Genomic DNA, 54,822 nt, shown 5'->3' with positions numbered 1-54,822 from the left:
GCCGGCAGGTCCTTGTAGACCCGGAAGAACGCCTCGATGCGCTGGCGCTCGACCTCCGGCAGATCCTTCAGGTCACGGATGTTGGCGTAGGCCGGGTCGACCTTGTCGGTGGGCACGCCGATGATCTTCTCGTCATGCTCGCCGCCGTCGATCATCTTCAGGTAGCCGATCGGCCGGAAGCGCACGATCACGCCCGGATGCAGTGGTTCACGGGTCAACACCAGCGCATCCAGGGGATCGTTGTCACCGGCCAGCGTGCGCGGCATCGAGCCGTAGTTGGCCGGATAGGCCACCGGCATCGACTGGAAGCGGTCCACATGCACCAGACCGTCTTCCTTGATCTCATACTTGGTGAAGCTGCCAGCGGGGATCTCCACCGCCAGGTTCACCTCCTGCGGGGCCTGCTTCGGCTGCGCGACCAGGAACGGATGCAGCACCGCGTCGGCGGCGGCAACCGCACCGGCCAGAAGCAGCAGTGCGCCGGCGATGGCGGCCATCGGGACGATACGGCGTGTCGTCATGGCGTTTCCTCTCACTCCCAACAACGGTCTGCGCGACCTTTGGCAGTCTGCGCACGGGGGCATTCACGCGAAGTGATGCGGCCCTCGCGCTGTTCCAGCCGCTGCTTGCCGCCCGTGGCATCACGACGCAGCTCGAACGCGTCGTACAGGCGACCGGTCACCGTGCGCGCCTCGTAACGCAGTTGCTGCGGATCGATGCGCAGCACCTGGAACAGCTGGGTGTCTTCGGCCACCGGATCCATCGTTCTGCGTGCTTCGCCGGAAAGGCGGTACTGCTTGGGCCCGGCCACGGTCACCACGTACTGAGGCGTGGCGCCCTGCCCTTCACCGCGACGGCCGTAGGTGTGATCGTGGCCCTGCAGCACCAGGTCCACGTTGTGGCGGCGCACCACCGGCAACAGCACATCACGCAGCGCGGCGTTCTCGCGGCCTTCGCGCGGCGAATAGAACGGCTGGTGCAGCAGCACGATGGTCCATGGCTGCGGATTGCCGGTCAGCACCTTGTCCAGCCACTGCGCCTGCGCCTTGGCCGTGCCAAGGTCGAGTGCCGAAGTACCATCAACCACGGCCACGCGCACGCCCTGCGCATCGAACCAGTAGCTGGTCTGCTGCTCGGCGGTGGTGCCATTGCCCGGCAGCGCGAACGTCACCGGCCAATGCTTGCCCAGCACGCGGCGCTCCTGCGGGGTGTCCTCGAATTCCTCGAAGTACTCATGGTTGCCGATCGCCGGCGCCACCAGTGTTTCCTGCGCCAGCCAGCTGGTAGCAGCAAACCACTCGCCCCACTCGCTGTCATCCATGTTGTCGCCGCCGCTGACCAGGTCACCGGCGAACAGGCTCATGCGTGCCTCCGGCGCGGCCTTCTGCGCGGCACGCACTACCCGGCTGACATGGCTGACGTTCTTGTTCTGGGTATCACCGAAGTACAGCAGGGTCAGCGGCTGGTCGGCCGCAGCCAGCGTGCGCAGCTGGTTCCAGGCGCTCCAACTGCCGTTGCCCTGCACGCGGTAGACGTACTGGGTATCCGGCTGCAGGCCGCTGATGTCCGCGCGATGATGATGCGACAGCCCGTTCTCGGTCTGCAGCGCGCGGGTCGTCGCACGCACCTGGCGGATGTCCTCGATGGCCGGCGAATCACCGGCCACGGCAATCTCCAGCAGCGGCGCCTGCACGCTGCCATCGGTACGCCATGCCACGGCAAAGCCATGGCTGGGATCGGCCGCGGGCGATGCCACGATGCGGTCCGGCACCGTGGATGCTGCGTAGTAGCGGCTGCCCGCCGGCACCTGGGTATTCGGCTCGACCGCAGCAGGTGACAGCGACGGCAACGCCAGCAGCAGGCCGAGCGCCAATGAACGCATCACGCAATGGCGGCTCATTCGCCACACTCCAATGGCAGCGCCAGTTGCTTGGCGATGCTTTCCCAGTCGAACGCGACCACGCCCTGGTCGTCATGCACTGCGTACAGCGCACCGTGCGGGAAGCGTGGGCTGGCCGGCTGCATCAACCAGATGCCGTCGGTGTTGGCCACCGTATTGCCCTGGAACGCACCCACCGGCTTCAGCGTATGCCGGTCGAACAGATGGAACACGCTGCGCTGCTTGCCCTGCTCGGTGGTGATCCACCAGCCGTCCTTGCCACAGGTGCGCAGGGTCACGCCTTCAGCCTGCGCCTTGAACACATCGCGGCCGAAGGTGGTACCGGTGAAACGGCCCGCCAGGGTGTAGACCTTGAACTCGCTGGCGTAGCTTTCATCCTCTTCGGCGATCAACAGGCGATCGTTCTCCGGATCGCCCCAGATCGATTCCACCACACGCAGTGCGCCAGCCTCGCTGGTATCCCCGATGTCCGCCACGCGCTTCGCTTCGACCCTGGCACCGTCGCGGGTCACGTGGTACTGGCGCACGCGCTTGTCCAGCTCGGCCAGCGGCGGCAGGATGTCACGGCCCTGCGCATCCTCGCCGTTGTCCCAGGAGTCGGTGACGTAGACGCTGTAGCCATCGGCACGGCGGTCGACCCACAGCCCGTACGGCTTGCGCAGATCCTCGGCAGCGAACGTTGCCAGCGGGATGAAGTCCGGCAGGCTCAGCACCTGCACGCGATGATTGTCGCGCTCCACGATCCACAGCAGGTCGTCGGTCACCGCGATGCCGTTTGGGCGATCGAACTGCCCTGGCCCGGTGCCGCCGCTGCCCACGTCACGCAGGTGCTGGCCGGTGCTGCCATCGTAGACCACCAGCTTGTCGGTGGCCTTGGCGGTGGCAATCAGCCACAGTTTGCCGTCCGGCGCACGCCACGCCGCCGGCGAATCGATGTTGTCGGCCGGCGTCAGTGGAGTGACAAATGCCTCGGCGATGGTCGCCACCGCCCGCTGCGCCGCGGGCTTCGCTGCCGTGGCGGCCACGGCCGGATCATTGCCGGTGGCAGGCGTACAGCCTGCCAGCAGAGCAGCCGCCAATGCCGCGGCAAGGACCGGAATGCGGCGCCCCATCACAGCGCCACCTTCAGGCCCAGCGCATAGGTACGGCCGTACTCTTCCATCTGCAGGGTGCGCGAGCGCGTCCCCTGGTACAGCTCCAGCGGCTTGTCCAGCAGGTTCTGCGCCTCGAAGTACATGCTCACACGCGGGGTGAACTTGTAGTCCAGCGAGAAATCGAGCTGGGTGTTGGGTGCAACGTAGATGTCGAATGCGCGGCCCTTGCCGATGCTGTCCAGGTACTCGCTGCGGTACACCGCCGCCAGCCGCGTACTGACACCATACTTTTCATAGCCGATGTGGGCGCTGTAGACATGCTTGGAGGCGCGCGGCAGGGTGAAATCCTCCCCGGCGCGGTCCTTGATGCCGGCATCGAACCTGGTATCCAGCCAGGTACCGCTGGCGCCGACCAGCAGGCCGTCCAGGCCGGCTGGCAGGAAAGCCAGCTGCTGCTGCCAGTTGAATTCCGCACCGCGCACGGTGGCCTTGCGGCCATTGATCGGCTGGGTCACGTCGAAGCCGCCATAAGCGGGATCATTCGTCCGCACCGTTTGCACGATGTAGCCATCGATCGACTTGTGGAACAGGCCAAGTGAAACGATACCGGTGCTGCCGATGTACTTCTCCACCGACAGGTCGATGTTCTTCGACTCGTACGGATCCAGTTCCGGATTACCCAGGCGCACTTCCTCGTCGCCGCGGCTGTAGCCCACGCGTGGCGAGACATCGCCGAAGGAAGGACGCGATACGGTCTTGTTGGCCGAGGCGCGCAGTACCCAGTCATCGGCCGCGTCGTAGCGCAGGTGCAGGCCCGGCAGCACGTTGGTGTAGCTGCTGTTGGCCACGCGCGGGGTAACCGTGAAGCTGCGCCCGTTGGCGGCCACGTCCACCTGGTTGCCGGTTGCCTTGAACTGGGTGTTTTCCACGCGCACACCGCCGATGATGCGCAGTGCACCCACGTCCCAGGTGCCCATGGCATAGCTGGCGAAGATGTCTTCGCTGGCCACGTAGTCCTCTTCCAGCGATGTCATCGCGTTGCCACCGACATCCTGCGGGCGAGCGCTGTACTGGCCACCATTGGCCGCCCAGAAGGCACGCATCGCGGCCGAATCCATGCCGTCACCCAGGTTGCCGTGGCGGTGTTCCGGCGAGGAGGTTGTCCAGCTCGACAGCGCCACCTTCGGGCCGACGCGCAGCTCGCGCTCGTCCACATTCACGTCGCGGTCGCGCCAGCGGCCCAGCAGGCCGAACTTGATGCTGCTGCTGTCGCCGTCGAAGCGCACGTTGACCTGCGCGCTGTGTTCCTTGTCGTTGACCTGCTTGGGCGAGAGCACGAAGCGGTCGAACGCGTAGTTGCCATTGTCCAGCCACTGCGGGTTGTCGAAGCTGTAGCTGGGCAGGCGGCTGCGCTGGTCCAGGGTGCCATTGAAGGCCTTGCCGTCAAGCTTGAAACGGGCCTCCATCTCGTCGTTCACCCGCTCTTCGGTGCGGGTGTAGCCGATCCGGTAATCGACCACGGCGTTGGTCAGCTTGTTCTCGCCACCGAGACTTGCCGCGAAGGTGTTCTCCTTCTTGGTGCGGTAGCGCATGCGCTTGTCGATGGAATCCTTCGACATGCCATCCAGCCGATACTGGTCGGTGCCGGTCTTGACCATCTTCGCGTCGTCGAAGTTGAAGATCACGCGCTGGCGGGTCTCCGCATCGTCGAACTGGCTGTACAGCGTGCGCAGGTAGTATTTGCTGTCTTCATTCGGGCGCCAGTCGAGGTTGAGGTTGGCACCGATGCGCTTGCGCTCGATCTCGTACTTGCGATGCTGCAGGTTGATCGCGGTGACATCGCCGGGGACGGCGTTGTCCTCGCCGTCATACTCCACTTCGGTGTTGTCCGACTCGAACTTGCGCTTCTGGTAGTTCACGCCCAGCGCCACACCGAAGGTGTCGTTGAACACTTCGCTGTAGTTGAAGGCGGCCTTGGGACTGGTCTCGCCGGACAGCTGCTGGTGGCTGCCTTCGATCTTGCCACGCAGGCTGCGACCGTCGCGGTCGAAGGCCGAGGCCGACTCCACAAGCACGGCGCCGCCGATGGCATCACCCGGCATGTCCGGGGTCGGCGACTTCACTACGCGCAGGCGCTCGGTGGAATCGGATGGAATCACATCCAGCGGTGCGGCACGACTGGAATCTTCCGGCGTACCGACGGCAATGCCGTCCACGCTGACGCTGTTGAGGTTGGCGTCCAGGCCGCGGATGACCACGAAGCGCCCTTCGCCCTGGTCGCGGGTCACGCTGATGCCCGGCAGGCGCTGCAGCGATTCGGCGACATTCTTGTCCGGGTACTGGCCCAATGCATCGGAGGACACGGCATCTTCGATCGCATCACTGCTGCGCTTCAGGTCAACGGCGCGGATCTGTGATTCGAGCTGGGCGCGCACTTCGATGCGGTCCAGATCGACCGCCTCAGCGGCCACGGCGCCGGTGGCGGCAACCGCCTGCTGCCCGGCCGCCTGCAGCGGAGCTGCGGCCCCCATCGCCAGGGTCAGGGTGATGGCAACGGCCAACGGAGTCTTGATATGCACTGGGAATCCCCATTCCTGTTAAGAATGGGTCTGCACGGTATGTCCGCAAGGTTGCATGGCCGTGACATGCGCCTGCACATTTCATGTAAGGCCGCCCCGGGCCAGGTTTGGGTTCGGCCCGCCGATCCGGCAAAATGGCGTCCTCTCTCCTTTTTCCCCCTTCCCGACCATGAAGATCGTCGAAGTGCGCCACCCGCTGGTGCAGCACAAGATCGGCCTGATGCGCAACGCCGCGCTCAGCACCAAGGATTTCCGCGAACTGGCCAACGAGCTGGGCACGCTGCTGGCCTACGAGGCCACCGCCGACCTCGAGACCGAGCCGCACACCCTCCCCGGCTGGGCCGGCCCGGTCACCGTACAGCGCATTGCCGGGGCCAAGATCACCGTGGTGCCGATCCTGCGCGCCGGCCTGGGCATGCTCAGCGGCGTGCTGTCGCTGATCCCGGCCGCCCGCGTCAGCGTGGTCGGACTGCAGCGCGATGAGGAAACCCTGCAGCCGGTGCCCTACTTCGAGCGCCTGACCGGTCGCCTGGAAGAACGCGATGCGCTGATCCTGGATCCGATGCTGGCTACCGGCGGCACCCTGATCGCCACCATCGACATGCTCAAGCGTGCCGGTGCCCGCCGCATCAAGGGCATCTTCCTGGTCGCGGCGCCGGAAGGCATCGAGGCGGTCAATGCCGTGCACCCGGACGTGGAGATCTACACCGCGGCCATCGATGCCCAGCTCAACGACAAGGGCTACATCCTGCCCGGCCTGGGCGATGCCGGTGATCGAATCTTCGGTACCCGCGTCGGCTGAATGCCAGCTGGGTCAGAGCCCTTTCGTGCCGAAAGGGTTCTGACCTCAACAGCGCGGCGCGTCGCGGCCGCGTTGCGATTCTTCACGTGCTCTTGGCGCCGGGAAGCGAATGCTCCGCGCACCCGCCACCCTTGGAGCTCTCGATGAAAGCCTCTTTCCTGCTGGCCGCCGTCCTGCTGGTCGGCCTCCCCCTGGCTGCCAATGCCACCACTCCGCAGCAGCAACGCATGGCCGACTGCTCGGCCAAGAACAAGGGGCTCAAGGGCGACGCCTACAAGACCGCGCAGAGCTCCTGCCTCAGCGGCCACGCTACCGACAGCAAGGCCGCGACCACACCGCAGGAACGCATGCGCAAGTGCAACGCCGATGCAGGCACGAAGAAGCTGGCCGGTGATGCACGCAAGACCTTCATGAGCAGCTGCCTGAAGGCTTCGTAGCGGTTGACTCCTGCTCTAGAGCCGAAGGCAGCGGCAGGAGCCGCTGCCAACGTCGCTCGCGACGACCCGCAGGGTGTCGGTCAGGACGACCGGCATAGCTCATGCTCGGCTCTACATTTACCCGAGGGCGCGCGCCTTCAGCTCGCCCTGCTCGTGCAGGGTCACGAAACGACCCTTGTCATCGCGGCCCAGCTGCGCCAGCGCCACCTGCGGGTCGTGGGTGAAGAACAGATGCACATTGCGCGCCAGCTTGTCTTCGAGGAACTGCCGTTTCTCGTCGATCAGCAACTCGGCATTGCGGTCGTAGCCCATGGTGATCGGCACGTGCACCCACGAGCGGCCCGGGATCAGATCGGCACAGAACACTACGCCGCCCTTCGGTGATTCATCGGCACGCGCGTGGCCGACAATTTCGGCCAGCATCAGCCCCGGCGTGTGGCCATCGCTGTAGCTGAAACGCACAGTGCGCCCCAACGCCTTCGAATATTCGCCGTCCACCACTTCCAGACGGCCACTGGCCTGCAGCAGGCCCGGCAGTTCCGGAATGAAGCTGGCACGGTCGCGCGGGTGCGGCTGCAGCGCACGCTGCCAGTGCTGCGCACCGACCACGTAGGTCGCGTTGGGGAACAGCAGCTCCGGCTCACGCCCTTCGCTCCAGGCCGCGAGCAGACCCCCGGCGTGATCGAAGTGCAGGTGACTGAGCACCACCACGTCGATATCCTCGTGCTCGAAACCGGCTTCGCGCAGCGAATCGATCAGCACGTGCTGGCTTTCCTGCACGCCGTAGCGTTCGCGCATGCGTGGATCGAAGAAGGCACCAATACCGGTTTCAAACAGCACCGTCTTGCCTTCCAGAGGGCTGGCAAGCAGCGCACGGCAGGCCAGCTCGATGCGATTGAGCTCGTCCGGTGCCGCCCATTTTTCCCACAACGCGCGCGGCGCGTTACCAAACATCGCACCGCCATCAAGGCGCTGCGAGTTTCCACGAATCGACCAGAGTTTCATGCGCCAATTATCGGCGTCGGCTCGTTAAATAATCGCTAGATTCGAAACGGAAAACCCCGCCGGTTGGCGGGGTCTCCAGACTCTCCGTACGCCGGGCATGGCCCGGCGCTACCGGAGCATCAATGCGCCGGTACAACCTGGGCACTGCCCACCGGGTTGCGCGGGTCGCTGCCACCGAACAGTTTGTTCGCTTTGCGGTCCCATTCCACGGTCTGCAGGTTGCCCCAGACGTGGCTGGAACCGCGGCCGCCGGCGGCGACATCGCCCGGCAGGTCGATCTTGTGGCCCATCGCCTGCAACTGCTTCACCGTGCCGGCGTCGAACGCATCGTTCTCGGCTTCGATCAGGTCCGGCAGCCACTGGTGGTGGTAGCGCGGCAGCGCGGCGACCTGCTGCGCGTCCAGGCCGGCGTCGTAGCCGAGGATGCCCAGCAGCACCATGGTGATGATGCGGCTGCCGCCCGGCGTGCCCAGTACCACCACCTTGTCGGCATTCTCCATGAAGGTCGGCGTCATCGAGCTGAGCATGCGCTTGCCCGGCTTCGGCGCATTGGCCTCATAGCCCATCACGCCGAACGCGTTGGGCGTACCCGGCTTGAGCGCGAAGTCGTCCATCTCGTTGTTCAGCAGCACGCCGGTGCCCTTCGGAATCAGGCCCGAGCCGTACAGCAGGTTGACGGTCTGGGTGGCGCCAACCCGGTTGCCGTCGCGGTCGATGATCGAGAAATGGGTGGTCTCGTCGTCCTCCAGCGGGGTCGGGTTGCCCGACAGCAGGTCGCTGGGCGTGGCCTTCTCCGGATGGATGGTGGCGCGCAGGCCCTGCGCGTAATCCTTGCTGGTCAGCACCTTCTGCGGGATCTGCACGAAGTCCGGATCGCCGAGGAAGAAGGTGCGGTCACGGTAGGCACGGCGCATCGCTTCCACCACCAGGTGGGTGCGGTGGGCCTCATCCATCGACTTCAGGTCCCAGCCTTCCAGGATCTGCAGCATCGACGCGAGCGCGATGCCGCCGGAAGACGGCGGCGACGCCGTGGTGATCTTCCAGTCGCGGTAGTTGAAGACGATCGGCTCGCGCAGCTTCACGCGGTAGCCCGACAGCTCCTCGGCGGTCCACTTGCCACCGGCCTGTTTCACGCCGGCCAGCAGCAGCTTGCCGGTCTGGCCCTTGTAGAAGCCATCGAAGCCGTCAGCGGCGAGGCGTTCCAGGGTCTGCGCCAGCTCCGGCTGCTGGAACAGGTCGCCGGTGGCGATCGGCTTGCCGTTGCGCAGGTAAACCTCGCGCGTGCCGGGGTAGCGTTCCATCACTTCACGGCGCGAGGCATAGCCCTTGGCCATGCGGTCGTACACCGGGAAGCCTTCGCGGGCGATGCGGATCGCCGGTTGCAGCGAGGCCGACAGCGGCAGCTTGCCGTGCTTGGCCGAGAGCTCGACCAGCGCCGCCGGCAGGCCGGGGATGCCAGCCGACCACGGCCCGTTGACCGAGCGGTCACGGTCGAGGTCGCCCTTCTTGTCCAGGTAGGCCTGCGGGGTCGCAGCGGCCGGCGCGGTCTCGCGCGCGTCCAGCATCACATCCTTGCCGGTGGCCGCATCATGCAGCAGGAAGAAGCCGCCGCCGCCCAGGCCCGAGCTGATCGGCTCGACCACCGCCAGCGTGGACGACACCGCCACTGCGGCGTCGAAGGCGTTGCCGCCCTGCGCTAGGATGTCGATGCCGGCCTGGGTGGCCAGTCGGTGGCCACTGGCGATGGCCGCACCATCGGGGCGCTCGGCCCGGACCGGGCTGTCGGCCCAGGCGATCGGACTCAGCAGCAGGCCAAGCAGCAACAAGGGGCGGACGATCAGCGTCTTCATTCGGATGGGGGCTCCGCGTAGAGTTCGGGGTGATCGTGCTGCAGCTGGCGCAGCTTGGCCAGCAGCTGGTCTTCCGTTTCCACGATCTCCGGGTCCGGGTCGATGCACTCGACCGGGCAGACGACCACGCACTGTGGCTCGTCGAAATGACCCACGCATTCGGTGCAGCGCGCAGGGTCGATCACGTAGATGGTTTCACCCATCGCAATGGCCTGGTTCGGGCAGGCCGGCTCGCATACGTCGCAGTTGACGCAGAGCTCATTGATTTTCAGCGACATGGCGATACTCCACGCCCGCGCCTTGGGACAAGGACCGGCCTGCGCGGGCGCGCGGGCCGGTCAGGTCATCAGCGGCGCCCCTCGCAGGGCGCCGCCCGGGCCGTGCCGAAGCACGACCGCCTCGGCTCGGTCTTACTTGGCTTCGACGAAAATGTACTCGGCACCGGTCGGCTGGATGGCAGCCTGCACGCGGGCATTGTCGGCCGACTGGCCGATGAAGACGACGCGCACGCCCTTCATCGAATCCGGCGACACGTCCTTGAAGACAGCCTGGATCATGTCAGCCATCTTGCCCGAGGCCGACGAACCGAAGGCCAGCATGTTGCCCGGCTGCACGCCACGGGCCACGGCCTGGGTCGCGCTTTCGGTCTGGCGCTCGTACTTGGCCTGGAAGTCCGGATCCGATTCCGGCGACAGGTAGTACAGGAACGGGCTGTTGGTGATGTTGCCCATGTTCTGGATCGCCACTTCCTGCAGGTACTTCTTCCAGCCTGCATCGTCGTCCTTGGCCGGAGCGACCAGGGCCTGCTTGGCCTCGTCGACCGGAGCGGCCTCTTCCTTCTTGCAGGCGGTGAAGGCCAGGGCCAACGAAGCGATCAGCATCGCGCGCATGGTGGTGTTCATGGGTTTCCTCCCGGAATGGTGCGTGGTGTTGTACGTAAAGGGGGTGCGGGTACCGCGGGGCTTACGACTGCGCCGACTTCGCTTCGCGGACCTTGCGCAGGGCTTCCAGCACCGCGGCCGGCACGAAACCGGACACGTCGCCGCCCAGGCGCGCGATCTCGCGGACCAGCGATGACGAAATGAAGCTGTGCTGCTCGGCCGGGGTCAGGAACAGGGTCTCGACCTCCGGAATCAGGTGGCGGTTCATGCTCGCCATCTGGAATTCGTACTCGAAGTCGGACACCGCGCGCAGCCCGCGCAGCAGCACACCGCCCTGCACCGAACGTACAAAATGGGCCAGCAGCGTATCGAAGCCGATGACCTCGACGTTGCTGTGGTGGCCCAGGGCGCCACGCGCCAGCTGTACGCGCTGCTCCAGCGGCAGTGCCGGTCCCTTCGAGGGGCTCTGCGCCACGCCCACCACGACCTTTTCAAACAGCGGTGCGGCCCGGCTCACCAGGTCGATATGACCATTGGTGATGGGGTCGAACGTGCCGGGATAGACGGCGATGCGGCGGTTGGCCACGGTCATGGGCGGTTGCAGATGTTCAGATGAGGTCAAAGTGTAGCAGTGGCGCGGCGGTACAGGGCAAAGCGCACCTCACGGGTACTGCCCTCGCGGTGCAGCAGCCATTCCGGCGGCAGCGCCGGCACGTGGCCGGCCGGCGACTCCAGGTACAGCCAGGCATCGGTGGTCAGGTGCCGGGGCAGCTGGGCCAGTACGTCCTGCCACAGGCCATCGGCGAACGGCGGGTCGATGAAGACCAGGTCGGCCTGCTGCGCGGGCGCGCCCTGCAGCCAGCGCACGGCGTCGGCCTGCACGACCGTGATCTGGTCGGTGGCCTGCAGCTTGGCGACAGCGGCGGTCAGATTGCGCCCCAGCTGCGCGTCGCGCTCGACCAGGGTGGCGTGCGCGGCACCGCGCGAGACCGCCTCCAGGCCCAGCGCGCCACTGCCGGCGAACAGATCGAGCACCCGCGCACCGCCCAACCTGGGCATCAACCAGTTGAAAAGGGTCTCGCGCACGCGGTCGCTGCTGGGCCGCAGCCCCGGCAGGGTCGGCACCGGCAGGCGGGTATTGCGCCAGCGACCGCCGATGATGCGGACCTGGCCGTCATTGCCACCGCGGCCGCTCACCGGCGCCCCCGGCGGGAGGTATTCGAGAATTTCAGCATGAGCAGGATTGTAGTTCGGCCGGGCTGCGCCCGGCACCCGCAGAGGCCGAAGCAACGGCCGAAGCAACAACCAGAGCAACGGCAAAAGCTGGTTTCCTGTGGGTAGGCCGGGGTGGGTCAGGCTGTGGGGGACGCCGTAAACCCGTCCATGGGGGCTTGGCCGCGGCATCCATGCCGCGGCCAAGCCCCCACAACCTGACCCACCCCGCCTTCGACAGTTTTCTGCGATCTGTCGGAACGTCTCTTGGGGTCAGATCCGTTTTCCGTAGGAAAACGGATCTGACCCCATTTGATGTATCGATATCTGACAGATGTGTCGACCAAGGTCGACACCTACCAACAGCCGCGTGAACCTGTCAGAGGCAGGGCACTGTGGGTTCGCGGGGTGTGAGCCGCATGGATGCGGCGACCAAGGCTACATGGACGTACTTGCGCCGTCCCCGCGAACCCACAGTGCCGCGCCATCCCACGGAATGCCGCTCTGGCTCTGGCTTTGGCAGTTGCAGTTGCAGTTGCACTGAGCGGGTGCCGGGCGCAGCCCGGCCGACCAACCCCTTGATTTCGGGACAATCAGCCATACCCCTTGGCGAGGCCGCACGCGCTGGCGCGGCATTGCACACGGAGCCTTATCGATGACCGAGACCACCCAGACCGAAACCCTTGGCTTCCAGACCGAAGTCAAGCAGCTGCTGCAGCTGATGATCCACTCGCTGTACTCCAACAAGGAGATCTTCCTGCGTGAGCTGGTCTCCAACGCCGCCGACGCCGCCGACAAGCTGCGCTTCGAGGCCCTGACCCAGCCCGCCCTGCTGGAAGGCGACAGCGAACCGCGCGTGCGCGTCAGCTTCGACCCCGCCGCCCACACCATCACCATCGAAGACAACGGCATCGGCATGAGCCGCGCCGAAGCCATTGCCCACCTCGGCACCATCGCCAAGTCCGGCACCGGCGATTTCCTGCGCCAGCTGTCCGGCGACCAGAAGAAGGATTCGCAGCTGATCGGCCAGTTCGGCGTCGGCTTCTACAGCGCCTTCATTGTCGCCGACGAAGTCGAAGTGACCTCGCGCCGCGCCGGCCTGGCTGCAGGCGAAGGTGTGCGCTGGACCTCCCGCGGTGAAGGCGATTTCGACGTTGCCACCGTCGACAAGGCCGAGCGCGGCACCCGCATCGTGCTGCACCTGAAGGACGGCGAGCACGATTTCGCAGACGGTTGGCGCCTGCGCAGCATCCTCAAGAAGTACTCGGACCATATCGGCCTGCCGATCCAGATGCCGAAGGAAGGCACCGAAGAAGGCGCGGCCGTCGAGTGGGAGACCGTCAACCGCGCCAGCGCGCTGTGGACCCGTCCGCGTACTGAAATCAGCGACGCCGAGTACACCGAGTTCTACAAGCACGTGGCGCACGACCACAGCGACCCGCTGGCGTGGAGCCACAACAAGGTCGAAGGCAAGCTCGAGTACACCTCGCTGCTGTACGTGCCGGGCCGCGCGCCGTTCGACCTGTATCACCGCGATGCACCCAAGGGCCTGAAGCTGTATGTGCAGCGCGTGTTCGTGATGGACCAGGCCGAGCAGTTCCTGCCGCTGTACCTGCGCTTCATCAAGGGCGTGGTTGATTCCAATGATCTGTCGCTGAACGTTTCGCGCGAGATCCTGCAGTCCGGCCCGGTCATCGATTCGATGAAGGCCGCGCTGACCAAGCGCTCGCTGGACATGCTGGACAAGCTGGCCGCCGACAAGCCGGAGCAGTACGCCACGTTCTGGAAGGAATTCGGCCAGGTGCTGAAGGAAGGCCCGGCCGAGGACTACAACAACCGCGAGAAGGTGGCCGGCCTGCTGCGCTTCGCCTCCACCCGTGGCGACGGCGATGCGCAGAGCGTGTCGCTGGCCGATTACATTGGCCGAATGGCCGAAGGCCAGGACAAGATCTATTACCTGACCGGCGAGAGCTACAGCCAGGTGCGCAACAGCCCGCACCTGGAAGTGTTCCGCAAGAAGGGCGTGGAAGTGCTGCTGCTGACCGACCGCATCGACGAGTGGCTGATGGGCTACCTGACCGATTTCGACGGCAAGGGCTTCGTCGACATCGCGCGTGGTGACCTCGACCTGGGTGCGCTAGAAAGCGAAGCCGACAAGCAGGAGCAGGAAGCGGCAGCAAAGGACAAGCAGGGCCTCGTCGAGCGCCTGAAGACGGTGCTGGGCGATGACGTGGCCGAAGTGCGCGTCTCGCACCGCCTGACCGATTCGCCGGCGGTGCTGGCCATCGGCGAACAGGACCTGGGCCTGCAGATGCGCCAGATCCTGGAAGCCAGCGGGCAGAAGGTGCCGGACAGCAAGCCGGTACTGGAGATCAATCCAGGTCATCCGCTGATCGCCAAGCTGGATGCGGAAGCCGATGGCGCACGCTTCGACGACCTGGGCCGGGTGCTGTTCGACCAGGCTGCGCTGGCCGCCGGCGACAGCCTGAAGGACCCGGGCGCCTACGTGGCACGCCTGAACAAGCTGCTGCTGGAGTTGTCGGCCTGATCGAGGCGGTGGTCGCCGGGCATGGCCCGGCGCTGCTCTGGTAGATGCCAACCTTGGTTGGCACTTTTGCCCGGGTAGGCGGCAACCTTGGTTGACACTCGAAAAGCGTGCCAACCAAGGTTGGCACCTACCGGGGCGGGTCGAGCGTGCCAACCAAGGTTGGCACCCACCAGGGGCGGCGGTTGGCGCCGACCGAGGGGGTTCAGGCTTCGCGATCCAGCAGCGAGCCCAGCATCTGGTCCTGGCGGCGGATCACCGTGGCATTGGCGGCGAAGGCCACCACTTCGGCTTTCGCTGCCAGCAGATCTCCCAGCGGTGCGGCGGCATCGACGCCGGCAGGGGTCACCGAGGCCTGCACCCCGCCCTGCTCCACCGCACTACGCTTCAGCTGCAGGCGCTGGGCATCGGGAGTCGCCAGGTTGGCCACGTTGTGCGCGGCCACCTGCACGCCCTGCTGGGCCACGCGCATTCCGCTGAGGGCGATTCCCATCACATTGTTCATGGCGGCCTCCGGGCCGCCCTGCGCAGCCCTCCGGACCGGTTAACGGCCGATGGGCCGCGACCTTGAGTCCACATCGGCCCGACAGGCCCGAGTGGTAGCATATCCCTCTGATTTCAGCGCCTTTTGCCAATGCTCAGTTTTTTCCGCCGCAAGAAGCCCCAGGACGCCCCCGCAACGGAGGCACCCAAGACCCAGCACTACTCGGCTGAAGAGCTGGCCGCGGCGTTCCCGTCGACCGCGCCCGTCGAGGACAAGGAACCGGCGCCGGCAGCTGCGCCAATTGCACCTGCCCCCGTCGAGCCGCCCCCGGCAGCGGTTGCACCGGCAACCGTCGAGCCCTCCCCGGTGGCTCCAGCGCCGGTGGTCCCGGCAGTCCCGGCTCCCACCGCTCCGAGCCCGACTGCGCAGATCGACGTCGCCCCTGTTGCGACCCCGGCCATCGAGCCGGTGCCTGCGCCGCTGCCGGAGCCCACGCCTGCGCCGACCCCGGCACCGATCGCCGACGATCTGCCTGCCGCAGCCTCTGTCGACGCCGTGCCGGCCACGGCCGGCAAGCCCGGCTGGCGCGAACGCCTGCGCAACAGTGTCATCGCGCGCAGCTTCGGCGGCCTGTTCTCGCGCAATCCCAAGCTCGACGACGACCTGCTGGACGAGCTGGAAACCGCACTGATCACTGCCGACGTCGGCGTCGGCGCCACCACCGATCTGGTGGAGGGCCTGCGCAAGCGCATGAAGGCGCGTGAATTCGTCGATGCCAACGCTTTGCTGGCCGCGCTGCGTGCCGAACTGATCGCGATCCTGCAGCCGGTGGCCAAGCCGCTGGTGATCGACCGCACTGCCAAGCCCTTCGTGGTGCTGACCGTCGGCGTCAACGGCGTCGGCAAGACCACCACCATTGGCAAGCTGGCCAAGCGCTTCAAGGACGAAGGCCACAGCCTGATGCTTGCCGCCGGTGACACCTTCCGCGCGGCTGCAGTGGCCCAGCTGCAGGCCTGGGGCGAGCGCAACGGCGTGGCCGTGGTCGCGCAGGGTCAGAACGCCGACGCCGCTTCGGTGGCATTCGACGCGCTGCAGGCCGGCAAGGCCCGCGGCACTTCGGTGCTGATCGCCGACACCGCCGGCCGCCTGCATACCCAGTCCGGCCTGATGAATGAGCTGGGCAAGATCCGCCGCGTGCTCGGCAAGATTGATCCCACTGCACCGCACGAAGTGCTGATGGTGATCGACGGTACCACCGGCCAGAACGCGCTGTCGCAGCTGCGCCAGTTCAACGCCGCCGTGAACGTTACCGGCCTGGTGGTGACCAAGCTGGACGGCACCGCCAAGGGCGGTGTGGTGTTCGCGCTGGCCCGCGAGTTCGGCATTCCGATCCGTTTTGCCGGCATCGGGGAGCGCCCGGAAGACCTGCGCGTGTTCGATCCGGAAGCCTTCGTCGACGCCCTGCTGCCTGAGGCGCTGGGCGCCTGATACACCGTGCAGCCACGCATCGCGTGGCTCTACTGAAACCGGTAGAGCCACCCCATGGGTGGCTGCCCACCTCCGGAACGCCGATGCCACGCCAGCCGCACGCCAGCGCCGAGATGGTCAAAAGAGACAGCTTCGTTGCCCGCCTGCTGCACTGGTTCGACGACCACGGCCGCCACGACCTTCCCTGGCAGCACCCGCGCAGCCCCTATCGGGTCTGGCTGTCGGAAATCATGCTGCAGCAGACCCAGGTGACCACGGTCATCCCGTACTTCCACCGGTTCCTGCAACACTTCCCGACCCTGCCTGACCTCGCCGCGGCCAGCAACGATGCGGTCATGGCGCAGTGGGCTGGGCTGGGTTACTACGCCCGCGCGCGCAACCTGCATGCCGCGGCCAAGCGCTGCGTGGAACTGCACGACGGTGATCTGCCGCGTGATTTCGACGCGCTGCACGCGCTGCCCGGCATAGGCCGCAGTACCGCCGGCGCGATCCTCAGCCAGGCCTGGAACGATCCGTTCGCGATCCTCGACGGCAACGTCAAGCGCGTGCTCTGCCGCTACCACGGCATCGACGGCTTCCCGGGCCTGCCTGCGATCGAGAAGCAGCTATGGGCCATTGCCGAGGCGCATGTGGCACAGGTGCCGGATGGGCGCATGGCCGACTACACACAGGCGCAGATGGACCTGGGTGCAACGGTCTGCAGCCGCGCCAAGCCGGCGTGCGTGATCTGCCCGCTGCAGGATGACTGCGTGGCACGCCGCGAAGGCCGCACCGCTGAACTACCCACGCCCAAGCCCAGCAAGACCCTGCCCGAGCGCGAGGCCGTTGCGCTGCTGCTGCGCGACGCCCAGCAGCGCGTGCTGCTGCAGAAGCGGCCGGATACCGGCATCTGGGCGCAGCTGTGGACGCTGCCACAGGCCGAGGCCGGCAGCGTGCTCCAGGACTGGTTCGACCTGCACGTCGACGGCTCGCTGGAAGAGGCCGAAGAGCTGCCAGTGCTGCAGCACACCTTCAGTCACTACAAGCTGCATCTGCAGGTACTGTCGCGGCAGGTGCACGGCCTGCGCGTGGAAGAACCGACGCTGCGCTGGGTGGCCGCCGACGAGCTGCCCGCGCTGGGCCTGCCGGCACCGATCCGCAAACTACTCGACGGTGCCACGACCAAGGCACCGAAACGAAAATCCACGAAACCCCGCAACCACGAGTGAGTGCCATGCCCCGAACCGTCTTCTGCCAGTACGAACAACGCGATGCCGAGGGCCTGGACTTCGTGCCCTACCCCGGTGAGCTGGGCCAGCGCATCTTCAACAACATCGGCAAGCAGGCCTGGGCCGCATGGCTGGCGCACCAGACCATGCTGATCAACGAAAACCGCCTGTCGCCGCGCACGCCGGAGCATCGCGCTTTCCTCGAAGGCGAACTGGTCAAGTTCCTGTTCGAGAAAGACGCGGAAAAGCCGGCAGGCTTTACCCCGGAAGCCTGACCTGCCGGTAGCGCCGGGCCATGCCCGGCGTCCAGGCATCCGCCGGGCATGGCCCGGCGCTACCGGTTTATTTCCCGGATTCCTCGCGCTCCTGCACCTGCGCCTGGCGCAGCTCCTGCTCGGAGGCACGCAGCGCCTTTACGTCCAGCTTGCGGATGCTGTCGATGAAGCACGGCATGCGCGGGCCGCCGGTAGGGTCGCGCACCAGCACTTTGTCGAAACGCGCCGAAACACGGTTCATCTGGCTGGTCAGGCCGATGGCGGTGGCATACGGCAGGTCCTGGCAGGGACCTCTCAGTTCCAGCAGATAGGCTTCGCTGGGACGCGTCCACACTGCCAGCGCGCTGTCACCCAGTTCGGTCCAGCCATTGAGGCTGCCGAAGAACTGCATGTCGTTCTGCGGCGCGCCGGCATGGGCACGGTACAGGTCAAGCTTTTCGGCAGTGCTGAGCCGGCCGGTGGTCGCGCAGGCGGCCAGCGCCAGGCAGAGGCCGGCCATCAGGATCGGGGTCTTCATGGCGATCTCCTCGGGGAACTGTCGCCATCATGCGCCTGCGCAGACAACGCCGGCGCGAAAGCCAGTACCCCATTCAGCAGCCGGTCGGCGGTCGACCAAAGCAGGCCCAAGGCTCCGGATTCCGGTAGTCGCCAACCCTGGTTGGCGCTTGCCCTGCAGGAGCAGCCGACCAAGGTCGGCTTCTACCAAAGCGGGCCCAACGCCTCAGACGTCGGCATGGGCCAGCGCGTGCAGGCGCCCTTCGCGCAGCTCCAGCACCCGGTCCAGGCGGCGCGCCAGGCTGCGGTCGTGGGTCACCAGCACCAGGCTGGTATGCCGCGCCCGGTTGAGCTCCAGCATCAGCTCGAACACGGTGGCGGCGGTACGGTCATCGAGGTTGCCAGTCGGCTCGTCGCCGAGCACGCAGGCCGGGTGGTTGACCAGCGCTCGCGCCACCGCCGCGCGCTGGCGCTCACCGCCGGACAGTTCGCCCGGCTTGTGGTCCAGACGATGGCCAAGGCCGACCGCCTCCAGCAGGGTCGTTGCACGGCTGCTCGCTTCGGCCACCGCGGTGCCGGCCAGCAGCACCGGCATCATCACGTTTTCCAACGCGGTGAATTCCGGCAGCAGGTGGTGGAACTGGTAGACGAAGCCCAGTGCCTGGTTGCGCAGCAGGCCACGCGCGGTATCAGACAGCGCCGACATGCGCTGGCCGGTCACGTACACCTCACCGGCGGTCGGAGTATCCAGCCCGCCAAGCAGGTGCAGCAGCGTGCTCTTGCCGGCGCCGGAGGCACCGATGATCGCCACCGTCTCGCCTGCGGTCACGGTCAGGCCCAGGCCATCGAACACCGGGGTCTGCATGCGTCCCTCGGCATAGGTTTTGCCCAATGCCTCGGCGCGGATCACTTCATCGCCGCGATTGAAGACCTTATTCATAGCGCAGGGCCTCCGCCGGCTGGGTGCGTGCTGCCCGCCAGGCGGGATACAGGGTGGCCAGGAAGCTCATCAGCAGCGCGACCACGGTGATCGCCACCACGTCGCCAGTCTGCATGTCGGTCGGCAGGCCGGTGATGTAGTAGACATCCTCCGGCATCAGCTTGACGTTGAACACGCTCTCGATGGCGCCGAGGATGCGTTCCAGATTGAGGGTCAGGGTGATGCCGCCGATCAGGCCGGCCAGGGTGCCGAAGATGCCGATCAGGGAACCCTGCACCATGAACACCTGCATCACCCCGCCCGGGGTCAGGCCGAGCGTGCGCAGGATGGCGATGTCGGCCTGCTTGTCGGTGACCAGCATCACCTGCGAGGACACCAGGTTGAACGCGCCCATGGCGATGATCAACGACAGCAGGATGCCCATCACCACCTTCTCCATGCGCAGCGAGTGGTAGAGGTTGGCGTTCTGCTGGGTCCAGTCACTCACCCGGTACGCACCACCGAGGTTCTGCGCCAGGTCCACGCCCACTTCCAGCGAGCGGTCCATGTCGTGCAGTTTCAGCCGTACGCCGGTAGCACCATCGGAACGCAGCACGCGCTCCAGGTCCTTCATGTTGGCGAAGCCGACGCCGCGGTCGACCTCGTTGTAGCCGGCCTCGAAAATGCCGCTCACGGTAAAGCGTTTCATCCGTGGCACCGCACCGGCAGGCGTGCCCTGCACTTCGGCGAAGGTCACCAGTACCTGGTCGCCGACGTCCACGCCCAGCCAGATCGCCAGTTCCTTGCCCAGCAGCAGGTTGAAGCTACCTGGCTTGAGGCTGTCGTAGCTGCCCTTGGTGACCTTCTTGTCGATCACCGACACCTTCGGCTCAAGCGCCGGGTCGATGCCCTGGATGATCGCGCCCTGCACGCGCGGGCCGCTGATCATCGACTGGATCTCGATGTAAGGCGCGGCACCGGCCACGCGCGGGTCCTTGCGGGCCACGTCGACCACACGCATCCAGTCCGGCATCGGCTCGCCGTCGCGGCTGATGGTGGTGTGCGCGGTCATCTGCAGCAGGCGGCTGCGGATTTCCTTCTGGAAACCGCTCATCACCGCCAGGGTGGTGATCAGCACGGTGACGCCGAGCGCAATGCCCAGGATCGATGCCATCGAGATGAAAGAGATGAAGCCGTTGCGGCGCTTGGCGCGCAGGTAGCGCAGGCCGATCGCCACGGGAATGGGTTTGAACATGCAGGCACGCCAGTCAATTCAGCTTATGGTGCCATCGTACGGGGCCTACGGGAAACGGCACGTGCGGCCACGGCCAGTCGCAGTTCACGTCGCTGCCCGGGATCGAGCACATCGGGCCAGAACAACAGGCGCCGGCGGCGCCGATCCTCACGCCACAGCAACAGCAGCCAAGGCCCACGCACGACCAGCCGTGGTGCATCGACGCCCTGCCCTGCCACCTGCAGCGGGTCGGGCGGTACTGGCAGAAGCACCTGCACGCGTGGCCTGCGCTGGCGCCAGGCCAGCTCCGCCAGCCCCATCAGCCAAGCCAGCAGCACGGCCGGCATCAGCAGGCGCGGCGGCAACTCCGTCGCGCGCAGGAGCCAGGGCGCGGCCAGCAGCACCGCCAACTGGGCAGCGGCCTGCAGCCGCGATGGCCGCCACTCAAGGCTTGAGGGCGAGGATCTTCTGCATGAGGGGGATCGCGTGCGCATGCGGGCAGGCCTCATATCCCATGAACCAGCGCCACAACTTATCGTCCTCGCAGTCGAGCAGGAACAGGAAAACCTCGCGCTCTTCGGTCGGCGCAGTGCTCCACTCGTGGTCCAGGTAACGGCCGAACAGCTGGTCCAGCTCACGCATGCCGCGGCGGCAGCGCCAGCGCAGCTTCTTCAGCAGAACATCTTCTTCCATCGTGTTTCTCCAGATACAGCAAAGCCACGCATGGCGTGGCTCTACTGGGGTGGCACAGCCACGCGTGGCGTGGCTCTACCGGGTACGGCCAGGCCCGATCAGGCGCGGCGTTCCATCATCAGCTTCTTGATCTCGGCGATCGCCAGCGCCGGGTTCAGGCCCTTCGGACAGGTGCGGGCGCAGTTCATGATGGTGTGGCAGCGGTACAGCTTGAACGGATCTTCCAGATCGTCCAGGCGGGCACCGGTGTCCTCATCGCGCGAGTCGATGATCCAGCGGTAGGCCTGCAGCAGGATCGCCGGGCCCAGGTAACGCTCGCCGTTCCACCAGTAACTCGGGCAGCTGGTCGAGCAGCAGGCGCACAGGATGCATTCGTACAGACCATCGAGCTTCTTGCGGTCTTCCGGCGACTGCAGGCGCTCACGGTCCGGCGGTGCCGGGGTCTGGGTGCGGATCCACGGCTTGATCGACGCGTACTGCGCGTAGAAGTGGGTCAGGTCCGGAACCAGATCCTTGACCACGTTCATGTGCGGCAGCGGGTAGATCGGCACTTCCTTCTTGCCGCAGTCCGAGATGGCTCGGGTGCAGGCCAGGGTGTTGGTGCCGTCGATGTTCATCGCGCACGAACCACAGATACCTTCGCGGCAGGAGCGGCGGAAGGTCAGGGTCGGGTCGATCTCGTTCTTGATCTTGATCAGGGCGTCCAGGACCATCGGGCCACAGGCGTCCAGATCGACTTCATAGGTATCGGTGCGCGGGTTGCTGTCGTCGTCCGGACTCCAGCGGTAGATCTTGAAGGTGCGCACGTTCTTGCCGCCGTTCTTGACGGGGAAGTGCTTGCCCTTCGTGATCTTGGAATTCTTGGGGAGTGAAAACTCGGCCATGGCTGCTCTCGTTGGCTCAGGCGGCCCGCGCCCTTGGGCGCGGATTGCATGGTAGGCGGGGTCGGATCAGTACACGCGCGGCTTCGGCGGCACTACGGACACGTCGTCGGTCAACGTGTACATGTGCACCGGACGGTAGTCGAAGCTGCACTTGCCCTTCTCGTCGACGCTGACCAAGGTGTGCTTCTGCCAGTTGACGTCGTCGCGGTCCGGGAAGTCCTCGTGCGCATGCGCGCCGCGGCTTTCCTTGCGCTGTTCGGCCGAGTTGATCGTCGCCACCGCGTTGAGCAGCAGGTTGTTCAGCTCGTAGGTCTCGATCAGGTCCGAGTTCCAGACCAGCGAACGGTCGGAGACCTTCACGTCCTGGAACGAGTCGAAGATCTTGTCCATCTTCTCGCAGCCTTCCTTCAGCGTCTGGCTGGTGCGGAAGACGGCCGCGTCGGCCTGCATGGTGCGCTGCATGCGATCGCGGATGACCGAGGTCGGGGTATCGCCGTTGGCGTGGCGCAGCTTGTCCAGCAGGCCCAGTGCCTTGTCGCAGGCATCAGACGCCAGCGGCTTGTGCGACGCGCCCGGCTTGATGGTCTCGGCGCAGCGGTTGGCCACCGCACGACCGAACACCACCAGATCCAGCAGCGAGTTCGAGCCCAGGCGGTTGGCACCATGCACCGACACGCAGGCGGCTTCGCCGATCGCGTACAGGCCAGGGATCACCGCATCGGGGTTGTCGCCATCCTTGCGCACCACTTCGCCGTGGTAATTGGTCGGAATACCGCCCATGTTGTAGTGCACGGTCGGGATCACCGGGATCGGCTGCTTGTGCACGTCGACGCCGGCGAAGATGCGGGCGCTCTCGGCGATGCCCGGCAGCTTCTCGTCGATCACGCCCGGGCCGAGGTGGGTCAGGTCGAGCAGGATGTGGTCCTTGTGCTCGCCGACGCCGCGGCCTTCGCGGATCTCGATGGTCATCGAACGACTGACCACGTCGCGCGAGGCCAGATCCTTGTAGTGCGGTGCGTAACGCTCCATGAAGCGCTCGCCACTGCTGTTGCGCAGGATGCCACCTTCACCGCGGACACCCTCGGTGATCAGGCAGCCGGCGCCATAGATGCCGGTCGGGTGGAACTGCACGAACTCCATGTCCTGCATGGCGATGCCGGCACGCATGGCCAGGCCGCCACCGTCGCCGGTGCAGGTGTGCGCCGAGGTGGCGCTGAAGTAGGCACGGCCGTAACCGCCGGTTGCCAGCACCACGCCCTGGGCGCGGAACAGGTGCAGGGTGCCGTCGGACATGTCCAGGGCCAGCACACCGCGGCAGGCACCTTCGTCATCGAAGATCAGGTCGAGCGCGAAGTACTCGATCATGAAGCGCGCGTCGTGCTTCAGCGACTGCTGGTACAGGGTGTGCAGCATCGCGTGGCCGGTACGGTCGGCCGCCGCGCAGGTACGCTGCGCCGCCGGGCCTTCGCCGTACTTGGTGGTCATGCCACCGAACGGACGCTGGTAGATCTTGCCCTCGGCGGTACGCGAGAACGGCACGCCGTAGTGTTCGAGCTCGATGATGGCCGGGATGGCCTCACGGCACATGTACTCGATGGCGTCCTGGTCGCCCAGCCAGTCCGAGCCCTTGATGGTGTCGAAGAAGTGGTAACGCCAGTCGTCCTCGCCCATGTTGGCGAGTGCGGCCGAGATACCGCCCTGGGCGGCAACGGTGTGCGAACGGGTCGGGAAGACCTTGGTCAGGCACACGGTCTGCAGGCCCTTGGCGGCCAGGCCGAACGTGGCGCGCAGGCCGGCGCCGCCGGCGCCCACCACGACCATGTCGTACTTGTGTTCGGTGATCTTGTAAGCGGACATCTAATCTGGATTCCTGTGTAGGTGCCTGGGCTCAGGCAACGCCGAGGGCGATGCGGCCCACCGCAAACACACTGACGATCATGCCGAGCACGGCGACGAACTTCACCGCGGTCTGCAGCACCAGGGCCAGCAGCGATTCGTGGATGTAGTCTTCCAGCACGACCTGCATGCCGAGCTGCGCGTGCCAGAACATGGCGATCAGCAGGCCGATCAGTGGCACTGCGTTCCACGGCTTGGCCACGGCGGCGGCGGCGGTCGCGTAGTCCGAGCCCAGCAGGCCCAGCACGAAGACCAGGAACCAGATGCCCAGCGCCACCAGGGCGGCGGCGGTCAGGCGCTGGTGCACGAAGTGCTCGGTGCCGGTCTTGGCCGAACCAAGGCCGCGCACACCCTTCAGCGGAGTACGGAACTTGCTCACGCGGCACCTCCGAACATCACATAGGCCCACACCAGCAGGGTGATCACCAGGCTGCCGGTGACCGACAGCCAGCTGCTGCGGATGAAGGCGGGGATGCTGAAGCCGATGGCGAAGTCCTGCACCACATGGCGGATGCCATTGCACAGGTGATAGGCGAACGACCATGTCCACGCGAACAGGAACACGCGGCCATACCAGGCCCCGGCATGGCCGGTGAAGCAGTTCCAGGAATCGGGCCCCATCATCAGGGCCAGCAGGCCGGCGGCGATGATGAGGGCACCAACAGACAGAAAGACGCCAGTGGCTCGATGCAGGATCGAGGTGGCCATCTGAATCTGCCAGCGATACACCTGAAGGTGCGGGGAAAGTGGGCGTTGTCTGGTCGCCATTCGCTGGGCTCGTTGTCTCGGCTGGGCGGCACACGGCCGCGTTGGCTCAATGCTGATCAGAAATCGATGCAGCGTCCGTTTTTCTCCCAATCGCCATACCGCACCGGATCAAGTCCGCCGCGGCCGCCGAATTCCTCTGCTTTTTCCTGTTCCACGGGCACGGGTGCCGCGGGGACCAGCGGGGCTTCAGATTCGTCGTCGGGAGTGGGGGTTGTTTGGCCTATCATTGTTGGTCTCGCAACGCACAAATTTTAGACCTCGTTCACGTGCCTGACAACCTGCCCCCTGCTTTCGTCGGATATCCGCGCCTGCCCGGCCACCAGTTGCTGAGCCTGCAGGGCCCGGATGCGGCCGTATTCGCCCATGCCCAGTTCAGTGGTGATGTCACTGCCCTGCCCCTGCTGCACTGGCAGTGGAGCGCCTGGCTGAGCGCCAAGGGCCGCACCCTGGCGGTGTTCCAGCTGCTTAGGCTGACCGAAGACCATGTGTTGTTGGTGTTGGCCGACGGCGACGCCGATGCGATTGCGTCGCAACTGCAGCGCTTCGTGTTCCGCCGCAAGATGAAGGTGCTGGTGCGCAGCGATCTGGCCGTGGCCGGTGCGTTCACTGCGCCCGAGGCCGCCAGCGGCGCCGCCATTGCGCAGATCACAGGTGACGGCTGGGAGCTGGACCTCGGCAGCGACGCGCTGCCGCGCACCCTGCGCATTGGCGCGACCGAGGCCTTCGACGCCGGCAGCGAGGCCGATGAGGCCGCTTTCGCTCTTGCCTGGCGCCAGGCCGACCTGCGCTATGGCCTGCCGCGGCTGGAAGAAAGCCAGCGCGAGGTGTGGACGCCGCAGCAGCTGGGGCTGGACCGCCTGAATGGTTACAGCGTGAAGAAAGGCTGCTATCCGGGCCAGGAGATCGTTGCCCGCACCCACTTCCTCGGCAAGGCCAAGCGCGCGGTGCAGCTGCTGCATACCGCAGCACAGGCCCAGGCCGGTGATGGCGTGCAGCAGGACGGCGCGGTGCTGGGCACCATTGCCAGCGTGGCCGGCGAACTGGCGCTGGCGGTACTGCCGCTGGAAACCAGTGACGCTGAGCTGCAGGTGGGGGATGCCATCGCGCAGCGCGTGCCCTTGCTGGACGGATTGGCGCGCTGAACCCGGTGGATGAAGGAAGGTAGTGCCGGCCGCTGGCCGGCACCCACGCATGGTTGAGGTTGCCGGCCAGCGGCCGGCACTACTCCTTACAGGCGTTCGCCGCTTTCCGGGTTGAAGAAATGCAGGCCCTGCGGGTGGATCGCCACGCGGATGTCCTCACCCACGCGCGGCAGCGACTGCGGCGCCACGCGCATGGTCAGCGCATGCTGGCCGCTGCTCATGTTGACGAAGATCTCGTTGCCGACCGGCTCGATGCCCTCGATACGCGCGGTGAATGCATGCGCATCATCAGCACTGGCCGGCTGCAGGTGCTCCGGACGCACACCCACTGCGATCGGCTTCTGCAGCCAGGCCGGATCAATCGTGGCCTGGCCCAGCGGAGCACGCCATTCGCCATCGACCACGGTCACGCCACCAGCATCTCCCTCAAGGGTGCCACGCAGCACATTCATCGCCGGGCTGCCGAGGAAACCGGCCACGAACAGGTTGGCCGGGCGGTCATACAGCGCCATCGGTGTATCGATCTGCTGGATGATGCCGTCCTTCAGCACCACGATGCGCTGGCCCAGGGTCATCGCTTCGACCTGGTCGTGCGTCACGTAGATCATGGTGGTGCCCAGCTTGCGGTGCAGCTGGGCGATCTCGGTGCGCACGCTGTGACGCAGCTTGGCATCGAGATTGGACAGCGGCTCGTCGAGCAGGAACACCGCCGGTTCGCGCACCAGCGCACGGCCCAGCGCGACACGCTGGCGCTGGCCACCGGACATCGCCTTGGGCAGCTTGTCCATCATCTCGGTCAGGCCCAGCGTCTGCGCCGCCTCGCTGATGCGCTTGTCGATCGTGGCTTTGTCATGGCCACGCAGCTTCAGGCCGAAGGCCAGGTTCTCGGCCACGGTCATGTGCGGATACAGCGCGTAGCTCTGGAACACCATCGCGATGTCGCGATCCTTCGGCGCCACGTCGTTGACCACGCGATCGCCGATGGTCAGCGTGCCGCCGCTGATCTCCTCCAAGCCAGCCACCATCCGCAGCAGGGTCGACTTGCCACAGCCGGACGGACCGACCAGCACCATCAGCTCGCCATCGGCGACCTCGAAGGTGGCGTCCTTCACCGCGACCTGGCCGTTGTCGTAGACCTTGCGCACACCCTGCAACTGCACTTTTGCCATATCACCTATCCGGTCCGCCCGAAGCCGGGCTGTCTTTTGGGACTGCCTCGGCCCTCCCGATGGCAGTGATGATTGCGCGCCTGCCGCATGACGGCGAGCACTGCAATCGAATACAGTTGCCCATTCTGCCATGTAAACGTTTTCACGTGGCACTATCCGATGATCGGTGCGCACCGATCTGCGTCGGCGGTTGAACGAAGGTTCTGCCGAAGCAGTGGTTTCGAATGGAACGGTCTTCCGGAGCCCCGGAGAACGCTCCGGACGAACCTCGGACAGGCAGTTGCGCGGATGTCCCCCGAACCCAGCCATGAAGCGATTGACAACGATGTCACCCGGATCTGAAACTCGAGCGATGCACGACACCCTCTTCCTGTTCGGTGCCACAGGTGATCTGGCCCAGCGCTATCTGTTCCCTTCGCTGCTTCGCCTGCTTGGCGACGGCCTGCTGCCGGAGGACTTCCGCATCCGCGCACTGGCGTTGTCCGGGCATGACACCGAAGCCTTCCATGACATCCTGCGGCCACGCCTGCAGCAGGCCATGCCGATGGCCAGCCAGGACGACATCGCCGCGCTGCTGCGCCGCATCGACTACCGTTCGGTCGACCTGCGCGACGTCGACTCGGTCGCCGCTGCGGTCTCCGATCTGGTGCATCGCAAGTGCGTGAGCTACCTGGCCATTCCGCCGGGCCTGTACATCTCCACCTGCGAAGGCCTGGCCAAGGGCGGCGCCCTCGCCGCGCCGGCACGCCTGATGCTGGAGAAGCCGATCGGCAGCGACAGCGAAAGCGCCGAGGAAATCATCAGCACCATCGGCCAGTGGATCGACGAGGACCGTGTGTTCCGCCTCGACCACTACCTGGGCAAGGCGGCGGTGCAGAACCTGATCGCGCTGCGCTTCGGCAACACGCTGCTGGAAGCGGTGTGGAACCGCAACTACATCGAGTCGGTGCACATCCTGGTGGCCGAGAGCGAAGGCGTGGACGGCCGCGATGCCTACTACGCCCGCTCCGGCGCGCTGCGCGACATGGTGCAGAGCCACATCCTGCAGCTGCTGTGCATGGTGGCGATGGAACCGCCGGCCTCGTTGGAAGCCGACCGCATCCGCGACGAGAAGGTCAAGGTGCTGCGCGCCCTGCGCCCGCTCGACGCGAAGCACGCCGCACGTGACAGCATCCGCGGCCGCTACACCGCCGGCACCATCAACGGCCAGCCGGCACAGGCCTACCAGCCGCCGGAAGGCAGCGACGTGGAGACCTTCGCCGGTGTCACCGCACATATCGACAACTGGCGTTGGAGCGGCGTGCCGTTCCACCTGGTCACCGGCAAGCGCCTGCCCGAGCGCACCACCCGCGTGGTGGTCACGCTGAAGCCGGTCACCCACTGGCTGTTCGAGCGCCCGCAGCGCGCGCAGGCCGCACCGAACCGGCTGGTGTTCCAGCTGCAGCCGCAGGAGAACATCGAGCTGGGCCTGATGAGCAGCCTGGCCGGCCCGGAATGGGGTGCGCTGGAACTGCACCCGCTGGAACTGGAACTGTCGGTGCCGACCGGCCTGCATCGCCGCATCGCCTACGAGCGCCTGTTCCTGGACGCCTTCAACGGCAACCACACGCTGTTCGTGCGCGACGACGAAGTGCGTGCGGCCTGGGCCTGGATCGACAGCGTGGCCGATGCCTGGAAGGAAGCGAAGCTGCCGCTGGAACCCTACCCCGCCGGCCAGTGGGGCCCGGACAACGCGACCGGCTTCCTGCCGCAGGGCGTGGATGCGCCGGACAGCGAGGCATCGGCATGAGCGCCAGCTCACAGCCGGTGCTGGTCGCCGACATCGGTGGCACCAACGCCCGCTTTGCCCTGGCCGACACCTCGCTGGATGCGCCGCTGCAAAAAGACAGCATCCGTGAGTACGCCGTGGCGGAATTCCCATCGCTGGGTGATGCCGCCCGCCACCATCTCGAACAGATCGGCGCTACCGCCAGCCGGGGCGTGTTCGCGGTGGCCGGTCGGGTTGATGGTGATGAAGCACGGATCACCAACCATCCGTGGGTGATCTCGCGCAGCCGTACCGCGGCCATGCTCGGTTTCGACGAACTGCACCTGATCAACGACTTCGCCGCACAGGCGATGGCGATTTCACTGCTGCAGCCCGATGACGTGGTCCAGGTCGGTGGTGCCGCCTGGGTCCCCGGCAAGCCCGGCCAGCCGCGCAACTACGCGGTGATCGGTCCGGGTACCGGCCTGGGTGTCGGTGGCCTGATCCTGCGCCACGGCCGCTGCTACCCGCTGGAAACCGAAGGCGGCCATGTCAGCTTCCCGCCGGGAACTCCGGAGGAGATCCGCATCCTGGAGATCCTGTCCGAACAGTTCGGCCGCGTCTCCAACGAGCGCCTGATCTGTGGCCCCGGGCTGGTCAACATCCACCGCGCCGTGTGCGAGATGGCCGGCATCGACCCGGGCCAGCTGCAGCCGGTGGACGTGACCGCCCGTGCCCTGCATGGTGATCCGCAGGCGATGCGCACCGTGGACGTGTTCTGCGCCGTGTTCGGCGCCATCGCCGGTGACTTGGTGCTGACCCAGGGCGCCTGGGACGGCGTGTTCCTGACCGGCGGCCTGACCCCGAAGATGCTCGATTCGCTGCAGCACTCCGGCTTCCGCCAGCGCTTCGAGCACAAGGGCCGCTTCTCCTCGATCATGGCGCGGGTTCCCTCGTTGGCCGTGATGCACCCCCACGCCGGATTGCTGGGCGCCGCCGCCTATGCCACCGACGCCGAACGTGACGCACCTGGAGTTGCCGCATGAGCCCCACTTTCCACGACGACCGCATCGAGTTCATCAACCACGGCGATGCCGATGGCTGGATCGAGGCGGTAGCCGCCGAGATGGCGCAGATCCTCAACCGTGACATCAACGAAGTGGGCCGCGCGCGCATCCTGTTGTCTGGCGGCACCACACCGGCCCCGGTGTACCAGGCACTGGCCGAGCTGGACGTGCACTGGGACCGGGTGGAAGTGAGCCTGGCCGATGAGCGCTGGTTGTCGCCGCAGGATCGCGACAGCAATGCCTGGCTGGTGCGCGAGAATCTGCTCAAGCGCGCCGAGGGTGCGCATTTCGATCCGCTGGTGCGGATCGGCAAGCCGCTTCCGGAATGCGTGTACACCGCCAACCTGCAGGCGCAGCACAGCCAGCCGCCGAGCCTGGTGGCGCTGGGCATGGGCAACGACGGCCACACCGCCTCACTGTTCCCCGGCTCGAAGGACCTGGCCCGTGCACTGGAAAGCACCCTGCCCTATGCCGCGCTGGACGCCACCGGCTGTCCGGGTGCCAACCAGTGGCCGCTGCGCATCACCCTGACCCCGCATGGCCTGCGCCAGTGCCGCCAGCGCCTCTTGCTGCTGCGCGGCAAGCAGAAGCTGCAGGTGCTGCGCCAGGCGCTGGACAGCAACGATGCCCAGCAGTACCCGATCCTCAATGCGATCAACCTGGAAGGCGCGCGCCTGCGCGTCCACTGGGCTGATTGATGTTGGCGGCGGCGCTCTGCCGCCGCTTGCCTCTCGCCACCACGAACGCCGGTAGCCAATGAGCCTCCATCCGCAACTGCAAGCCATCACCGAACGTGTCATCCGCCGCAGCGCCGCCTCGCGCGCCGCCTATCTGGCCGCGATCGACGCCGCACTGCGCGATGGCCCGTTCCGCAGCCGCCTGAGCTGCGGCAACCTCGCCCACGGTTTCGCCGCCTGCGGTGGCACTGACAAGAGCCGCCTGCGCGGTGGCGTGACGCCGAACCTCGGCATCATCACCGCCTACAACGACATGCTGTCGGCGCACCAGCCATTTGAGACCTATCCCGATCAGATCCGCGCGATGGCCCGTGAGCTGGGCGCAACGGCACAGGTGGCCGGCGCGGTACCGGCGATGTGTGACGGCGTCACCCAGGGCCGCGGCGGCATGGAGCTGTCGCTGTTCTCGCGCGATGTAATCGCCCAGGCGACCGCCATCGGCCTCAGCCACGACATGTTCGACACCACCATCCATCTCGGCGTGTGCGACAAGATCGTGCCCGGCCTGCTGATCGGTGCGCTGGCCTTCGGCCACCTGCCGGCGGTGTTCGTGCCGGCCGGCCCGATGACGCCGGGCATCCCTAACAAGCAGAAGGCCGAAGTGCGCGAGCGCTACGCCGCCGGCGAGGCCACCCGCGAGGAACTGCTGGAAGCCGAATCGGCGTCCTACCACGGTGCGGGCACCTGCACCTTCTACGGCACCGCCAACTCCAACCAGGTGCTGCTGGAAGCGATGGGCGTGCAGCTGCCGGGCGCATCGTTCGTCAATCCGGACACGGCGTTGCGCGATGCTTTGACCCGCGAAGCCACCGAACGTGCGCTGGACATCACCGCACTGGGCGATGATTTCCGTCCGCTCGGCCGGATCATCGATGAGCGCGCGATCATCAATGCGGTCATTGCGTTGATGGCAACCGGTGGTTCGACCAACCACACCATCCACTGGATCGCGGTGGCACGCGCAGCTGGCATCGTGCTGACCTGGGACGACTTCGACGAGCTGTCGCAGCTGATTCCGCTTCTGGCCCGCGTTTACCCGAACGGCGAAGCCGATGTAAACCGCTTCGCCGCAGCAGGCGGCCCGGCCTTCGTGTTCGGCGAACTGATCAAGGCCGGCCTGATGCACGGCGACCTGGTCAGCGTGGCGCGCGGCGGCATGGCCGACTATGCGCGCGAACCGCAGTTGCGCGACGGCAAGCTGGTCTACCTGCCGGGCCTGGAACACAGCGCCGACGAAGAGGTGGTGCGTGGTGTCGACAATCCGTTCGAACATCAGGGAGGCCTGCGCCTGTTGCGCGGCAACCTCGGCAAGTCACTGATCAAGCTGTCGGCAGTGAAGCCGCAGTACCGCACGATTGAAGCACCGGCGGTAGTGGTCGATGCGCCGCAGGTGCTGAACAAGCTGCACGCCGCGGGCATGCTGCCGGAGCATTTCGTGGCGGTGGTGCGCTACCAGGGCCCGCGCGCCAACGGCATGCCGGAACTGCATTCGCTGGCGCCGCTGCTGGGCCTGCTGCAGAACCAGGGCCGGCGCGTGGCGCTGGTCACCGACGGCCGCCTGTCCGGTGCCTCGGGCAAGATTCCGGCGGCGATCCATGTGACGCCGGAAGCCGCACGTGGTGGTCCGCTGGGCAAGGTACGCGAAGGCGACATGATCCGCCTTGATGGCGAGGCCGGCACGCTGGAAGTGCTGGTGGATGCGGCCGAATGGGCCGCACGTCCGCTGGCGCCGAACACGGCACCGGCAGCGCACGACCTGGGTCGCAACCTGTTCGCGATCAACCGTCGCGTGGTGGGGCCGGCCGACCAGGGTGCGATTTCAATTTCGTGCGGGCCGGCGGCGGCCGATGGTGGGCCGTGGGACTACGATGCGGAGTACGAGCTGGGGCACGATGCCGCGGCGGCGGCGGCGCCGCATGAGGCGAAAGACGCCTGAAGCGAAAAGCCGCGGAAGGCTTCCCGGCTTGGGCAGTAGAGCGCCCTGGCCGGGACACGCCGTAAACCCATCCATGGGGGCTCGATCGCGGCATCCATGCCGCTCACGGTCCCGGCCAGGGCGCTCTACTGCCCTTGGACAACTCCCGGCGCGTCATTTGCGCTGCGGCCACTGAATCAAGAAGAGCAAAGGCAAGGGCAAAAGCATGGGTATCGAACAACATCAGGTGAAGGCGGCGGAGTTGCTGCATGCGGCGGGCATCCTGCCGGTGGTGACGATTCATACGCTGGACCAGGCGCGTGCGGTCAGTGCGGCGCTGCTGGAAGGTGGCCTGCCGGCGATCGAGTTGACGCTGCGTACGCCGGTGGCGATGGAAGCGCTGGCGATGCTCAAGCGTGAGCTGCCGGACGTGGTGGTGGGTGCCGGTACGGTGCTGACCGTGGAGCAGATGCAGCAGTCGATCGATGCGGGTGCGGACTTCCTGGTGACGCCGGGTACGCCACCGGCACTGGCCGATGCACTGGCGGCGGCACCGCTGCCGGTAGTGCCGGGTGCGGCGACGCCCACCGAGCTGCTGTCGCTGTATGCGCGCGGCTTCCGCGTGTGCAAGCTGTTCCCGGCCACTGCCGTGGGTGGGCTGGCGATGATCAAGGGCCTGGCCGGCCCGGTCGCCGACCTCAAGCTGTGCCCGACCGGTGGCATCACCGAAAACACCGCCGCCGAATACCTGGAGCAGAAGAACGTGGTCTGCATCGGCGGTTCGTGGATGGTGCCGGGCAACTGGATCGCCGACGGCGAATGGGACAAGGTGCGCGCCAGCGCCGCCGACGCCGCGAAGATCATCCAGCGCGTGCGCGGCCACTGAGCACATCAAGATGTAGAGCCGAGCCCGCGCTCGGCTCCGGCATCATCAGGGGTCAGAGCCCTTTCCCACCGGGAAAGGGATCCGACCCCGGGCAACGAGCGCGCAAAGCGCGCGACCCGCTCCTGCTCTTCCTTCTTCATTCCGCGGTGGCGGCGCACGGAAACTGTCCGTGGCCCTGCGGAGGGATTGCGCAGGGGCGTAAGCGCCATGGATGGCGCGCCCGAGCCTCCAGGGATGGATTCACGGCGTCCCCTGCGCAATCCCTCCGCAGGGCCAACCCCACGAATCCTGCCGCACACCGCGAGGGGCTCAGCCGTTGGCCGAAAACCCTTACAGCGGCCGCGCCGGATCCACCAGCCCATACTGGCTGGCCATCCGCGCCAGCGCGATGTTGTCGTGGATTCCCATCTTCTCGAACAACCGCGCCTTGTGCGTGTTCACCGTCTTCGCACTCAGGCTCAAGCGCCGCGCGATGTCTTCCTGGCGCAGGCCCTGGGTCAGCAGCAGCGCCACTTCCAGCTCGCGCGGTGACAGGCTGTCGAACGGCGAACCGTTGCCCTCCACCGTCGACAACGCCAGGTTCTGCGCGATGCTGGTGCCCAGGTAGCGGCGGCCACCGGCCACGTCGCGCACCGCACGCAGCAGCTCCTGCGCATCGCAGCCCTTGCCGATGTACCCGGCAGCGCCGGCTTCCAGCAGGCGCTTCGGCAGCGGGCCGTCCTCCAGCACCGATACGATCACCACGCGGGTGTTGCGGTGGCTGCGGACGATGCGCTCGGTCACTTCCATGCCGCTTACGCCCGGCAGGTGCAGATCGCACAACACCACGTCCGGCAGCAGCTGGCGGACTTCACGCAGCGCGTCTTCACCGGTCTCGGCTTCGCCCACCACCTCGATGTCGGTTTCCCCCGACAGAATCATCTTCATCCCGGTGCGGACCAGCGCGTGGTCATCCACCAGGTAGACTCGAATCGTCATTCACGTACCTCTTCGAATGCGGCCATTGCAGGTCAAGCTAGGCAGGGTGCCGATACCCTGCAAGCGCGTCCGGAATGCGGCGCCGGCGATCTGCCTTGCGCATCACATTACCGCGCGTTGTGCTTGCCCCCTGTCTTGCAGAACCTGCTGCAACGAAACAACTGATCTATTACGTAGACGCCCCGGAGGGGCCATCCACGTCATTCCCCCTGTGATGATGCTTCGCTGGCCTTCGCTGGCGGCGAGCCGTGACGTCGCCATGGGTGCCGGCGACTGAACATGACCAGATAGCACCCTACCACCCAAACCAGCGCGGCACACCATCCGGCCAGGATGTCGGAGGGGTAATGCACCCCCAGGTAGACCCGCGACACGCTGACCAGCAGGCTGAACGCCGGTGCCAGCAGCAGCACCGGCCAGCGCCAACGGGTGTTCCAGGCCAGCAGCACCAGGGTTACCGCGAGGGTCATCGAGCCCATCGCATGGCCGCTGGGGAAGCTGAACGTCGATTCCGGCGCGATCGATTCCCACAGGCTGGGCCGCTGGCGCTGGAAGAAGTGCTTGCTGCCCATGTTCAACAGTGCCGAGCCAACGAAGCTGACCGCCACGAAGGTGGCCTCGCGCCAGCGCCGGTAACCCAGCAGCACGCCGATGATCAGCACGTCGGCCGGAATCAGGAACCACTCGTAGCCCAGTTTGGAGATGAGCACGAAGAAGCGGTCCAGCAGCGGCGAATGCAGGCCATGCATCTGCCACAGCAGGGGCGCGTCGAAATGGAACGATTCAAACTCGTGCACCTCGTCGGCCAGGGCGACAAAGCCTGCCAACGGCAACAGCACGCCACCGAACAGCAGGAGCAGGCGCCAGGCATTGCTCGCCATCCAGTGGCGGAAACCGGAGGCGGACTCCGGTGCAGCGAGGATCGCAGGCTTATCCGGCGTTTCGGACATAGGTGCGTTCGACGTAGTCGTCGATCAGGGCGACGAAGTCCTGGGCGATGTTCTCGCCGCGCAGGGTCACCTTCTTTTCGCCATCGACGAATACGGGCGCAGCCGGGGTTTCACCGGTGCCCGGCAACGAAATACCGATGTTGGCGTGCCGCGACTCGCCCGGCCCGTTGACGATGCAGCCCATCACCGCCAGGGTCATGTTCTCCGCACCCGGGTGCTGGATCTTCCACATCGGCATCTTTTCGCGCACATGGCTCTGCACCACCTTGGCCAGCTCCTGGAAGAACTCGGAGGTGGTACGGCCACAGCCCGGGCAGGCCGTGACCAATGGCGTGAAGGCGCGCTGGCCGGTGGTCTGCAGCAGTTCCTGGGCGACGATCACTTCCTGCGTACGCGACTGGCCCGGCTCCGGGGTCAGCGAAATGCGGATGGTGTCGCCGATGCCTTCCTGCAGCAGCACGCTCAGCGCGGCCGACGAGGCGACGATGCCCTTGCTGCCGATGCCGGCCTCGGTCAGGCCCAGATGCAGGGCGAAATCCGAACGCTGGGCCAGGTCGCGGTACACCGCAATCAGTTCCTGCACGCCACTGACCTTGGCCGACAGCACGATGCGGTCGCGCGGCAGGCCGATCTCCACCGCCTGCTCAGCCGAGTCCAGCGCCGAACGGATCAGCGCCTCGCGCAGCACGCGGCCGGCGTCCCAGGGCTGTTCGCGGTGGTTGTTCTCGTCCATCAACTTCGCCGCCAGGGCCTGGTCCAGCGAGCCCCAGTTGGCACCGATGCGCACCGGCTTGTTGTAGCGGATGGCGAACTCGATCAGCTGCGCGAACTGCAGGTCCTTCTTCTTGCCGAAGCCCACGTTGCCCGGGTTGATGCGGTACTTGGCCAGTGCTTCGGCGCAGGCCGGCTCGGCCGTCAGCAGCTGGTGGCCGTTGTAGTGGAAGTCGCCGATCAGCGGCACGTCGATGCCCATCATCGCCAGCTTGTCGACGATGCGCGGGATCGCCGCGGCCGCTTCAACCGTGTTGACGGTCAGACGCACCATTTCCGAGCCAGCCCGCCACAGCTCGGCCACCTGCTTCACGCTGGAGGCCACATCGCTGGTGTCGGTATTGGTCATCGACTGCACCACCACCGGCTTGCCACCGCCTACGGTAACCCCGCCGATCTGGACGGCATGGGTCTGGCGGCGCGGCCAGGAGGTGGCATCGGAGGGCGGAGTCGGGCGGGTGACGGCGTCGTGCATGGGCGCATTCTACCGCTCGCCCCCGCATTCGGGGTGACTCGCATTCAGCCGCCGGCACGGCTGCGGCCGATTGTCGCAGGCACGTCCACGCGTGAACGCATACGATGAGCGTGAATGACCGGTCCCGACGCCCCGTTTCTCCGAACCCTGTGCAGCCTGCGCTGGCTTGCCGTAGGTGGCCAGGCCGCCACGATCCTGGTCGCCACCTGGGTGCTGGGCCTGCCGTTGCCGCAGCTGCCGCTGTGGGCCGGCGTGGCCGTACTGACCCTGTTCAATATCTATACCCAGCTGCGCCCGGAAGCGGCCGACACAGCGCCGCTGACCGCATTCGGTCACATCCTGGTGGACGTGATCATCCTGACCTGGATGGTGGGCTGGAGCGGCGGCATGGCCAACCCGTTCAGCTCGCTGTTCCTGATCCTGATCGCGCTGGCCGCGTTCGCCCTGCCCCTGCGCTGGGCGCTGGCGGTGGCACTGGCCTGCCTGCTCGGCTATGCCGCCAGCGGTATTTTCGGGCAGCCGTTGCCGGACGGTTATTTCCGCGGGCAGGACCTCAACCGCTGGGGCGTGGTCGCCAATTTCCTGATTTCCGCTGCGGTCGTGCTGACCTTCTCCACCCGCCTGGCGTTGGCGCTGCGCCAGCGTGAGCTTGAACTGTCGGCACTGCGCGAGCGCTTCGCCCGCAACGAGGGCATCGTCGCCCTGGCCACCCATGCAGCCTCGGTGGCGCATGAACTGAACACGCCGCTGGCGACCATGACCCTGCTCGCCGATGACGTCGCCGAGCGCAGCGAAGAGCCGGAAGTACGCGAAGACATGGAAACCCTGCGCGAGCTGCTGGTGCAGTGCCGTGAACGGGTGCTGGCGCTGGCCGCGCCGGCCTCGGCCGATGCACCGGGACGCAGCCATTCCAGCGCCCAGCAGGTGCTGGAGCAGTGGCGTTTGGTGCGTCCGACCATCGACCTGCATCGCAACGACGATGCGCCGTTGCGGCTGCCGCTGGATCCGGGCGTGGGCCATCTGCTGATGGTCCTGCTCAACAATGCCGCCGATGCCGGCGAACAGGCCGGCCGGCCGCGCGTGGACCTGGACCTGCGCATCGAAGGCGACGACCTGATCGGCGAAGTCCGCGACTACGGCCATGGCTTCGACGCCCGTGCCGCCGTCCTGCCGGGCAGGCTGTTCGGCAGCAGCAAGAGTGAGGGCATGGGCGTTGGCCTGGCCCTGTCCCATGCCACCATCGAACGCCTCGACGGCGAGATGTGGATGCGCCCGGCCCAGGGGGCCGGCAGCCGCGTCGGCTTCCGCCTGCCGCTGGCCCCACGCGAGGACACCCCATGAGCATTCACCATTCCACCCTGGGCCTGCTGGTCGACGACGACGAGCTGTACCTTCGTACGCTGCAGCGCAGCCTGGCCCGCAAGGGGCTGGAAACGCAGACCGCGCAGGACGCCGCCAGTGCACTGGCGCTGGCCCGCCAGCATCCGCCGGCGTTCGCGCTGATCGACCTGAAACTGGGCAGCGATTCCGGCCTGGCCCTGATCCAGCCATTGCGCGCCCTGCGCGCGGACATGCGGATCCTGCTGGTGACCGGCTACGCCAGCATCGCCACCGCGGTGGAGGCGATCAAGCTCGGCGCCGACGACTACCTGCCGAAGCCGGCCACGGTGCCAATGATCCTGCGCGCACTCGGCGAGGAAGACGATGGTCCGGCCGACGATGGCGAAATGGAAGTGCCCGATGCGATGACGCCGATCAGCCGCCTGCAGTGGGAACACATCCAGCAGGCGATGCACGAGACCGGCGGCAATGTGTCGGCGGCCGCGCGCCTGCTGGGCATGCACCGGCGTTCGTTGCAGCGCAAGCTGGCCAAGCGGCCGAGCCCGGAACGCGACCCGAGCCGGTGATGCGTCGTCGTATTCGCCGGGCATGGCCCGGCGCTACCGGCATAACGAAGGGTAGCGCCGGGCCATGCCCGGCGGCATTCCCCGCCCGCGTCAGCCCTTCAGCTGCGCCAGGATCTCGCGGGTCATTGGATCGGCAACCGTCACGTCCTCGCCCTGCAGTGCCGGCAGCAGGCCACTGGCCAGCTGTTTGCCCAGCTCGACACCGAACTGGTCGAAGGCATTGATGTTCCAGATCACCGACTGCACGTACACCGCGTGTTCGTACATCGCGATCAGCGCACCCAGCGCCTGCGGGGTCAGCGCGTCGAGCAGGATCAGCGTGCTTGGGCGGCCGCCCGGGTAATCGCGATGCGGATCGTCGCTGCCCTGGCCATTGGCCAGCGCCTCGGTCTGCGCCAGCAGGTTGGCCAGCAGTGCCTGGTGATTGATCGTGTACGGATCATCGTTGTGCACGCAGCCGATGAAGTCGGCCGGAACGATGCTGGTGCCCTGGTGCAGCGCCTGGAAGAAGCTGTGCTGCACGTCGGTGCCTGCCCCGCCCCACCACACCGGCACGGTATCGGTGGTGACCGGCTGGCCGTCACGCTGCACGCGCTTGCCCAGGCTTTCCATCACCAGCTGCTGCAGGTAGGCCGGCAGCAGCGCCAGGCGCTGGTCGTAGGTCATCACCGCATGCGTGGCATGGCCCAGCAGGTTGCGGTTCCAGATGTCGGTCAGGGCGTGCAGCACCGGCAGGTTGCGCTCCAGCGGTGCATCCAGTGCGTGCGCATCCATCTGCGCCGCGCCTTCCAGCAGCTGTTCGAATCGCTCGAAACCGATCGCCAGCGCGATCGGGAAACCAACCGCCGACCACAGCGAATAGCGGCCACCGACCCAGTCCCACATCGGCAGCACGCGATCGGCGGCGATGGCAAAGGCTTTGGCCGCACGTTCCGGATTGGCGCTGACTGCGTACAGGCGCTCGCTGCCACCCAGCCAGTCGTGCAGGATCTGGCCGTTGAGCAGGGTTTCCTGCGTGCCGAAGGTCTTTGAGATGAGGATGCCGGCGGTCTTCGCCGGATCCAACGTGGCCAGTGTGCGCTGCATGGCGGCGCCGTCCACGTTCGACACGAAATGCACGCGCAGGCGCGCACCGGTGACCGGACGCAGCGCATCAGCGACCAGCCGCGGACCGAGATCGGAACCGCCGATACCAACGCTGACCACATCGGTGACGCCGCTGTCTTCCAGCGCACGTACCAGCACGCCCATGCGCTGGCGGATGTCGCGCGCGGCGGCATAGGCCTCGGCCGCCACCGGCGCATCGACCACATCGCCACGCAGCGCGGTATGCAGTGCGGCGCGGCCTTCGGTCAGGTTGACCTGTTCGCCACGGAACAGGCGGGTGATGGCAGCGCCGACATCACGCTCGGCAGCCAGCGCCAGCAACGCCTGCAACGCCGCGGCATCGTACTTCTGCCGGGCGAAATTGACATACAACGGACCAACCCGCAGCGCCAGCTCCTGTACACGGCCGGGTTCGGCGGCGAGCAGGCCGGGAATGCTTGCGCCCTTCAGGCGCTGGGCGTGGGAATGCAGCGAGTCGAATCCGTTGTTCGTTGTCATGCGGCCTGTGTCGGGATCGTGTCGTTGGTGTGGGAGATCTGGTTGTTGCCATCAACGTACACCAGCTTCGGCTTGAAGCTGTCAGCTTCCTGCTCGGTCATGCTGGCAAACGCGGCGATGATGATGATGTCACCGACCTGCACGTGGCGCGCGGCACCACCGTTGAGCGAGACAACGCCACTGCCGGCTTCGGCGCGGATGGCATAGGTCGAGAAGCGCGCACCGTTGGTCACGTCCCAGATGTGCACCTGCTCGAACTCGCGGATGCCGGTGGCAGCCAGCAGGTTGTCATCGATGGCGATCGAGCCTTCGTAGTTCAGCTCGGAATGGGTGACGGTGGCGCGGTGGATCTTGGTCTTGAGCAGGGACAGGTGCATGGGGGCGCTGCAACGGCAAAGGAAAGAGCGGATTCTAGCACCCGCTTGGCTGTCGTCAGGGGCCTGCGGCAGGACGCTGAAGGCCGTTCAGGCGCGCTCGCCCGGCGGGACTGCCGGGACAGCGCCGGAAGTGCCGTGCAGCGACAGGCGGAACACCGTGTGGAAGGCCAGGCCGGCGACCACGCCGAAGCCCCCTGCTGCCAACACCGTCAGGCCGTAGCTGATCACGTCGAAGGTGTCGACATAGCGCAGGCGCTGCAGCAGCGGGCCGCTATCCGCGCCCGGCCAGCCGCACGTGGCCATGGCCAACGCCCCCAGCCCAAACCCGACCAGGACGAACCCGATCCGGCGCAGGCGCTGCTGAGACTGCAGGATCAGCGCCATCGGCAGCAGCACGGCGATGGCGTTGCAGGCGGCCAGCACGAACATCAACCCACCGCCGGTGAGCGCGGGCACCGGTGTGCGCCGGAATTCGAGCGCAAACAACAGGCCGCCAAACAGCTGGGCCGGCAGCATGCCGGCCGCCAGCACCGCCAGGATCGAGGCCTGGGCAAGGCGGCCGGTATCAGTGGTTGGGGTGTTCATTTCCGATCTCCCGTCCGTGGGAAGGTGAAAGGCGCCCATTGCGGGCGCCCTTCCATGCTGCGCTTAGCGGCTCAGAATTCCAGGTTGTCGATCAACCGGGTCGTACCCAGGCGCGCGGCGATCAGCGCGACACGGCCGCCGCCATCGAAGGTCGGCTCGGCCAGTTCCGGCGTGCGCAACACGGCGTAGTCGACCTGGAAACCATCCGCCTGCAGCGCGGCGGCTGCCTCGGCCTCGATCTGCGCGCGCGACTGGCCAGCCACGTAGCCCTCGCGCATGCCCAGCAGGGTGCGATGGATGCGGGTCGCGACCGGGCGCTGTTCGGCGCTCAGATACTGGTTGCGCGAACTCTTGGCCAGGCCATCGTCGTCACGCACGATGTCCGCGCCGACGATCTGGATCGGGAACGACAGCTCGGCCACCATCTGCTTGATGACGGCCAGCTGCTGGTAGTCCTTGCGACCAAACACGGCCACGTCCGGCTGCACCTGCAGGAACAGGCGCGCGACCACCGTACAGACGCCATCGAAGTGACCCGGGCGGCTGGCGCCCTCCAGCACTTCACTGACACCCGGCGCGTGCATGCGCGTGGTCTTGTCCACGCCCAGCGGGTACATCGCCTCGACACTGGGCAGCCACACCGCATCGCAGCCAGCCTGCTCCAGCCCGGCCACGTCAGCCTCGGGCGTGCGCGGGTAACGGCTGAAATCTTCGTTGGGGCCGAACTGGGTCGGGTTGACGAAGATGCTTGCCACCACCTTGTCGGCGTACTGGCGGGCCAGGGTCACCAGCGAGTGGTGGCCCCCATGCAGGTTGCCCATGGTCGGCACCAGCGCAACGCGCAGGCCTTCGCGCTTCCACTCGGCGATCTGCCCGCGCAGTGCGCCGAGCTCGTTGAAGGTCTGGATCATTGGGCGTAGGCGTGCTGTTCGTCGGGGAAGCTGCCGTCGCGCACGGCGTCGGCATAAGCGCGGGTGGCACCGGCCACCGAACCGCCTTCGGCGAGGAAGTCCTTGACGAACTTCGGACGGCGATGGCCGCTGTCCAGGCCGAGGAAATCGTGCAGCACCAGCACCTGGCCATCGCACTGCGGGCCGGCACCGATGCCGATGGTCGGCACGTCCACCGCAGCGGTGACTTCAGCAGCGACCGGAGTCGGCACGCATTCGAGCACCATGATGCTGGCGCCTGCAGCGGCCACGGCCCTGGCATCTTCCACCAGTTGGCGCGCGGCATCGCCACGGCCCTGGATCTTGAAGCCGCCCAGGCGCAGCACCGACTGCGGGGTCAGGCCCAGATGCGCGCAGACCGGAATCTCGCGTTCGACCAGGTAGCGGATGATGTCGACCTTGAAGCCGGCACCTTCGATCTTGACCATCTCCGCGCCCGCCTGCAGCAGCTGCAGCGAGGCATCCAGCGCGCGCTCCGGGGTGGCATCGGCGCCGAACGGCAGGTCGGCCACCAGCAGCGCACGCCGCAGCACGCGGGCCACGGCGCGGGTGTGGTAGACCATGTCGGCCACGGTCACCGGCAAGGTGGAGTCATGACCCTGCACGACCATGCCCAGCGAATCGCCGATCAGGATCAGGTCGACGCCGTTGGCATCGAAGGTGCGGGCGAAGCCGGCGTCGTAGGCGGTCAACATGACCAGCTTCTGGCCATTGCGCTTGGCCTCGGCCAGGGCGGGAACGGTCCAGGGCTTGCTGTCTGCGTGGGTGCTCATGTGCTGATAACCGGGGGAGATAACCCGGCCATTATCACCCTATCGGCGCGATCCCGCAGGCATCCACCCGCATCACTGCATCCTGCACGCGGCCGTGGCCGGGGATGGCCAGATCCGGCGCGATTTCGGCCAGCGGTACCAATACGAAGGCGCGCTCGTGCATGTAGGGATGCGGCACCTGCAGGCCAGGCTGATCGATCACCTGCGCGCCATGCAGCAGCAGGTCCAGATCCAGCGCGCGCGGCCCCCAGTGCACCTGCGGATCGCGCACGCGGCCGAAATGCCGCTCCAGCAACAGCATCGCCTGCAGCAGTTCGTTGGCCGGCAGATCGGTTTCGACCGCAGCCACCGCATTGACGAACGGCGGCTGATCTTCATTGCCCCAGGCGGGCGTGGCGTACAGGCGCGACGCCCTGTCCACGCGGGTGCCAGGCAGGCCGTCCAGCGCAGCAATCGCTGCGCGGACGGTCGCAGCCGCGTCGCCAAGGTTGGCGCCGAGGCCGATCCAGGCAAGGGTCATCGCTTACTCGCCCGCAGCACCGGCGGGGGCGCCCGGACGGCGACGGCGACGGCGGCGCTTGCGCGGTGCCCCACCCTCTTCGTCAACGCCCTCGTGGTGCAGCGAATCCAGCGACGATTCCAGCTCATGCCCGGATTGCGCCTGCGCTTCACGCCAGAACGCCACATCAGCCTCGTGCTCGGCGGAGGCCACCTGGCGCAGGGCCAGGAAGTCGAACGCGGCGCGGAAGCGCGGGTGGGTAAGGGTACGGAACACGCGCTTGCGCTGGCGCGAACCGAAGCGCGACTGCAGCAGCCAGATCTCCTGCATCGGCAGCGAGAAGCGGCGAGGCAATGCGATGGTGCTCAGCTGCTGCACGGTGACGCGGTCGGCGGCACGGCGCTGCGCTTCTTCTGGCGCCACGCCCTGCTTGAGCAGGGTCGCCTGTGCACGGCAATACGCCGGCCACAGCAGCAGCGCGAACAGGAACGCCGGCGAGACTGGCTCGTCATTGGCCACGCGCGCATCGGTATTGGCCAGGCCTTCCACCAGCATGCGGCGCAGCGCGCCGGTGCGGTTGGACTTGAGGGCCTTGGCACTTTCCGGGAACAGCACGTCCAGCAGGCCGTAACGCTCCAGGCCTTCGAAGCTGGCCACGCCGTGCCCGGACAGGAACAGCTTGAGCACTTCCTCGAACAGGCGCGCCGGCGCAGCCTCGTTGAGCAGGCTGGCCAGCTGCGGGATCGGCGTGGCGGTGCCCTCTTCGATCTGGAAGCCGAGCTTGGCCGCCAGGCGCACTGCACGCAGCATGCGCACCGGATCTTCCTGGTAGCGCTGCACCGGATCGCCGATGAGCTTCATCAGGCGCGCCTGCACGTCTTCGAAGCCGCCGGTGTAGTCACGCACCGAGAAGTCCTCGATGGCGTAATACAGGGCGTTGCAGGTGAAGTCGCGGCGGATGGCGTCGTCTTCGATGGTGCCGTACACGTTGTCGCGCACGAGCATGCCGTTTTCCATCTCGCGGTCGCCGCTGCCGTCATCGCTGTTGGCACGGAACGTGGCCACTTCGATGATCTCGCGGCCGAACACAACATGGGCCAGGCGGAATCGGCGGCCGATCAGGCGGCAGTTGCGGAACAACTGCTTGACCTGCTCGGGCGTGGCATCGGTGGCCACGTCGAAATCCTTGGGTTGGCCATTGACCAGCAGGTCGCGCACCGCACCACCCACAAGGTAGGCGCCGAAGCCGGCATCGCGCAGGCGATAAAGCACGCGCAGGGCGTTCGGGCTGATGTCCTTGCGGGAGATCGTGTGCTGGTCGCGCGGGATGACGCGCAGGCTGAACGGTGATGGAGCAGAGGAAATGATGTTGGCGCTTCCGGTTGAAGTTTCGGGATTGCCCAATGGCATCGAGGTGCATATACTAGCGCTCCTGCATCGGCAGCGACACACTGCTCCCTTCGTCTAGTGGTTAGGACGTGGCCCTCTCAAGGCTAAAACAGGGGTTCGAGTCCCCTAGGGAGCACCAGTCGCCGCAGCAGGAACCGAAAAAGCCCGCCTTGTGCGGGCTTTTCTGTTTTCCTGGGTTTGTGGCGTCGGGTGCTTGGTCGCTGTGGCGCCTGCCTGCTTCTGCGTTTGAGGGGGCGGGCCACCCTGGCCTGGACACGCAAAAGCCCATCCATGGCGCCAACGGTCCAGGCCAGGGTGGCCCGCCCCCTCCTTACAGTTTTCCGCGACGGCGGCACGAACAGCCTCGCTCCTCCGCAGCCAACTCAATCCCGACCCGCAGACCTGCGTCCGCCACACGAAATGTGTCGAGAGGCGGCAGGCCAGCCGTCAGCCTTCCATCTGCTCCAGTTCCTTGCCCTTGGTCTCGCGCACGTAGCGGACGACGAAGAAGATCGAAAGGATCGCCACGACCATATAGATGCCGTAGGCACCGGCCAGGCCAATGCCAGCCAGCAGCATCGGGAAGGTCACGGTGATGGCGAAGTTCGAGGTCCATTGCGCCGCACCCGCCACCGCCAGCGCCGGGCCGCGGATCTGGTTGGGGAACATTTCGCCCAGCATCACCCACATCACCGGGCCCCAGGACATGTTGAAGAACACCACGTAGGCATTGGCCGCAACCAGGGCCAGCCTGCCCATGCCATCGGACAGCTGCAGGCGACCGTCGACCAGGCTGCCGCTGGCGAAGGCGACCACCATCAACACCAGCGCCACCGACATCCCGACCGAGCCGATCCACAGCAGCGGCTTGCGCCCGATGCGGTCGATCAGCAGCACGGTCAGCAGGCAGGCGCCGATGCTCAGTCCACCGGACAGCACATTGATCAGCAGCGCGTCGCTTTCCGAGAAGCCCACCGCCTGCCACAGCACTGCGCCGTAGTAGAACACCACGTTGATGCCGACCAGCTGCTGGAACATCGCCAGGCCGATGCCCACCCAGAGGATCGGGCGCAGTTTGCCGGTGGCCTTGTCGAGCAGATCGCCGAAGCGCGGCTTGTGCTGGTCCTGGGCCAGGCTGGCTTCGATCTCGGCCTGCTTGGCCGCCGCCGCACCATCGCCATACAACCGTGCCAGCACCACCCCTGCCTGCGCCTGCCGGCCCTTCAGCACCAGGAAACGCGGGCTCTCCGGAATCACCAGCAACAGCAGCAGGAACAGACCCGACGGCAGCGCCTGCATCCAGAACATCCAGCGCCAGGCCTCATGCCCCAGCCACAATGGCTCGGTGGAGGCCCCGGCGGCACGGGCCAGCAGGTAATTGCTGAGGAAGGCGGCAAACAGGCCGCAGATGATCGCCATCTGCTGCACCGTGGCCAGGCGACCGCGATAGCGTGCCGACGCCACCTCGGCGATGTAGGCCGGCGACATCACACTGGCCGCGCCCACTGCGAACCCGCCGAGTACGCGAGCGGCTATGAACAGCCAGGAGGCATGGGCAGCACCGGCACCCAGCGCCGATATCAGGAACAACAGCGCGGACACGATCAGTACGCCGCGACGGCCCAGGCGGTCGCCCAGCCAACCGGCCAGGAATGCACCGATCGCGCAGCCCAGCAGCATCGAGGCGACTTCGAAGCCCAGCGCCGCCTCACTGGAATTGAAGGCTTGGCGCAGGCCGTCGACCGTACCGTTGATGACACCACTGTCGAAGCCGAACAGGAATCCACCGAGGGTGGCCACGCAGCTGATCAGGACGATGAACGCGGTGTTCTCACCACGGTGCAAGGCGGATCCGGTCTGGATCTGGGACATGGACGTACCTGCTGGGAAGGGGTAACGGCCATCACGGATGACCGGCTGCGCCACAGCGTCGCATGGGCGTTGCCCTGCCGCCAACCGGCCACGGCCGGGCCTGCCAGACGCCCGTTTTCCGCCCTGCGCCGACACCGGGGGCCAACCTGTTCTAGAATTGTCGGGTTCAGGAATCGATCCACCCCCAGCCCATGCCCTTTGTCGTCACCGAAAACTGCATCAAGTGCAAACACACCGATTGCGTGGAAGTGTGCCCCGTGGATTGTTTCCACGAAGGCCCGAACTTCCTGGTGATCGACCCGGATGAGTGCATCGACTGCACCCTCTGCGAACCGGAGTGCCCGGTCAATGCGATCTTCCCGGAGGATGATGTCCCCGCCGGCCAGGAAGGCTTCGTCGCCCTCAATGCCGAGCTGGCCAAAGAATGGCCGGTGCTGACCGTGCGCAAGGACCCGCCTGCCGACGCCGGCGAATGGGACGGCAAGCCGGACAAGCTGAAGCTGCTGGAGCGCTGAGAAGCGCTTGTTGCGGCAACGAAAAAGGGCGCCCATGGCGCCCTTTCTCGTTGCTCGGCAGATACCAACCGCGCGATCCGGTAGGTGCCAACCGCAAGATCCGGTAGGTGCCAACCTTGGTTGGCACAGAAGCGCCGACCAAGGTCGCCCTCTACCAGAGGCAGCCCTTACTGCGCCAGCTTCGCCTTCAGCGCGGCGATCAGCTTCACCGGGGCCTCGGCGGTGGCCGGCAGGCCACGCGGGTCGACCGCGGAAATGTACGCGCCGGCGTCGACGGCAACCACACGCACCAGGAAGTTGCTGCCTTCATAGGCTACATCGTACGAGCCCAGCAGCTGCGCGCGGCTGGCGATGGTCACGCCTTCCACGCCTTCCAGCGCGGTACCGACCTTGGCGAAGGCTTCATCCTTGCCACCGGCAATGGTGAAACCGGTGTTACCCACAGCCGGAGCCGCCGCAACCGGCGCAGCCGGCTTGGTCGCCGACGCCAGCGTCGGCACCTTGTTATCACCGGTGGTCGCCGGCAGGTTCAGGTCCGGCGGCACTTCCAGCGGACGCATTTCCGGGGCCAGGGCATAGTCGCCCTTGACGCCACGCTTGAAGCAACCAGTGGTGCCGGCGGCGACGGCCACAGCAAGCAGGGCGTAGGACAGCACGCGGACAGTGGAAACGGATTGACGCATGTGAATCTCCTGGGTCAGACCAAGACGGAAGGTCAGTGGCTGGAAAGGGCTTCGAGGGCGGCGATGTCGCCGGCAAGGTGATCGGCAGCCCGATGATGCGCCGCCGACAACGGCAGCAGCGGCAGGCGCAGGTCGTGGCCGATGCCGATGCGGCGCAGCAGCGCCTTGACCGGGATCGGATTCGGCTCGACGCCACAGAACTCATGGAACGGCTGCAGGCGCGCATCCCATGATTCGGTAGCTTCGTGGTCGTGGGCGGCCGCCAGCTCGCACATCCGGCGGTAGGCGCCCGGCAGCACATTGGAACCGACCGAGATCAGGCCATCGATGCCAGCCCGGATCGAACGCGCGGCAGTACCGTCATCGCCACTGAGCACGGCGAACTGCGCGCTGCGCAGCGCCAGCAGCGCCTGCACCCGGCCGGTGTCACCCACGGCCTCCTTGATGCCGACGATGTTGGGATGGCTGGCCAGCTCGGCCACGGTCTCCGGCTGCATGTCGCAACCGGTACGGCCAGGCACGTTGTACAGCACGACCGGCAACCCGCCCTGGTCGGCAACGGCACGGTAGTGCGCGATCAATCCGGCCTGGGTCGGCCGCACATACGGCGGGGTGACCACCAGCGCGTGGCTGGCACCGAGCGCGGCGGCGCGGCGGGTCTGTTCGATGGTTTTGGCGGTGCCCGACAGGCCGGTACCGGCCATGACCGGAATGCGGCCGCCGATACGCTCGACCGCGCTGGCCAGCAGCTGGTCGTACTCGGCATCGGTGAGGGTTGCCGCTTCGCCGGTCGAGCCAGCTACGACAACGCCATGGACGCCACCTTCCAGTTGCAGGTGCAGCAGGCGCTGCCAACCGTCGGGATCGAGGGCGCCGTCGGCCCGGAACGGGGTCGCCAGCGCGGTGATGAGGCCGGAAAGGGACAAGGACGTGCTGCTCTTGGCTGGAAAGGGAAACGCCCGCCACGAAAGGCCGGGGGCGACCTGAATGTTACTTGCGGCGCGAAACCACGGGCAAGTATGCTGGACACCGGTGGATCCCCGCCTCTGGCGGGCATTCAGACTAACGCATGCATTACCCGGAATCGCCTTGACCGACACCACCCCGCGCCCCGCGCCGAGCGAAAACCACCTCCTGATCAACGCCTATACGACGCATCCGGAGTCCCCCCTGCTGTCCGTCACCCGCCGCATTGCCGACAGCGGCTGCAATCTGGTGGACGCGCGCCTGGCCACGGTCGGTCGCGATGTGTCCGTCACCGCCCTGGCCACCGGCTCCTGGGATTCGGTGGCCAAGCTGGAAGCGATGCTGACCCGGCTGGAGCGCGAAGAAGGCCTGAAGCTGGTCTGGTACCGCACCGCTGCCAAGCAGGCGCAGTCCAACCTGCTGCCGTACATCGTGGAGGTGATCGCCGCCGACAAGCCGGGCATCCTGTTCCAGCTGGCCGACTTCTTCGACCGCCAGGGCATCACCATCGAGAGCCTGCAGAGCACGCGTTACCGCGCCATGCAGACCGGTGCGGAAATGTTCAGCGCGCAGGTCACCATCGGCGTGCCGGCCAACATGCACATCGCCGCGCTGCGCGACGATTTCCTCGAGTTCTGCGACCACTTGAACCTGGACGCGATCATGGACCCGATGAAGTTCTGAATTTCGCGCGCCTCTCACAGGCGCGTGGCGTTTCATGCAATTGTCTTGGAAAGAACCCAGGCTCGACAGAAGGACCTCATGAACAACGGCGACACCCTGGACAGCACCACTCTTTCCCTGCCGCTGGCACTGTCCGGCGGCGAACAGGCCACCCTCGGCGACTACGCCGGCCAATGGCTGGTGCTGTACTTCTACCCGAAAGACAGCACCCCCGGCTGCACCACCGAAGGCATCGACTTCAACGCGCTGCTGCCGAAGTTCAGGAAGGCAGGCGCAGTCGTGCTCGGCGTCTCGCGCGATTCGGTGAAGTCGCACGACAATTTCTGTGCCAAGCAGGGCTTTGCGTTCCCGCTGGTCAGCGATGGCGACGAAGCGCTGTGCAGCGCCTTCGACGTGATCAAGATGAAGAACATGTACGGCAAGCAGGTACGTGGCATCGAGCGCAGCACCTTCCTGATTTCCCCCGACAGCCGCATCGTGCAGTCCTGGCGCAAGGTCAAGGTCGCCGGCCATGCCGATGCCGTTCTCGCCGAACTGAAGGCCTCCCAGTCCAAGTGAGTCCCACTGCCTACTGTGTCTGCCATCACCCTGCCCCGCAGCAGGCCGTGATGGTTTTCCCCTGTCCGTAACCAGGAATCGACGATGACCCGAGGCAAGCGCATCTACGTGCTGGATACCAACGTGCTGATGCACGATCCCACCGCGCTGTTCAAATTCGAGGAGCACGACGTCTACCTGCCCATGCAGGTGATCGAGGAGTTGGACAACGGCAAGAAGGGCACCACCGAGGCGAGCCGCAATGCGCGCCAGGTCAGCCGCTTCCTCAACGAGCTGGTGCAGGCCTCGGGCCTGGACAACCTGGCCGACGGCATTCCGCTGCAGCGGCCGCAGGGCCTGCAGCTGCGCGGCAAGCAGAGCGTGGGCCTGCTGCGCTTCCAGACCAGCCATTTCGACGCCGGCAAGAGCTTCGGCAAGGTGATCCCGGACAACGCCATCCTCGGCGCGATCCTGGCCCTGAAGGAAGAGACACCTGAGATCCCGGTGGTGTTCGTTTCCAAGGACATCAACCTGCGGATCAAGGCAGCGATCGCCGGCATCGTGTCCGAGGACTACGAGAACGACCGCGCGCTGGATGATTTCAGCCTGCTCTACACCGGCGCCACCGAGCTGCCGGAAGACTTCTGGAAGCGCCACGGCGATGACCTGCGCAGCTGGAGCGACAAGGGCCGTACCCATTACGAAATCCAGGCGCAGGACGGCGAAGAGTGGTACCCGAACCAGTACGTCTACCTGCCCGGCGAAGACGAAGTCGAGCTGCGCGTCAGCCGCGTGGTCGGCGATGGCAAGGTGGTGCTGTCGCTGGTCGATGATTTCCGCCACGGCAGTCACGCCGTATGGGGCATCAGCGCGCGCAACCGCGAACAGAACTTCGCGCTCAATGCGCTGATGGACCCGGAAATCGACTTCGTCACCCTGCTCGGCACCGCCGGTACCGGCAAGACCCTGCTGGCCCTCGCCGCCGGCCTGGCACAGACGATGGACCAGCAGCGCTATCGCGAGATCATCATGACCCGCGCCACCGTCAGCGTCGGCGAAGACATCGGCTTCCTGCCCGGCACCGAGGAAGAGAAAATGACGCCATGGATGGGCGCGTTGACCGACAACCTGGAAGTGCTCACGCACAACCAGGAAGGCGGCACCTGGGGCCGCCAGGCCACCAACGACCTGCTCGCCAGCCGCATCAAGATCCGCTCGATGAACTTCATGCGCGGCCGCACCTTCCTGTCGCGCTACCTGATCCTGGACGAGGCGCAGAACCTCACCCCGAAGCAGATGAAGACGCTGATCACCCGTGCCGGCCCCGGCACCAAGATCGTCTGCCTGGGCAACGTCGAGCAGATCGACACCCCGTACCTGACCGAGACCACCTCGGGCCTGACCTACGCGGTGGACCGCTTCAAGAACTGGCCGCACAGCGCGCACATCACACTACGTCGTGGCGAGCGCTCGCGCCTGGCCGACTACGCCTCGGAGGTGTTGTGAACCGCTGCACCCGCCTGCTGCTGCCCACGGCTGCGATCACCCTCGCAGCCGTGCTCGGCGCCTGCACCACCACGCGCGGCCCGGCCAGCGTGCCGACCGCAGAGCGTACCGGCCAGTCCTGGGTGGTCACCCGCCCGATCATCGCCGCGCAGGTGCTCGACACCTGCTCGCGCGCCAGCCCCGGCCGCGAGGCCGGGCGGGTCAGCGGCTACTGGGCACCCAGCCGGCAGCAGATCGACCAGCTGGAAGCGAAGCTGCCTTCGCTGGAAGCACAGGTTCCCAAGGTGCTGGACTTCGATCGCCAGTACGTCGGCATCGAAAGCGCAGGCAAGCGGCTGATCTACATCAACGCCTTCCACCTGCCTGACGATGGCAGCATCAATCCGGCCCGTGAGGCGATCCGCGTCTGCGATGGCGGCACGCAGTTCTGGGGCGCCGTGTTCGATCCCGCCAGCAACACCTTCAGCGAGCTGCAGTTCAACGGCGGCTTCGGCGGGCCCTGAGGGGGCCCCGCCGATGGGAATACGCCTGCCCACCTGGGTCTGGATCGGCGCGGTCGCGCTTTCATGCGTGGCCGGCATGGTCAATGTGGTTGGCTTCCTAGGGTTCGAACACCAGGCCGTCAGCCACATGACCGGCAGCACCAGCCAGCTGGGCATGGCGCTGGCACAGGGCGACTGGCGTGCGGTCGGCCACCTGTGGGGGCTGCTGATCGCGTTCGCGCTGGGCGCGATGCTCAGCGGCCTGCTGATCCAGGACAGTGCCCTGCAGCTTGGCCGCCGCTATGGCGTGGCACTGGCACTGGAATCGGCACTGCTGCTGGTCGCCATCCCGCTGTTCGAACAGCATCAGATCTGGGGTGCGCTGGCCGCCGCCATGGCCTGCGGCCTGCAGAACGCGATGGCTACCACCTTCAGTGGCGCGGTGGTGCGCACCACCCACCTCAGCGGCATGTTCACCGACCTCGGCATCGGCCTCGGCCACCTGCTGCGCGGGTTGCCGTTGCAGGTGCGCCGACTGACCCTCAGCGGCCTGATCATCAGCGGCTTCCTCGCCGGCGGCGTCATCGGCGCCTGGCTGTTCATGCGCTGGCAGTACGACGCCCTGCTCGCCCCCGCCCTGCTGACCGGGCTGACAGGGCTGGGCTATGTGGTGTACCAGCAGTGGGCGCGCTGGCGGCATTGAATCAAAGGCATCCACGCATGGCGTGGATCTACCTTCCCCTGCTGGACCACGGCACAATCACCTGATGAGCCCGACCACTCCCGTTTCCGCCCTGACCATCGCCGGCTCCGATTCCGGCGGCGGCGCCGGCATCCAGGCTGACCTCAAAGCCTTCGCCGCGCACCGCGTGCACGGCCTCTCGGCGATCGCTGCGCTGACAGCGCAGAACACCCGCGGCGTCATTGCCGTGCACGTGCCACCGATCGACTTCCTGCGTGCACAGCTGGACGCCTGCTTCGACGACTTCGACATCCACGCCGTGAAACTCGGCATGCTGGCCAATGCCGAAGTGATCAACGCCGTCGCCGACGCACTGGAGCGCCACCGGCCGCCGCATGTGGTGCTGGACCCGGTGATGGTCGCCACCAGCGGTGCTCGCCTGCTTGAAGACAGCGCGCTGCAGGCGATGCGTGAGCGCCTGATTCCGCTAGCCACGCTGATCACCCCGAATACCCCCGAAGCAGAACTGCTGGTGGGCCGGAAGATCAGCAACGGCGATGACGCCGAACAGGCCGCTGCCGCACTGCTTGGCCTCGGCGCCGGCGCAGTGCTGCTCAAGGGCGGGCACCTGCATGAAGGCAACCGGGTGATCGACCGTTACTTCGACGGCGTCAGCAGCGAAGAATTCATCCACGCTCGCCTGCCGCTGGACGCACACGGCACCGGCTGCACGCTGGCCTCAGCCATCGCCGCGCAGCTGTGCAACGGCCTGAGCCTGGCCAACGCCTGCGAAGCCGGCATCGACTACGTCGCACGCGGGCTGCAGCAGGGCTACGCGCCTGGCCGCAGCGAGGTGCTGGTGCTCGACCACTTCGGCGCGGCGCCTCACGCATGAGCCTCGCACCGGACGTCCTTGCCGTGCAGTGCACTGATGGCCATCGCTACGAAGTGATCGCCTGCGTGCCCGCACAGCCCATCGCGCGCCTGCTGTGGCTGCCAGCACTGGGTGTGGCCGCACGCCATTACCTGCCGCTGGCACAGGCGCTGGCGGCGAAGGGCGTGGCGGTGTACCTGCACGAGTGGCGCGGCAACGGCAGCAGCTCGCTACGTCCGTCACGCACGCAGGACTGGGGCTATCGCGAAGTACTCGATCAGGATCTGCCGAGCAGCCAGGGCGTACTGGCCGCAGCGGATGACGAAGCAGGCGCCCTGCCCTGGATCATCGGTGGCCACAGCCTGGGTGGGCAGCTGGCCTGCGTGCACGCCGGTCGCCATCCGCAGCACTTCAATCGGCTGTGGCTGGCCGCCAGTGGCTCACCGTTCTGGCGCAGCTTCCCGCCGCCACGCGGCTGGCTGCTGCCGCTGGTCTATCGCTTCCTGCCGTGGATCGCACAGCGTCAAGGCGTGCTGCATGGCCGTCGCCTGGGCTTTGGTGGCACCGAAGCACGTGGGCTGATCGCCGACTGGGCGCGCGTGGGCCTGAACAATCGCTACGCCGCCGCGGGCATGGCCGAAGATCTCGACGCACAGATGGCACGCGTGCATGGCAGCGCACGGGCGGTGCTGATGGAACACGACTGGTTGGCACCGACCGGATCGATGCAGACGTTGCTGGCCAAGCTGCCGAATGTGGCCGCGCAGCTGCACGTGCTTTCCGCGCAGGAGCTGGGCACGCGTGCCGATCACTTCGCCTGGCTGAAGGCACCGGACGCCGTGGCTGACAGCTTTTTCATTCAGTTGGGTGAAAATTTTCACAAAACTGTTGACGGTCCGCGCCGGGATCCGCATAATTCCGCTCCTGTCGCAGGGCGCCCGTAGCTCAGTTGGATAGAGTACCTGGCTACGAACCAGGCGGTCGGGAGTTCGAATCTCTCCGGGCGCACCACTCGACAGGTTTTCAGCATCCGCCGCTGAAAATGCAGTAAAATTAAGCAGTAAGTTGATTGTGTACCGCGCGCCCGTAGCTCAGTTGGATAGAGTACCTGGCTACGAACCAGGCGGTCGGGAGTTCGAATCTCTCCGGGCGCACCACTCGACAGGTTTTCAGCATCCGCCGCTGAAAATGCAGTAAAATTAAGCAGTAAGTTGATTGTGTACCGCGCGCCCGTAGCTCAGTTGGATAGAGTACCTGGCTACGAACCAGGCGGTCGGGAGTTCGAATCTCTCCGGGCGCACCACTCGACAGGTTTTCAGCATCCGCCGCTGAAAATGCAGTAAAATTAAGCAGTAAGTTGATTGTGTACCGCGCGCCCGTAGCTCAGTTGGATAGAGTACCTGGCTACGAACCAGGCGGTCGGGAGTTCGAATCTCTCCGGGCGCACCAT

At 66.4% G+C, this 54,822-nt stretch carries 57 protein-coding genes and 5 tRNA genes (1 of these 62 only partly in view); 27 read left to right on the top strand and 35 right to left on the bottom strand.

Going from position 1 to position 54,822, the window contains the following annotated elements:
- The 4 genes in view from AC13GA_RS16770 to AC13GA_RS16755 are tightly spaced (at most 14 nt apart) and all read right to left on the bottom strand, a layout consistent with a single transcriptional unit that may run on beyond the window.
- A protein-coding gene (locus tag AC13GA_RS16770) for an inorganic diphosphatase (RefSeq protein ID WP_482998572.1) crosses the window boundary here: on the bottom strand, positions 1 to 521 show its 5' portion. The gene continues 91 nt to the left of window position 1, outside the view; 521 of the gene's 612 nt are visible here — the first part of the coding sequence; it begins with the start codon at positions 519 to 521; its stop codon lies beyond the left edge, outside the window.
- Positions 522 to 532: 11 nt separating this feature from the next.
- Complete coding sequence (locus AC13GA_RS16765) at positions 533 to 1,882, bottom strand: purple acid phosphatase family protein (protein WP_482998679.1); 1,350 nt, start codon at positions 1,880 to 1,882, stop codon at positions 533 to 535.
- Between the two features lie 14 nt (positions 1,883 to 1,896).
- Positions 1,897 to 3,012, bottom strand: coding sequence for a phytase (locus AC13GA_RS16760; RefSeq protein ID WP_482998571.1), 1,116 nt, complete (start codon positions 3,010 to 3,012; stop codon positions 1,897 to 1,899).
- Entirely contained in the window at positions 3,012 to 5,525 is a 2,514-nt protein-coding gene (locus AC13GA_RS16755; protein ID WP_482998678.1) for a TonB-dependent receptor, read from the bottom strand. Before AC13GA_RS16755 ends, AC13GA_RS16760 begins: the two co-directional genes overlap by 1 nt.
- Positions 5,526 to 5,742: 217 nt before the next feature.
- Between AC13GA_RS16755 and upp the strand changes: the two genes are divergently transcribed.
- Positions 5,743 to 6,375: a uracil phosphoribosyltransferase gene (gene upp, locus AC13GA_RS16750; RefSeq protein WP_482998570.1), complete on the top strand. Its 633-nt coding sequence runs from the start codon at positions 5,743 to 5,745 to the stop codon at positions 6,373 to 6,375.
- Positions 6,376 to 6,518: 143 nt separating this feature from the next.
- Positions 6,519 to 6,812, top strand: a complete 294-nt coding sequence (locus AC13GA_RS16745; RefSeq protein WP_004153183.1) for a PsiF family protein — start codon at positions 6,519 to 6,521, stop codon at positions 6,810 to 6,812.
- Positions 6,813 to 6,929: 117 nt separating this feature from the next.
- Here AC13GA_RS16745 and AC13GA_RS16740 read toward each other — a convergent pair whose 3' ends face one another.
- The 6 genes from AC13GA_RS16740 to rsmD all read right to left on the bottom strand — a co-directional run bounded on the left by AC13GA_RS16740 (position 6,930) and on the right by rsmD (position 11,775).
- Positions 6,930 to 7,817 (bottom strand): MBL fold metallo-hydrolase, encoded by an 888-nt coding sequence (locus AC13GA_RS16740; RefSeq protein WP_004153182.1) that lies wholly within the window; start codon positions 7,815 to 7,817, stop codon positions 6,930 to 6,932.
- Positions 7,818 to 7,936: 119 nt separating this feature from the next.
- Positions 7,937 to 9,667: a gamma-glutamyltransferase gene (ggt, locus tag AC13GA_RS16735; RefSeq protein ID WP_253078898.1), complete on the bottom strand. Its 1,731-nt coding sequence runs from the start codon at positions 9,665 to 9,667 to the stop codon at positions 7,937 to 7,939.
- The gene (locus AC13GA_RS16730; protein WP_004153175.1) at positions 9,664 to 9,945 is read right to left on the bottom strand and encodes a YfhL family 4Fe-4S dicluster ferredoxin; all 282 of its coding nucleotides are present in this window, start codon (positions 9,943 to 9,945) and stop codon (positions 9,664 to 9,666) included. Before AC13GA_RS16730 ends, ggt begins: the two co-directional genes overlap by 4 nt.
- A gap of 132 nt (positions 9,946 to 10,077) precedes the next feature.
- Positions 10,078 to 10,569, bottom strand: coding sequence for a hypothetical protein (locus AC13GA_RS16725; RefSeq protein ID WP_005409092.1), 492 nt, complete (start codon positions 10,567 to 10,569; stop codon positions 10,078 to 10,080).
- 61 nt (positions 10,570 to 10,630) lie between these two features.
- Complete coding sequence (gene coaD, locus AC13GA_RS16720; protein WP_008267036.1) at positions 10,631 to 11,140, bottom strand: pantetheine-phosphate adenylyltransferase; 510 nt, start codon at positions 11,138 to 11,140, stop codon at positions 10,631 to 10,633.
- Positions 11,141 to 11,166: 26 nt separating this feature from the next.
- Positions 11,167 to 11,775: a 16S rRNA (guanine(966)-N(2))-methyltransferase RsmD gene (rsmD, locus tag AC13GA_RS16715; protein WP_482998677.1), complete on the bottom strand. Its 609-nt coding sequence runs from the start codon at positions 11,773 to 11,775 to the stop codon at positions 11,167 to 11,169.
- Positions 11,776 to 12,415: 640 nt separating this feature from the next.
- On the opposite strand from rsmD, the gene htpG reads away from it, so the two are divergent.
- Entirely contained in the window at positions 12,416 to 14,308 is a 1,893-nt protein-coding gene (htpG, locus tag AC13GA_RS16710) for a molecular chaperone HtpG (RefSeq protein ID WP_482998569.1), read from the top strand.
- A gap of 202 nt (positions 14,309 to 14,510) precedes the next feature.
- Here htpG and AC13GA_RS16705 read toward each other — a convergent pair whose 3' ends face one another.
- The gene (locus AC13GA_RS16705) at positions 14,511 to 14,810 is read right to left on the bottom strand and encodes a hypothetical protein (RefSeq protein ID WP_136638815.1); all 300 of its coding nucleotides are present in this window, start codon (positions 14,808 to 14,810) and stop codon (positions 14,511 to 14,513) included.
- A 129-nt stretch (positions 14,811 to 14,939) separates the two neighbouring features.
- On the opposite strand from AC13GA_RS16705, the gene ftsY reads away from it, so the two are divergent.
- From ftsY to AC13GA_RS16690, 3 genes are all read left to right on the top strand, one after another.
- On the top strand, positions 14,940 to 16,277 hold the full coding sequence (gene ftsY / locus AC13GA_RS16700; protein ID WP_253078902.1) for a signal recognition particle-docking protein FtsY: 1,338 nt from the start codon (positions 14,940 to 14,942) through the stop codon (positions 16,275 to 16,277).
- Between the two features lie 83 nt (positions 16,278 to 16,360).
- Entirely contained in the window at positions 16,361 to 17,485 is a 1,125-nt protein-coding gene (gene mutY, locus AC13GA_RS16695) for an A/G-specific adenine glycosylase (RefSeq protein ID WP_136638817.1), read from the top strand.
- Positions 17,486 to 17,490: 5 nt separating this feature from the next.
- Entirely contained in the window at positions 17,491 to 17,760 is a 270-nt protein-coding gene (locus AC13GA_RS16690) for an oxidative damage protection protein (protein ID WP_014036808.1), read from the top strand.
- A 67-nt stretch (positions 17,761 to 17,827) separates the two neighbouring features.
- Here the strand turns inward: AC13GA_RS16690 and AC13GA_RS16685 are convergent, their stop codons facing one another.
- From AC13GA_RS16685 to AC13GA_RS16640, 10 genes are all read right to left on the bottom strand, one after another.
- On the bottom strand, positions 17,828 to 18,277 hold the full coding sequence (locus AC13GA_RS16685; protein ID WP_482998568.1) for a DUF6491 family protein: 450 nt from the start codon (positions 18,275 to 18,277) through the stop codon (positions 17,828 to 17,830).
- A 204-nt stretch (positions 18,278 to 18,481) separates the two neighbouring features.
- On the bottom strand, positions 18,482 to 19,195 hold the full coding sequence (lolD, locus tag AC13GA_RS16680; protein ID WP_004153158.1) for a lipoprotein-releasing ABC transporter ATP-binding protein LolD: 714 nt from the start codon (positions 19,193 to 19,195) through the stop codon (positions 18,482 to 18,484).
- Positions 19,188 to 20,429 (bottom strand): lipoprotein-releasing ABC transporter permease subunit, encoded by a 1,242-nt coding sequence (locus AC13GA_RS16675; protein WP_046987012.1) that lies wholly within the window; start codon positions 20,427 to 20,429, stop codon positions 19,188 to 19,190. Before AC13GA_RS16675 ends, lolD begins: the two co-directional genes overlap by 8 nt.
- A gap of 23 nt (positions 20,430 to 20,452) precedes the next feature.
- Complete coding sequence (locus AC13GA_RS16670) at positions 20,453 to 20,902, bottom strand: hypothetical protein (RefSeq protein ID WP_046987011.1); 450 nt, start codon at positions 20,900 to 20,902, stop codon at positions 20,453 to 20,455.
- Complete coding sequence (locus AC13GA_RS16665; protein ID WP_005409080.1) at positions 20,853 to 21,101, bottom strand: FAD assembly factor SdhE; 249 nt, start codon at positions 21,099 to 21,101, stop codon at positions 20,853 to 20,855. Before AC13GA_RS16665 ends, AC13GA_RS16670 begins: the two co-directional genes overlap by 50 nt.
- Before the next feature lie 98 nt (positions 21,102 to 21,199).
- On the bottom strand, positions 21,200 to 21,985 hold the full coding sequence (locus AC13GA_RS16660; protein WP_005409079.1) for a succinate dehydrogenase iron-sulfur subunit: 786 nt from the start codon (positions 21,983 to 21,985) through the stop codon (positions 21,200 to 21,202).
- Between the two features lie 66 nt (positions 21,986 to 22,051).
- Positions 22,052 to 23,842, bottom strand: a complete 1,791-nt coding sequence (gene sdhA / locus AC13GA_RS16655; protein ID WP_004153153.1) for a succinate dehydrogenase flavoprotein subunit — start codon at positions 23,840 to 23,842, stop codon at positions 22,052 to 22,054.
- Between the two features lie 31 nt (positions 23,843 to 23,873).
- Positions 23,874 to 24,260 carry a succinate dehydrogenase, hydrophobic membrane anchor protein gene (sdhD, locus tag AC13GA_RS16650; RefSeq protein WP_004153152.1) on the bottom strand — a complete coding sequence of 129 codons (387 nt, stop codon included), beginning with the start codon at positions 24,258 to 24,260 and terminating at the stop codon, positions 23,874 to 23,876.
- Entirely contained in the window at positions 24,257 to 24,649 is a 393-nt protein-coding gene (gene sdhC, locus AC13GA_RS16645) for a succinate dehydrogenase, cytochrome b556 subunit (RefSeq protein ID WP_136638819.1), read from the bottom strand. Before sdhC ends, sdhD begins: the two co-directional genes overlap by 4 nt.
- Before the next feature lie 56 nt (positions 24,650 to 24,705).
- The gene (locus AC13GA_RS16640) at positions 24,706 to 24,876 is read right to left on the bottom strand and encodes a DUF1674 domain-containing protein (protein WP_005409075.1); all 171 of its coding nucleotides are present in this window, start codon (positions 24,874 to 24,876) and stop codon (positions 24,706 to 24,708) included.
- Positions 24,877 to 24,915: 39 nt separating this feature from the next.
- Here AC13GA_RS16640 and ygfZ point away from each other — a divergent pair, with 39 nt between their 5' ends.
- Positions 24,916 to 25,791, top strand: coding sequence for a CAF17-like 4Fe-4S cluster assembly/insertion protein YgfZ (ygfZ, locus tag AC13GA_RS16635; protein ID WP_482998567.1), 876 nt, complete (start codon positions 24,916 to 24,918; stop codon positions 25,789 to 25,791).
- 86 nt (positions 25,792 to 25,877) lie between these two features.
- On the opposite strand, the gene AC13GA_RS16630 is transcribed toward ygfZ, so the two are convergent.
- Positions 25,878 to 26,960, bottom strand: coding sequence for an ABC transporter ATP-binding protein (locus AC13GA_RS16630; RefSeq protein WP_136638821.1), 1,083 nt, complete (start codon positions 26,958 to 26,960; stop codon positions 25,878 to 25,880).
- 352 nt (positions 26,961 to 27,312) lie between these two features.
- Here AC13GA_RS16630 and zwf point away from each other — a divergent pair, with 352 nt between their 5' ends.
- From zwf to eda, 5 genes are all read left to right on the top strand, one after another.
- Positions 27,313 to 28,749 carry a glucose-6-phosphate dehydrogenase gene (gene zwf, locus AC13GA_RS16625; RefSeq protein WP_136638822.1) on the top strand — a complete coding sequence of 479 codons (1,437 nt, stop codon included), beginning with the start codon at positions 27,313 to 27,315 and terminating at the stop codon, positions 28,747 to 28,749.
- Positions 28,746 to 29,753, top strand: a complete 1,008-nt coding sequence (gene glk, locus AC13GA_RS16620; RefSeq protein ID WP_014036799.1) for a glucokinase — start codon at positions 28,746 to 28,748, stop codon at positions 29,751 to 29,753. The genes zwf and glk overlap by 4 nt, the downstream gene beginning before the upstream one ends.
- The gene (gene pgl / locus AC13GA_RS16615; protein WP_482998566.1) at positions 29,750 to 30,472 is read left to right on the top strand and encodes a 6-phosphogluconolactonase; all 723 of its coding nucleotides are present in this window, start codon (positions 29,750 to 29,752) and stop codon (positions 30,470 to 30,472) included. The genes glk and pgl overlap by 4 nt, the downstream gene beginning before the upstream one ends.
- Positions 30,473 to 30,530: 58 nt before the next feature.
- A complete protein-coding gene (edd, locus tag AC13GA_RS16610; protein ID WP_295377978.1) occupies positions 30,531 to 32,447 on the top strand; it encodes a phosphogluconate dehydratase in 1,917 nt (638 codons plus the stop codon).
- Between the two features lie 205 nt (positions 32,448 to 32,652).
- Positions 32,653 to 33,312, top strand: a complete 660-nt coding sequence (gene eda / locus AC13GA_RS16605; protein WP_049434194.1) for a bifunctional 4-hydroxy-2-oxoglutarate aldolase/2-dehydro-3-deoxy-phosphogluconate aldolase — start codon at positions 32,653 to 32,655, stop codon at positions 33,310 to 33,312.
- Positions 33,313 to 33,642: 330 nt separating this feature from the next.
- On the opposite strand, the gene AC13GA_RS16600 is transcribed toward eda, so the two are convergent.
- The 3 genes from AC13GA_RS16600 to ispG form a co-directional block, all read right to left on the bottom strand.
- Complete coding sequence (locus AC13GA_RS16600) at positions 33,643 to 34,290, bottom strand: response regulator (RefSeq protein ID WP_004153112.1); 648 nt, start codon at positions 34,288 to 34,290, stop codon at positions 33,643 to 33,645.
- A gap of 200 nt (positions 34,291 to 34,490) precedes the next feature.
- Positions 34,491 to 35,240, bottom strand: coding sequence for a phosphatase PAP2 family protein (locus tag AC13GA_RS16595; RefSeq protein WP_482998565.1), 750 nt, complete (start codon positions 35,238 to 35,240; stop codon positions 34,491 to 34,493).
- A complete protein-coding gene (ispG, locus tag AC13GA_RS16590) occupies positions 35,221 to 36,486 on the bottom strand; it encodes a flavodoxin-dependent (E)-4-hydroxy-3-methylbut-2-enyl-diphosphate synthase (protein ID WP_012510704.1) in 1,266 nt (421 codons plus the stop codon). Before ispG ends, AC13GA_RS16595 begins: the two co-directional genes overlap by 20 nt.
- 114 nt (positions 36,487 to 36,600) lie before the next feature.
- Here ispG and AC13GA_RS16585 point away from each other — a divergent pair, with 114 nt between their 5' ends.
- Positions 36,601 to 37,827 (top strand): ATP-binding protein, encoded by a 1,227-nt coding sequence (locus AC13GA_RS16585; protein ID WP_046986023.1) that lies wholly within the window; start codon positions 36,601 to 36,603, stop codon positions 37,825 to 37,827.
- A complete protein-coding gene (locus AC13GA_RS16580) occupies positions 37,824 to 38,393 on the top strand; it encodes a response regulator transcription factor (RefSeq protein ID WP_046986022.1) in 570 nt (189 codons plus the stop codon). The genes AC13GA_RS16585 and AC13GA_RS16580 overlap by 4 nt, the downstream gene beginning before the upstream one ends.
- 90 nt (positions 38,394 to 38,483) lie before the next feature.
- Here the strand turns inward: AC13GA_RS16580 and pgi are convergent, their stop codons facing one another.
- The 7 genes from pgi to pcnB form a co-directional block, all read right to left on the bottom strand.
- Entirely contained in the window at positions 38,484 to 39,998 is a 1,515-nt protein-coding gene (pgi, locus tag AC13GA_RS16575) for a glucose-6-phosphate isomerase (protein WP_478475182.1), read from the bottom strand.
- Positions 39,995 to 40,375, bottom strand: coding sequence for an aspartate 1-decarboxylase (gene panD / locus AC13GA_RS16570; RefSeq protein ID WP_004153087.1), 381 nt, complete (start codon positions 40,373 to 40,375; stop codon positions 39,995 to 39,997). The genes pgi and panD overlap by 4 nt, the downstream gene beginning before the upstream one ends.
- 87 nt (positions 40,376 to 40,462) lie before the next feature.
- Positions 40,463 to 40,960: a hypothetical protein gene (locus AC13GA_RS16565; protein WP_480983033.1), complete on the bottom strand. Its 498-nt coding sequence runs from the start codon at positions 40,958 to 40,960 to the stop codon at positions 40,463 to 40,465.
- Between the two features lie 71 nt (positions 40,961 to 41,031).
- Positions 41,032 to 41,871 (bottom strand): pantoate--beta-alanine ligase, encoded by an 840-nt coding sequence (gene panC, locus AC13GA_RS16560; RefSeq protein ID WP_295377992.1) that lies wholly within the window; start codon positions 41,869 to 41,871, stop codon positions 41,032 to 41,034.
- Positions 41,868 to 42,683, bottom strand: a complete 816-nt coding sequence (gene panB / locus AC13GA_RS16555; RefSeq protein WP_482998564.1) for a 3-methyl-2-oxobutanoate hydroxymethyltransferase — start codon at positions 42,681 to 42,683, stop codon at positions 41,868 to 41,870. The genes panC and panB overlap by 4 nt, the downstream gene beginning before the upstream one ends.
- Positions 42,684 to 42,717: 34 nt before the next feature.
- Complete coding sequence (folK, locus tag AC13GA_RS16550) at positions 42,718 to 43,203, bottom strand: 2-amino-4-hydroxy-6-hydroxymethyldihydropteridine diphosphokinase (RefSeq protein ID WP_447781127.1); 486 nt, start codon at positions 43,201 to 43,203, stop codon at positions 42,718 to 42,720.
- 3 nt (positions 43,204 to 43,206) lie between these two features.
- A complete protein-coding gene (pcnB, locus tag AC13GA_RS16545; protein WP_046986017.1) occupies positions 43,207 to 44,586 on the bottom strand; it encodes a polynucleotide adenylyltransferase PcnB in 1,380 nt (459 codons plus the stop codon).
- A gap of 49 nt (positions 44,587 to 44,635) precedes the next feature.
- Between pcnB and AC13GA_RS16540 the strand changes: the two genes are divergently transcribed.
- Positions 44,636 to 44,710: transfer RNA gene (locus AC13GA_RS16540), tRNA-Glu, on the top strand.
- Positions 44,711 to 45,018: 308 nt separating this feature from the next.
- On the opposite strand, the gene AC13GA_RS16535 is transcribed toward AC13GA_RS16540, so the two are convergent.
- Entirely contained in the window at positions 45,019 to 46,443 is a 1,425-nt protein-coding gene (locus AC13GA_RS16535) for a sugar porter family MFS transporter (protein ID WP_253078912.1), read from the bottom strand.
- A gap of 191 nt (positions 46,444 to 46,634) precedes the next feature.
- Between AC13GA_RS16535 and fdxA the strand changes: the two genes are divergently transcribed.
- Complete coding sequence (gene fdxA / locus AC13GA_RS16530) at positions 46,635 to 46,958, top strand: ferredoxin FdxA (RefSeq protein WP_005409054.1); 324 nt, start codon at positions 46,635 to 46,637, stop codon at positions 46,956 to 46,958.
- Between the two features lie 167 nt (positions 46,959 to 47,125).
- On the opposite strand, the gene AC13GA_RS16525 is transcribed toward fdxA, so the two are convergent.
- Together AC13GA_RS16525 and dapA are read right to left on the bottom strand one after the other, a co-directional pair.
- A complete protein-coding gene (locus tag AC13GA_RS16525) occupies positions 47,126 to 47,641 on the bottom strand; it encodes a hypothetical protein (protein WP_046986015.1) in 516 nt (171 codons plus the stop codon).
- Between the two features lie 32 nt (positions 47,642 to 47,673).
- Positions 47,674 to 48,567 carry a 4-hydroxy-tetrahydrodipicolinate synthase gene (dapA, locus tag AC13GA_RS16520; protein WP_046986014.1) on the bottom strand — a complete coding sequence of 298 codons (894 nt, stop codon included), beginning with the start codon at positions 48,565 to 48,567 and terminating at the stop codon, positions 47,674 to 47,676.
- 163 nt (positions 48,568 to 48,730) lie between these two features.
- Here dapA and AC13GA_RS16515 point away from each other — a divergent pair, with 163 nt between their 5' ends.
- From AC13GA_RS16515 to AC13GA_RS16465, 11 genes are all read left to right on the top strand, one after another.
- Positions 48,731 to 49,291: a glycine cleavage system transcriptional repressor gene (locus AC13GA_RS16515; protein ID WP_012510695.1), complete on the top strand. Its 561-nt coding sequence runs from the start codon at positions 48,731 to 48,733 to the stop codon at positions 49,289 to 49,291.
- Positions 49,292 to 49,369: 78 nt separating this feature from the next.
- Positions 49,370 to 49,849, top strand: coding sequence for a peroxiredoxin (locus AC13GA_RS16510; RefSeq protein ID WP_046986013.1), 480 nt, complete (start codon positions 49,370 to 49,372; stop codon positions 49,847 to 49,849).
- Positions 49,850 to 49,933: 84 nt separating this feature from the next.
- Positions 49,934 to 51,334: a PhoH family protein gene (locus AC13GA_RS16505; protein ID WP_012510694.1), complete on the top strand. Its 1,401-nt coding sequence runs from the start codon at positions 49,934 to 49,936 to the stop codon at positions 51,332 to 51,334.
- A complete protein-coding gene (locus tag AC13GA_RS16500) occupies positions 51,331 to 51,837 on the top strand; it encodes a hypothetical protein (RefSeq protein ID WP_253078913.1) in 507 nt (168 codons plus the stop codon). The genes AC13GA_RS16505 and AC13GA_RS16500 overlap by 4 nt, the downstream gene beginning before the upstream one ends.
- Positions 51,838 to 51,850: 13 nt before the next feature.
- The gene (locus AC13GA_RS16495; protein WP_046986011.1) at positions 51,851 to 52,519 is read left to right on the top strand and encodes a YoaK family protein; all 669 of its coding nucleotides are present in this window, start codon (positions 51,851 to 51,853) and stop codon (positions 52,517 to 52,519) included.
- Positions 52,520 to 52,583: 64 nt separating this feature from the next.
- Positions 52,584 to 53,393 carry a bifunctional hydroxymethylpyrimidine kinase/phosphomethylpyrimidine kinase gene (gene thiD, locus AC13GA_RS16490; RefSeq protein ID WP_136638832.1) on the top strand — a complete coding sequence of 270 codons (810 nt, stop codon included), beginning with the start codon at positions 52,584 to 52,586 and terminating at the stop codon, positions 53,391 to 53,393.
- Entirely contained in the window at positions 53,390 to 54,316 is a 927-nt protein-coding gene (locus AC13GA_RS16485; protein WP_482998563.1) for an alpha/beta hydrolase family protein, read from the top strand. Before thiD ends, AC13GA_RS16485 begins: the two co-directional genes overlap by 4 nt.
- A tRNA-Arg gene (locus AC13GA_RS16480) sits at positions 54,307 to 54,383 on the top strand. The genes AC13GA_RS16485 and AC13GA_RS16480 overlap by 10 nt, the downstream gene beginning before the upstream one ends.
- A gap of 69 nt (positions 54,384 to 54,452) precedes the next feature.
- A tRNA-Arg gene (locus AC13GA_RS16475) sits at positions 54,453 to 54,529 on the top strand.
- A 69-nt stretch (positions 54,530 to 54,598) separates the two neighbouring features.
- Positions 54,599 to 54,675, top strand: a tRNA-Arg gene (locus AC13GA_RS16470).
- Between the two features lie 69 nt (positions 54,676 to 54,744).
- Positions 54,745 to 54,821 (top strand) — tRNA-Arg (locus AC13GA_RS16465).
- Position 54,822: the final 1 nt, after the last annotated feature.

This window comes from Stenotrophomonas sp. 22DLJC03 (genome assembly GCF_056861405.1).
Note: the sequence above shows the minus strand (reverse complement) of the source record. Positions and strands in the feature narration are given on the sequence as shown.

Excerpts from the sequence above, each read along its gene's own strand:
- AC13GA_RS16640 (WP_005409075.1), bottom strand. The coding sequence starts at position 24,876 with ATGATAGGCCAAACAACCCCCACTCCCGACGACGAATCTGAAGCCCCG.
- panD (WP_004153087.1), bottom strand. The coding sequence starts at position 40,375 with ATGCACCTGTCCCTGCTCAAGACCAAGATCCACCGCGCCACCGTCACC.
- ftsY (WP_253078902.1), top strand. The coding sequence starts at position 14,940 with ATGCTCAGTTTTTTCCGCCGCAAGAAGCCCCAGGACGCCCCCGCAACG.
- panC (WP_295377992.1), bottom strand. The coding sequence starts at position 41,871 with ATGATCCAGACCTTCAACGAGCTCGGCGCACTGCGCGGGCAGATCGCC.
- AC13GA_RS16600 (WP_004153112.1), bottom strand. The coding sequence starts at position 34,290 with ATGACGATTCGAGTCTACCTGGTGGATGACCACGCGCTGGTCCGCACC.
- ggt (WP_253078898.1), bottom strand. The coding sequence starts at position 9,667 with ATGAAGACGCTGATCGTCCGCCCCTTGTTGCTGCTTGGCCTGCTGCTG.
- AC13GA_RS16675 (WP_046987012.1), bottom strand. The coding sequence starts at position 20,429 with ATGTTCAAACCCATTCCCGTGGCGATCGGCCTGCGCTACCTGCGCGCC.
- htpG (WP_482998569.1), top strand. The coding sequence starts at position 12,416 with ATGACCGAGACCACCCAGACCGAAACCCTTGGCTTCCAGACCGAAGTC.
- AC13GA_RS16765 (WP_482998679.1), bottom strand. The coding sequence starts at position 1,882 with ATGCGTTCATTGGCGCTCGGCCTGCTGCTGGCGTTGCCGTCGCTGTCA.
- folK (WP_447781127.1), bottom strand. The coding sequence starts at position 43,203 with ATGACCCTTGCCTGGATCGGCCTCGGCGCCAACCTTGGCGACGCGGCT.
- AC13GA_RS16665 (WP_005409080.1), bottom strand. The coding sequence starts at position 21,101 with ATGGAAGAAGATGTTCTGCTGAAGAAGCTGCGCTGGCGCTGCCGCCGC.
- pgi (WP_478475182.1), bottom strand. The coding sequence starts at position 39,998 with ATGACAACGAACAACGGATTCGACTCGCTGCATTCCCACGCCCAGCGC.
- AC13GA_RS16585 (WP_046986023.1), top strand. The coding sequence starts at position 36,601 with ATGACCGGTCCCGACGCCCCGTTTCTCCGAACCCTGTGCAGCCTGCGC.
- mutY (WP_136638817.1), top strand. The coding sequence starts at position 16,361 with ATGCCACGCCAGCCGCACGCCAGCGCCGAGATGGTCAAAAGAGACAGC.
- AC13GA_RS16485 (WP_482998563.1), top strand. The coding sequence starts at position 53,390 with ATGAGCCTCGCACCGGACGTCCTTGCCGTGCAGTGCACTGATGGCCAT.
- AC13GA_RS16740 (WP_004153182.1), bottom strand. The coding sequence starts at position 7,817 with ATGAAACTCTGGTCGATTCGTGGAAACTCGCAGCGCCTTGATGGCGGT.
- AC13GA_RS16495 (WP_046986011.1), top strand. The coding sequence starts at position 51,851 with ATGGGAATACGCCTGCCCACCTGGGTCTGGATCGGCGCGGTCGCGCTT.
- AC13GA_RS16670 (WP_046987011.1), bottom strand. The coding sequence starts at position 20,902 with ATGCGCACGCGATCCCCCTCATGCAGAAGATCCTCGCCCTCAAGCCTT.
- AC13GA_RS16690 (WP_014036808.1), top strand. The coding sequence starts at position 17,491 with ATGCCCCGAACCGTCTTCTGCCAGTACGAACAACGCGATGCCGAGGGC.
- AC13GA_RS16725 (WP_005409092.1), bottom strand. The coding sequence starts at position 10,569 with ATGAACACCACCATGCGCGCGATGCTGATCGCTTCGTTGGCCCTGGCC.
- eda (WP_049434194.1), top strand. The coding sequence starts at position 32,653 with ATGGGTATCGAACAACATCAGGTGAAGGCGGCGGAGTTGCTGCATGCG.
- AC13GA_RS16580 (WP_046986022.1), top strand. The coding sequence starts at position 37,824 with ATGAGCATTCACCATTCCACCCTGGGCCTGCTGGTCGACGACGACGAG.
- AC13GA_RS16685 (WP_482998568.1), bottom strand. The coding sequence starts at position 18,277 with ATGAAGACCCCGATCCTGATGGCCGGCCTCTGCCTGGCGCTGGCCGCC.
- lolD (WP_004153158.1), bottom strand. The coding sequence starts at position 19,195 with ATGAATAAGGTCTTCAATCGCGGCGATGAAGTGATCCGCGCCGAGGCA.
- sdhA (WP_004153153.1), bottom strand. The coding sequence starts at position 23,842 with ATGTCCGCTTACAAGATCACCGAACACAAGTACGACATGGTCGTGGTG.
- zwf (WP_136638822.1), top strand. The coding sequence starts at position 27,313 with ATGCACGACACCCTCTTCCTGTTCGGTGCCACAGGTGATCTGGCCCAG.
- glk (WP_014036799.1), top strand. The coding sequence starts at position 28,746 with ATGAGCGCCAGCTCACAGCCGGTGCTGGTCGCCGACATCGGTGGCACC.
- sdhC (WP_136638819.1), bottom strand. The coding sequence starts at position 24,649 with ATGGCGACCAGACAACGCCCACTTTCCCCGCACCTTCAGGTGTATCGC.
- fdxA (WP_005409054.1), top strand. The coding sequence starts at position 46,635 with ATGCCCTTTGTCGTCACCGAAAACTGCATCAAGTGCAAACACACCGAT.
- AC13GA_RS16525 (WP_046986015.1), bottom strand. The coding sequence starts at position 47,641 with ATGCGTCAATCCGTTTCCACTGTCCGCGTGCTGTCCTACGCCCTGCTT.
- panB (WP_482998564.1), bottom strand. The coding sequence starts at position 42,683 with ATGAGCACCCACGCAGACAGCAAGCCCTGGACCGTTCCCGCCCTGGCC.
- ispG (WP_012510704.1), bottom strand. The coding sequence starts at position 36,486 with ATGCACGACGCCGTCACCCGCCCGACTCCGCCCTCCGATGCCACCTCC.
- AC13GA_RS16760 (WP_482998571.1), bottom strand. The coding sequence starts at position 3,012 with ATGGGGCGCCGCATTCCGGTCCTTGCCGCGGCATTGGCGGCTGCTCTG.
- AC13GA_RS16730 (WP_004153175.1), bottom strand. The coding sequence starts at position 9,945 with ATGTCGCTGAAAATCAATGAGCTCTGCGTCAACTGCGACGTATGCGAG.
- AC13GA_RS16510 (WP_046986013.1), top strand. The coding sequence starts at position 49,370 with ATGAACAACGGCGACACCCTGGACAGCACCACTCTTTCCCTGCCGCTG.
- thiD (WP_136638832.1), top strand. The coding sequence starts at position 52,584 with ATGAGCCCGACCACTCCCGTTTCCGCCCTGACCATCGCCGGCTCCGAT.
- AC13GA_RS16705 (WP_136638815.1), bottom strand. The coding sequence starts at position 14,810 with ATGAACAATGTGATGGGAATCGCCCTCAGCGGAATGCGCGTGGCCCAG.
- AC13GA_RS16535 (WP_253078912.1), bottom strand. The coding sequence starts at position 46,443 with ATGTCCCAGATCCAGACCGGATCCGCCTTGCACCGTGGTGAGAACACC.
- AC13GA_RS16565 (WP_480983033.1), bottom strand. The coding sequence starts at position 40,960 with ATGAACACCCCAACCACTGATACCGGCCGCCTTGCCCAGGCCTCGATC.
- AC13GA_RS16505 (WP_012510694.1), top strand. The coding sequence starts at position 49,934 with ATGACCCGAGGCAAGCGCATCTACGTGCTGGATACCAACGTGCTGATG.
- edd (WP_295377978.1), top strand. The coding sequence starts at position 30,531 with ATGAGCCTCCATCCGCAACTGCAAGCCATCACCGAACGTGTCATCCGC.
- AC13GA_RS16745 (WP_004153183.1), top strand. The coding sequence starts at position 6,519 with ATGAAAGCCTCTTTCCTGCTGGCCGCCGTCCTGCTGGTCGGCCTCCCC.
- coaD (WP_008267036.1), bottom strand. The coding sequence starts at position 11,140 with ATGACCGTGGCCAACCGCCGCATCGCCGTCTATCCCGGCACGTTCGAC.
- pgl (WP_482998566.1), top strand. The coding sequence starts at position 29,750 with ATGAGCCCCACTTTCCACGACGACCGCATCGAGTTCATCAACCACGGC.
- AC13GA_RS16755 (WP_482998678.1), bottom strand. The coding sequence starts at position 5,525 with ATGGGGGCCGCAGCTCCGCTGCAGGCGGCCGGGCAGCAGGCGGTTGCC.
- AC13GA_RS16630 (WP_136638821.1), bottom strand. The coding sequence starts at position 26,960 with ATGGCAAAAGTGCAGTTGCAGGGTGTGCGCAAGGTCTACGACAACGGC.
- AC13GA_RS16660 (WP_005409079.1), bottom strand. The coding sequence starts at position 21,985 with ATGGCCGAGTTTTCACTCCCCAAGAATTCCAAGATCACGAAGGGCAAG.
- AC13GA_RS16595 (WP_482998565.1), bottom strand. The coding sequence starts at position 35,240 with ATGTCCGAAACGCCGGATAAGCCTGCGATCCTCGCTGCACCGGAGTCC.
- upp (WP_482998570.1), top strand. The coding sequence starts at position 5,743 with ATGAAGATCGTCGAAGTGCGCCACCCGCTGGTGCAGCACAAGATCGGC.